At 60.5% G+C, this 57,671-nt stretch carries 49 protein-coding genes (1 of these 49 running past the window's edge); 27 read left to right on the forward strand and 22 right to left on the reverse strand.

Annotation, left to right across the window (positions count from 1 at the left end; translation table 11 throughout):
• Positions 1-362: 362 nt before the first annotated feature.
• The 4 genes from lhpI to PY650_RS12125 all read left to right on the forward strand — a co-directional run bounded on the left by lhpI (position 363) and on the right by PY650_RS12125 (position 5,782).
• Positions 363-1,313 carry a bifunctional Delta(1)-pyrroline-2-carboxylate/Delta(1)-piperideine-2-carboxylate reductase gene (lhpI, locus tag PY650_RS12110; RefSeq protein ID WP_285879498.1) on the forward strand — a complete coding sequence of 317 codons (951 nt, stop codon included), beginning with the start codon at positions 363-365 and terminating at the stop codon, positions 1,311-1,313.
• A 5-nt stretch (positions 1,314-1,318) separates the two neighbouring features.
• Entirely contained in the window at positions 1,319-3,781 is a 2,463-nt protein-coding gene (hrpB, locus tag PY650_RS12115; RefSeq protein ID WP_285879499.1) for an ATP-dependent helicase HrpB, read from the forward strand.
• Between the two features lie 2 nt (positions 3,782-3,783).
• Positions 3,784-5,121, forward strand: coding sequence for an ActS/PrrB/RegB family redox-sensitive histidine kinase (locus PY650_RS12120; RefSeq protein ID WP_285879500.1), 1,338 nt, complete (start codon positions 3,784-3,786; stop codon positions 5,119-5,121).
• A 73-nt stretch (positions 5,122-5,194) separates the two neighbouring features.
• Positions 5,195-5,782 carry an ActR/PrrA/RegA family redox response regulator transcription factor gene (locus PY650_RS12125; RefSeq protein ID WP_285879501.1) on the forward strand — a complete coding sequence of 196 codons (588 nt, stop codon included), beginning with the start codon at positions 5,195-5,197 and terminating at the stop codon, positions 5,780-5,782.
• Between the two features lie 59 nt (positions 5,783-5,841).
• Here the strand turns inward: PY650_RS12125 and PY650_RS12130 are convergent, their stop codons facing one another.
• Positions 5,842-6,378, reverse strand: coding sequence for an MmcB family DNA repair protein (locus PY650_RS12130; protein ID WP_285879502.1), 537 nt, complete (start codon positions 6,376-6,378; stop codon positions 5,842-5,844).
• 181 nt (positions 6,379-6,559) lie between these two features.
• On the opposite strand from PY650_RS12130, the gene PY650_RS12135 reads away from it, so the two are divergent.
• Positions 6,560-7,234 carry a L,D-transpeptidase gene (locus PY650_RS12135; RefSeq protein ID WP_285879503.1) on the forward strand — a complete coding sequence of 225 codons (675 nt, stop codon included), beginning with the start codon at positions 6,560-6,562 and terminating at the stop codon, positions 7,232-7,234.
• A gap of 209 nt (positions 7,235-7,443) precedes the next feature.
• Here the strand turns inward: PY650_RS12135 and PY650_RS12140 are convergent, their stop codons facing one another.
• The 6 genes from PY650_RS12140 to hslV all read right to left on the reverse strand — a co-directional run bounded on the left by PY650_RS12140 (position 7,444) and on the right by hslV (position 16,319).
• Positions 7,444-9,615 (reverse strand): malate synthase G, encoded by a 2,172-nt coding sequence (locus PY650_RS12140; protein WP_285879504.1) that lies wholly within the window; start codon positions 9,613-9,615, stop codon positions 7,444-7,446.
• Between the two features lie 119 nt (positions 9,616-9,734).
• Positions 9,735-11,738 (reverse strand): hydantoinase/oxoprolinase N-terminal domain-containing protein, encoded by a 2,004-nt coding sequence (locus PY650_RS12145; protein WP_285879505.1) that lies wholly within the window; start codon positions 11,736-11,738, stop codon positions 9,735-9,737.
• Positions 11,739-11,827: 89 nt separating this feature from the next.
• Positions 11,828-13,222 (reverse strand): cytochrome P450, encoded by a 1,395-nt coding sequence (locus PY650_RS12150; protein ID WP_285879507.1) that lies wholly within the window; start codon positions 13,220-13,222, stop codon positions 11,828-11,830.
• Between the two features lie 47 nt (positions 13,223-13,269).
• Positions 13,270-14,223 (reverse strand): DUF1402 family protein, encoded by a 954-nt coding sequence (locus PY650_RS12155; protein WP_285879508.1) that lies wholly within the window; start codon positions 14,221-14,223, stop codon positions 13,270-13,272.
• Between the two features lie 216 nt (positions 14,224-14,439).
• Positions 14,440-15,747, reverse strand: coding sequence for an ATP-dependent protease ATPase subunit HslU (gene hslU / locus PY650_RS12160; protein WP_285879509.1), 1,308 nt, complete (start codon positions 15,745-15,747; stop codon positions 14,440-14,442).
• 44 nt (positions 15,748-15,791) lie between these two features.
• Complete coding sequence (gene hslV / locus PY650_RS12165) at positions 15,792-16,319, reverse strand: ATP-dependent protease subunit HslV (protein ID WP_285879511.1); 528 nt, start codon at positions 16,317-16,319, stop codon at positions 15,792-15,794.
• A 215-nt stretch (positions 16,320-16,534) separates the two neighbouring features.
• Here hslV and hisB point away from each other — a divergent pair, with 215 nt between their 5' ends.
• The 7 genes from hisB (at position 16,535) to coaA (ending at position 21,244) form a co-directional block, all read left to right on the forward strand.
• Entirely contained in the window at positions 16,535-17,143 is a 609-nt protein-coding gene (hisB, locus tag PY650_RS12170; RefSeq protein ID WP_285879512.1) for an imidazoleglycerol-phosphate dehydratase HisB, read from the forward strand.
• A 25-nt stretch (positions 17,144-17,168) separates the two neighbouring features.
• The gene (locus PY650_RS12175; RefSeq protein WP_285879514.1) at positions 17,169-17,651 is read left to right on the forward strand and encodes a DUF2628 domain-containing protein; all 483 of its coding nucleotides are present in this window, start codon (positions 17,169-17,171) and stop codon (positions 17,649-17,651) included.
• 2 nt (positions 17,652-17,653) lie between these two features.
• Positions 17,654-18,304 (forward strand): imidazole glycerol phosphate synthase subunit HisH, encoded by a 651-nt coding sequence (gene hisH, locus PY650_RS12180; RefSeq protein WP_285879516.1) that lies wholly within the window; start codon positions 17,654-17,656, stop codon positions 18,302-18,304.
• 85 nt (positions 18,305-18,389) lie between these two features.
• On the forward strand, positions 18,390-19,133 hold the full coding sequence (hisA, locus tag PY650_RS12185; RefSeq protein WP_285879518.1) for a 1-(5-phosphoribosyl)-5-[(5-phosphoribosylamino)methylideneamino]imidazole-4-carboxamide isomerase: 744 nt from the start codon (positions 18,390-18,392) through the stop codon (positions 19,131-19,133).
• A complete protein-coding gene (gene hisF / locus PY650_RS12190) occupies positions 19,130-19,912 on the forward strand; it encodes an imidazole glycerol phosphate synthase subunit HisF (RefSeq protein ID WP_285879519.1) in 783 nt (260 codons plus the stop codon). Before hisA ends, hisF begins: the two co-directional genes overlap by 4 nt.
• A gap of 15 nt (positions 19,913-19,927) precedes the next feature.
• A complete protein-coding gene (locus PY650_RS12195; RefSeq protein ID WP_285879521.1) occupies positions 19,928-20,242 on the forward strand; it encodes a phosphoribosyl-ATP diphosphatase in 315 nt (104 codons plus the stop codon).
• 6 nt (positions 20,243-20,248) lie between these two features.
• Positions 20,249-21,244 (forward strand): type I pantothenate kinase, encoded by a 996-nt coding sequence (gene coaA, locus PY650_RS12200; RefSeq protein ID WP_285879523.1) that lies wholly within the window; start codon positions 20,249-20,251, stop codon positions 21,242-21,244.
• A 118-nt stretch (positions 21,245-21,362) separates the two neighbouring features.
• Here the strand turns inward: coaA and PY650_RS12205 are convergent, their stop codons facing one another.
• The 3 genes from PY650_RS12205 to PY650_RS12215 form a co-directional block, all read right to left on the reverse strand.
• The gene (locus PY650_RS12205; RefSeq protein WP_285879525.1) at positions 21,363-21,974 is read right to left on the reverse strand and encodes an alpha-ketoglutarate-dependent dioxygenase AlkB family protein; all 612 of its coding nucleotides are present in this window, start codon (positions 21,972-21,974) and stop codon (positions 21,363-21,365) included.
• 146 nt (positions 21,975-22,120) lie between these two features.
• Positions 22,121-22,555, reverse strand: a complete 435-nt coding sequence (arfB, locus tag PY650_RS12210) for an alternative ribosome rescue aminoacyl-tRNA hydrolase ArfB (RefSeq protein ID WP_285879527.1) — start codon at positions 22,553-22,555, stop codon at positions 22,121-22,123.
• A 242-nt stretch (positions 22,556-22,797) separates the two neighbouring features.
• Entirely contained in the window at positions 22,798-24,408 is a 1,611-nt protein-coding gene (locus PY650_RS12215) for a phosphoenolpyruvate carboxykinase (protein ID WP_285879529.1), read from the reverse strand.
• Between the two features lie 351 nt (positions 24,409-24,759).
• Here PY650_RS12215 and PY650_RS12220 point away from each other — a divergent pair, with 351 nt between their 5' ends.
• The 12 genes from PY650_RS12220 (at position 24,760) to trxA (ending at position 42,616) form a co-directional block, all read left to right on the forward strand.
• The gene (locus tag PY650_RS12220; RefSeq protein WP_285879625.1) at positions 24,760-25,494 is read left to right on the forward strand and encodes a response regulator transcription factor; all 735 of its coding nucleotides are present in this window, start codon (positions 24,760-24,762) and stop codon (positions 25,492-25,494) included.
• A gap of 192 nt (positions 25,495-25,686) precedes the next feature.
• A complete protein-coding gene (locus PY650_RS12225; RefSeq protein WP_285879626.1) occupies positions 25,687-27,480 on the forward strand; it encodes a sensor histidine kinase in 1,794 nt (597 codons plus the stop codon).
• Positions 27,477-27,929 carry an HPr kinase/phosphorylase gene (locus PY650_RS12230; RefSeq protein ID WP_285879531.1) on the forward strand — a complete coding sequence of 151 codons (453 nt, stop codon included), beginning with the start codon at positions 27,477-27,479 and terminating at the stop codon, positions 27,927-27,929. The genes PY650_RS12225 and PY650_RS12230 overlap by 4 nt, the downstream gene beginning before the upstream one ends.
• A 152-nt stretch (positions 27,930-28,081) precedes the next feature.
• The gene (locus tag PY650_RS12235; RefSeq protein ID WP_120702529.1) at positions 28,082-28,483 is read left to right on the forward strand and encodes a PTS sugar transporter subunit IIA; all 402 of its coding nucleotides are present in this window, start codon (positions 28,082-28,084) and stop codon (positions 28,481-28,483) included.
• Between the two features lie 19 nt (positions 28,484-28,502).
• Positions 28,503-28,778 carry an HPr family phosphocarrier protein gene (locus tag PY650_RS12240; RefSeq protein WP_285879532.1) on the forward strand — a complete coding sequence of 92 codons (276 nt, stop codon included), beginning with the start codon at positions 28,503-28,505 and terminating at the stop codon, positions 28,776-28,778.
• Between the two features lie 182 nt (positions 28,779-28,960).
• Positions 28,961-30,361 (forward strand): adenosylhomocysteinase, encoded by a 1,401-nt coding sequence (ahcY, locus tag PY650_RS12245; RefSeq protein WP_285879533.1) that lies wholly within the window; start codon positions 28,961-28,963, stop codon positions 30,359-30,361.
• Between the two features lie 204 nt (positions 30,362-30,565).
• Positions 30,566-33,151, forward strand: a complete 2,586-nt coding sequence (locus tag PY650_RS12250) for a PAS domain-containing sensor histidine kinase (protein WP_285879534.1) — start codon at positions 30,566-30,568, stop codon at positions 33,149-33,151.
• Positions 33,148-34,659, forward strand: coding sequence for a tRNA (adenosine(37)-N6)-threonylcarbamoyltransferase complex ATPase subunit type 1 TsaE (tsaE, locus tag PY650_RS12255; RefSeq protein WP_285879535.1), 1,512 nt, complete (start codon positions 33,148-33,150; stop codon positions 34,657-34,659). Before PY650_RS12250 ends, tsaE begins: the two co-directional genes overlap by 4 nt.
• Before the next feature lie 75 nt (positions 34,660-34,734).
• Positions 34,735-35,466 (forward strand): nucleotidyltransferase family protein, encoded by a 732-nt coding sequence (locus PY650_RS12260; protein ID WP_285879536.1) that lies wholly within the window; start codon positions 34,735-34,737, stop codon positions 35,464-35,466.
• 4 nt (positions 35,467-35,470) lie between these two features.
• A complete protein-coding gene (addB, locus tag PY650_RS12265; RefSeq protein ID WP_285879537.1) occupies positions 35,471-38,662 on the forward strand; it encodes a double-strand break repair protein AddB in 3,192 nt (1,063 codons plus the stop codon).
• A complete protein-coding gene (gene addA / locus PY650_RS12270) occupies positions 38,655-42,221 on the forward strand; it encodes a double-strand break repair helicase AddA (protein ID WP_285879538.1) in 3,567 nt (1,188 codons plus the stop codon). Before addB ends, addA begins: the two co-directional genes overlap by 8 nt.
• Before the next feature lie 74 nt (positions 42,222-42,295).
• Positions 42,296-42,616 (forward strand): thioredoxin, encoded by a 321-nt coding sequence (gene trxA, locus PY650_RS12275; protein ID WP_285868818.1) that lies wholly within the window; start codon positions 42,296-42,298, stop codon positions 42,614-42,616.
• Between the two features lie 66 nt (positions 42,617-42,682).
• On the opposite strand, the gene PY650_RS12280 is transcribed toward trxA, so the two are convergent.
• The 5 genes from PY650_RS12280 to PY650_RS12300 all read right to left on the reverse strand — a co-directional run bounded on the left by PY650_RS12280 (position 42,683) and on the right by PY650_RS12300 (position 47,821).
• On the reverse strand, positions 42,683-44,035 hold the full coding sequence (locus PY650_RS12280) for a bifunctional folylpolyglutamate synthase/dihydrofolate synthase (protein ID WP_285879539.1): 1,353 nt from the start codon (positions 44,033-44,035) through the stop codon (positions 42,683-42,685).
• Positions 44,036-44,063: 28 nt separating this feature from the next.
• On the reverse strand, positions 44,064-44,975 hold the full coding sequence (gene accD / locus PY650_RS12285) for an acetyl-CoA carboxylase, carboxyltransferase subunit beta (RefSeq protein WP_285879540.1): 912 nt from the start codon (positions 44,973-44,975) through the stop codon (positions 44,064-44,066).
• 110 nt (positions 44,976-45,085) lie between these two features.
• On the reverse strand, positions 45,086-45,925 hold the full coding sequence (trpA, locus tag PY650_RS12290) for a tryptophan synthase subunit alpha (RefSeq protein ID WP_285879541.1): 840 nt from the start codon (positions 45,923-45,925) through the stop codon (positions 45,086-45,088).
• A 10-nt stretch (positions 45,926-45,935) separates the two neighbouring features.
• Positions 45,936-47,150 carry a tryptophan synthase subunit beta gene (gene trpB / locus PY650_RS12295; RefSeq protein ID WP_285879543.1) on the reverse strand — a complete coding sequence of 405 codons (1,215 nt, stop codon included), beginning with the start codon at positions 47,148-47,150 and terminating at the stop codon, positions 45,936-45,938.
• On the reverse strand, positions 47,147-47,821 hold the full coding sequence (locus PY650_RS12300) for a phosphoribosylanthranilate isomerase (protein WP_285879544.1): 675 nt from the start codon (positions 47,819-47,821) through the stop codon (positions 47,147-47,149). Before PY650_RS12300 ends, trpB begins: the two co-directional genes overlap by 4 nt.
• 202 nt (positions 47,822-48,023) lie before the next feature.
• Here PY650_RS12300 and PY650_RS12305 point away from each other — a divergent pair, with 202 nt between their 5' ends.
• On the forward strand, positions 48,024-49,691 hold the full coding sequence (locus PY650_RS12305) for a Na/Pi cotransporter family protein (protein ID WP_285879545.1): 1,668 nt from the start codon (positions 48,024-48,026) through the stop codon (positions 49,689-49,691).
• An 18-nt stretch (positions 49,692-49,709) separates the two neighbouring features.
• Here PY650_RS12305 and PY650_RS12310 read toward each other — a convergent pair whose 3' ends face one another.
• The 6 genes from PY650_RS12310 to PY650_RS12335 all read right to left on the reverse strand — a co-directional run bounded on the left by PY650_RS12310 (position 49,710) and on the right by PY650_RS12335 (position 56,106).
• Positions 49,710-50,471, reverse strand: a complete 762-nt coding sequence (locus tag PY650_RS12310; RefSeq protein WP_285879546.1) for a M48 family metallopeptidase — start codon at positions 50,469-50,471, stop codon at positions 49,710-49,712.
• 88 nt (positions 50,472-50,559) lie between these two features.
• The gene (locus PY650_RS12315) at positions 50,560-51,000 is read right to left on the reverse strand and encodes a DUF2852 domain-containing protein (protein WP_285879547.1); all 441 of its coding nucleotides are present in this window, start codon (positions 50,998-51,000) and stop codon (positions 50,560-50,562) included.
• Positions 51,001-51,158: 158 nt separating this feature from the next.
• The gene (gene phaZ, locus PY650_RS12320) at positions 51,159-52,433 is read right to left on the reverse strand and encodes a polyhydroxyalkanoate depolymerase (RefSeq protein ID WP_285879549.1); all 1,275 of its coding nucleotides are present in this window, start codon (positions 52,431-52,433) and stop codon (positions 51,159-51,161) included.
• 209 nt (positions 52,434-52,642) lie between these two features.
• Positions 52,643-53,485, reverse strand: coding sequence for a fumarylacetoacetate hydrolase family protein (locus tag PY650_RS12325; protein WP_285879550.1), 843 nt, complete (start codon positions 53,483-53,485; stop codon positions 52,643-52,645).
• 182 nt (positions 53,486-53,667) lie between these two features.
• The gene (locus PY650_RS12330; RefSeq protein WP_285879551.1) at positions 53,668-55,089 is read right to left on the reverse strand and encodes a pyridoxal phosphate-dependent decarboxylase family protein; all 1,422 of its coding nucleotides are present in this window, start codon (positions 55,087-55,089) and stop codon (positions 53,668-53,670) included.
• 63 nt (positions 55,090-55,152) lie between these two features.
• Positions 55,153-56,106, reverse strand: a complete 954-nt coding sequence (locus PY650_RS12335; protein WP_285879552.1) for a glutathione S-transferase family protein — start codon at positions 56,104-56,106, stop codon at positions 55,153-55,155.
• A gap of 156 nt (positions 56,107-56,262) precedes the next feature.
• On the opposite strand from PY650_RS12335, the gene PY650_RS12340 reads away from it, so the two are divergent.
• Together PY650_RS12340 and PY650_RS12345 are read left to right on the forward strand one after the other, a co-directional pair.
• Positions 56,263-56,562: a DUF2218 domain-containing protein gene (locus PY650_RS12340; RefSeq protein WP_285879553.1), complete on the forward strand. Its 300-nt coding sequence runs from the start codon at positions 56,263-56,265 to the stop codon at positions 56,560-56,562.
• A 78-nt stretch (positions 56,563-56,640) separates the two neighbouring features.
• Positions 56,641-57,240, forward strand: coding sequence for a nitroreductase family protein (locus tag PY650_RS12345; RefSeq protein WP_285879554.1), 600 nt, complete (start codon positions 56,641-56,643; stop codon positions 57,238-57,240).
• A gap of 67 nt (positions 57,241-57,307) precedes the next feature.
• Here PY650_RS12345 and gyrB read toward each other — a convergent pair whose 3' ends face one another.
• Positions 57,308-57,671 carry the end of a DNA topoisomerase (ATP-hydrolyzing) subunit B gene (gene gyrB / locus PY650_RS12350; protein WP_285879555.1) on the reverse strand. 2,072 nt of this gene lie beyond the right edge of the window, so 364 of the gene's 2,436 nt are visible here — the last part of the coding sequence; its start codon lies off the right edge, out of view; its stop codon occupies positions 57,308-57,310.

Raw genomic sequence — 57,671 nt, forward strand, 5'->3', positions numbered from 1 at the left:
AATCCAGGAAACTTAAGAGCGAGAGACTTCGTCGCCAGCAGCGCCGCCGCCCTCGTCAGTGATCGGGCTTATAGACCCACCCCCAGAGCATAGTCAACACCCACATTGTAAAAATTCTGACATTTTTATATCTTATTGATTTTACAGAGGTATTTGTGTGTTGATATAGTTTGGTGGGAAAATCGCCCTCATAAGAGGCCTTTTCTGGATTTATTTTACGTGTCGTCAGAGAATCTGTCTGCTGGAGAGAGATGGGAGTGCGAACCATCGGATTCCGGGACCGGCTTGACGCCATGACGCACAAGCAATTGCCAGTTCCTAGCCCAGGACCTAATAGAGGCTGAGCAATGAAGGAGCCGACAATGCTGGTCCTCGATGAAAAGCAGACACGTTTGGCGCTGGCCTGGCCCGCGCTGATAGCGGCGATCGCCAAGATGTTTGCCGGAGATTGCGTCATGCCGGTGCGGCACCACCACGACATCGAGGTGCCCGGCGAAAGCAATGCGACGTTGTTGCTGATGCCGGCCTGGCTGCCGGGCCAATATATGGGTATGAAGATGGTTTCGGTTTTTCCGGGCAATGCCGCACGCGCCCTGCCCGCGATCTTCGGAACCTATCTGCTTTCCTCCGGTAGGACGGGAGAGATGCTGGCGGCGATCGACGGCGGCGAGCTCACGGCACGGCGCACCGCCGCCACCTCGGCACTGGCGGCCCGCTATCTCGCACGCGCGGACGCAGAAGAATTGCTTGTCTGCGGTACAGGGCGGCTGTCGCTCAACCTGATTCAGGCGCATGCCGAAGGACGGGAGTTGAAGCGGATCGGCGTGTGGGGGCGCGATCGCGACAAAGCGCGACAGGTGGCGGACCAAGCGCGTGCGCTTGGTTTGGACGTCAGCGTGGTTAGCGCTCTGGAAACGGCAGCCCGCAGTGCCGACATTATCTCCTGTGGCACGTTGTCGAGCACACCGGTTATCCCGGGCGAATGGCTGAAGGCCGGCGCGCACCTCGATCTGGTTGGCGGTTTCAAGCCTGACATGCGCGAGACCGATGACGATTCGATTCGGCGCGCGCGGGTCTTCGTCGATACGCGCGCGGGGGCAACACAGGAAGCCGGCGATATCGTGCAGCCACTGAAAAGCGGTGTGCTGACGGAAGACGCAATCCATGCCGAGCTCAGCGAGCTCATACGGGGCACGCGGCCGGGGCGTACAAATGATGACGACATAACCCTGTTCAAATCCGTGGGCGCGGCATTGGAGGATCTCGCCGGCGCGATCCTTGCCTATGAACATGCACAGGGCAAGCAGGCGTGACACGCATGATATCTTCGCTGCCTGAGCTGCCGGTTTCGCATGTGCTCGCCAATATCGGCACGGCACTCGCGGAAGAACGGCGCGCGGTTCTGTCGGCTCCTCCCGGCGCCGGCAAGACGACGCTAGTGCCGCTTTACCTCCTGGGTCAAAGCTGGCGCTGCGACGGCCGGATCATCCTGCTGGAGCCACGGCGGCTGGCGGCAAGGGCAGCAGCGTCCCGCATGGCCTCGCTGCTCAACGAGCAAGTGGGCGACACGGTCGGCTATCGCATGCGGCTCGACGCCAGAATTTCGGCAAAGACTCGCATCGAAGTGGTGACCGAAGGCGTCTTCGCGCGGATGATCCTCGACGATCCCGAATTGTCCGGCGTCTCCACGGTCATCTTCGACGAATTTCACGAACGCTCGCTCGACGCGGATTTCGGCCTGGCACTGGCGCTCGACGTGCAATCGGCACTGCGCGAGGATCTGCGCGTCCTCGTCATGTCGGCGACGCTCGATGTCGAACGCGTCGCCACACTTCTCAAGCATCCGCCTGTCATCGAAAGCATGGGCCGGAGCTTCCCGATCGAGATCCGCCATCAGGACCGGCCGGCCGGCGAACGGATCGAGGACACAGTGACGCGTGCTATCCTCGACGCCCATGCGACGGAACAGGGGTCGATCCTCGCATTTCTGCCCGGGCAGGCGGAAATCACCCGTACCGTGGAAAGACTTGCGGGCCGATTGGCGCCGGAAACGGTGATCGCGCCACTTTACGGCAATCTCGGCCAGAAGGAACAGGATGCGGCGATCCGCCCGGCGCAGAAGGGCACGCGCAAGATCGTGCTGGCGACGTCGATCGCCGAGACGTCGATCACAATCGACGGCGTGCGCATCGTCGTCGATAGCGGCCTGCAGCGGCTGCCGGTCTTTGAGGCATCGACCGGCATTACCCGGCTGGAAACAGTGCGGGTGTCGCGGGCCTCCGCCGATCAGCGCGCCGGCCGCGCGGGACGAACGGAGCCGGGTATCACAATCCGGCTGTGGCACCCGGGCCAGACTGCAGCGCTGCCTGCATTCACGCCGCCGCAGATCCTGTCCAGCGACCTTTCCAGCCTGGCGCTCGATCTCGCCCACTGGGGCGTGCAGGACCCAGCTACCCTTGCCTTTGTCGACCAGCCGCCGGCGACGACACTCGCAGAGGCGCGGGCGCTGCTGCGCCAGTTGGGGGCACTAGACCCCGAAAACGGTCTGACGGCGCGCGGGCGCCTGATGCGCGATCTCGCCCTGCCGCCGCGGCTTTCGGCCATGGTGATCTCGGCGGCCGAGTTCGGTCAGGCACGGGAGGCGGCGATACTAGCCGTGCTGCTGACGGAACAGGGGTTGGGCGGGCAGAGCGTCGATCTGGAAGAACGCCTTCGGCGGTTCAAGACGGAAAAGGGTGAACGGGCCGAGGCGGCGCGCCGGCTGGCCGGTAGGCTCGCGGCGGCGGCGGGTGAAAGCAAGGCCGTGGCGGCGCCAGTGTTGGCCGGATCATTGCTGCTGCATGCTTTCTCCGACCGCATTGCGCTGCAGCGCGGCGGCCGCGGACGCTTCGTGATGGCGAACGGGCGCGGCGCAGAGTTGCCGGAGACGGAGCGCCTGTCCGGTTCGCAGATGCTGGTGATTGCCGATCTGACCGGCCGGGCAGCCCAAGCCCGTATCCTGGCGGCGGCGGACGTTTCACGTGCCGACGTCGAGGAGCATCTGCCGGGCGAAATTCGCACGGAAGACCAGAGCATCTTCGACAGGGGCAGCCGTCAGGTACGGGCACGACGCGTCACCCGGCTCGGCGCCATCGTCTTCGAGGAAACACCCTTGCCCCGGCCATCCGGCGAACAGGCGGCGAAAGCGTTGGCCGATGGCATTCGCGAGCTCGGGATCGGAGTACTGCCTTTTTCGAAAGAGGCGACGCAATTGCGCGAACGAATCGGCTTCTTGCATCGCACGATCGGGGAGCCCTGGCCTGATATGAGCGATGAGGCCTTGCTTTCGCGGCTCGAGGAATGGTTCACACCCTTCCAGACGGACGCGCGCGGCCTGTCCGACATTTCGGCGAGCGGCCTCTCCAACGGGCTGATGTCGCTCGTGCCGCATGACCTGCAGCGCGACCTCGGCCGAATGGCGCCGACACATTTCGAGGCACCGACCGGCCAGCGCCATCCAATCCAGTATGAGGGCGAGGAACCGCTGCTGACGATCCGTGTTCAGGAACTATTCGGATTGAAGCAGCATCCGGCCATCGGCGGCGGCCGGTTGCCGCTGGTGCTGGAGCTGACGTCGCCGGCCCACCGGCCGATCCAGACGACGCGCGATCTGCCTGGCTTCTGGGCCGGGTCATGGAAGGACGTGCGTGCCGATATGCGCGGACGCTACCCAAGGCATCCGTGGCCAGAAGACCCAGCGGATGCTTTGCCGACGACAAGAGCCAAGCCGCGTGGTACCTGAGGATGGCCAGGTTCTTCAGGGGATTGGACAGGATGCCGGATGCGGACGCCAAACCGCAGGACGATCACCACACCAGCCGGCGGCTCAGGCTGCAGACGCTGGTGCGCCTGCGCTGGCTTGCGGTCGGCGGCCAGACGGTGACGGTGATGATCGTCGCCTTCTGGCTGAAATTTCCCATGCCGCTATTGGCCTGTGGCGTTTTGATCGCCTGCCTTGCCTGGATCAATTTCTTCCTGACGCTGCGCTATCCGCCGACGCATCGTCTGGAGCCGCCGGCCGCCTTTGCGCTGCTCGGCCTCGATCTTCTGCAGCTCTGCGGGTTGCTTCTGATCACCGGCGGGCTTGCCAATCCTTTTTCCGCGCTGGTCTGCGTGCCGGTCATCATATCCTTCGCCTCGCAGCCGATCCGTTACAGCATGACGTTGATCGTGCTGGCGATGATCTGCATCACCGGGCTTGCCTTCTCACCCTTTCCGCTTCCCTGGTACGGCGGCGTCGAAGTCAACATCCATAGCGTGATGCAGCTCGGCGTCTGGTGCTCGATCGCTTCGACCATGGCCTTTGCAGCCTTCTATGCCTATCGCGTCTCCATGGAGGCGACGCAGCTCGCCGACGCGTTGTCGGCAACGGAACTGGTGCTGCAGCGGGAAAAACATCTGTCGCAGCTCGATGGGCTTGCCGCCGCTGCCGCCCACGAACTGGGCACGCCGCTGGCAACAATCAGCGTCGTCGCCAAGGAGATGGAGCGCGAGCTCAGCCATGACGATCGCTTCCGCGAGGACGTGGCGCTGCTGCGCAGCCAGAGCGAACGCTGTCGCGATATCCTGCGGCGGCTGACGACGCTCTCCTCCGAAGACGAGGCGCATATGCGACGGCTGACGTTGTCGTCGATGATGGAGGAAATCATCGCGCCCCATCGGGAATTCGGCATCAATCTTGAGCTGATCGAAAAGAGCCCGCGGGCCGGCGAACCCGTGCTGAACCGCAATGCCGGCATCATGTATGGGCTCGGCAATCTCATCGAAAATGCCGTCGACTACGCGCGAAAGAAAGTGACGGTCACAGTGGAATACGACCCCGATACGCTGACCATCGTGATCGAGGATGACGGCAACGGTTATTCCGCCGACATCTTGACGCGGATCGGCGAGCCCTATGTCACGACACGACAGCGTGACGACACAGCCGGCGGCCTCGGGCTCGGGCTGTTCATCGCAAAAACTCTGCTGGAACGATCGGGTGCGACGCTTACCTTCGGCAATCGCGATCCGGAAACGCCAGGTGCGCGCATCCGCATCGAATGGCCTCGAATGTTGATAGACAGTAATTCGACAAAATGATTTTCACGGCTTAAAACACCGGTCGTTAAGGCAATAGGACTATGCAGGCGGTCAACCGCCGGGATTGAAAATAATGACGGATAAAGAGCTCACCGACCCTCACGGGGGGGCCAAAGACGTGGCGGACCATATCGGCCCGGATGCGACGTTGCTGATCGTCGATGACGACGGACCTTTTCTGCGCCGACTGGCGCGCGCCATGGAGACGCGCGGCTTTCTGGTGGAGACGGCGGAATCGGTGGCGGAAGGCGTCGCCAAATCCAAGGCCACTCCGCCGAAATATGCCGTGGTCGACCTCCGTCTCGGTGACGGTAACGGCCTCGATGTCATCGAAGCGATCCGGCAGCGCCGCGACGACACGCATATCGTCGTCCTGACAGGCTATGGTAATATCGCAACCGCGGTCACGGCCGTGAAGCTCGGTGCTCTCGATTATCTCGCCAAGCCCGCTGATGCCGACGACGTCTATGCGGCCCTGACGCAACGCCCGGGCGAAAAGGCCGAGGTGCCGGAAAATCCAATGTCGGCGGATCGGGTGCGCTGGGAGCATATCCAGCGCGTCTACGAAATGTGCGAGCGCAACGTTTCGGAGACGGCCCGCCGTCTCAACATGCATCGCCGCACGCTGCAGCGCATCCTCGCCAAGCGCGCGCCGAAATAGAAAATATCTTCGCCTAAGGAGAAGCCGGGCGGTGCGCGCGGATCGAGAAACGGTCGGAGTTAAAGCTCCGCTGCCACCTCATCCGCCCTTCGGGCATCTTCTCCCCGAGGGGAGAAGGTAAAATCTTTACCCGTCGCCCATTCGGCTTGCATCAGCCGCTGGGCGGCCGCACGGGAGAAGTTCAGCGTCACTGATTTGCGCGTGGCCGGCGGCAGGCGATGTTCCGGCGCCTCGCGGATCATGTGCGCACCATAGCCGTCCGACAGGAAAAGCCCGCACTCTTCCGGGAAGATATCGAGCGGCACGTCCTTGTGTGTGGCAAAGAAGAGGCGATCGCAATGCAGGCGGTAATCTGGCCATTTGCGGTCGACGCGAAAATCCTCGATCGAGGATTTGATCTCGATGATCCAGATCTCGCCTTTTTCGGAGAGCGTTATGAGGTCGGCGCGGCGGCCGCTTGCGAGCGGCAATTCCGGCAAGACGGCATGGCGCATCTCGTGCAGTAATAGTTGCACACCCTTGCGTACAAGCATCGCCCGTTCTGACTGGCGACCGTCTATTAACGGATTGTTATTGTAAACGCTCAAAATCGTCATGAATTGCCTCGGAGACTAGCAAGCGTTGTTGCAAAAAAACCATCTCCCTTTAATTTGCGCGGCGGAGCTATTTAAGTGGCACCGCATCAGCTTGCAAAGCTAAATTTAATGGAAAATAAACCATAGTCAAAGATGGTGGAAACCATCCCCATTCCCTGTCACAACTCACCAAGAGACTTCCATGCGCATCCGCAATGCTATGACCGCACTCGGCCTTGTCGCAACGCTTGCCACGGCTGGTTACGCCACCACTGCCGCAGCCACGCCGACCGCTACCGCCAACTCCGCCGCCGACACCATCAAGACATTCGATGATGACTATGGCGTCACGAGTGACAACGGCTTCCAACTGCCGGCAATTCCGATCCAAAAGGTGAAGCCGCAGTTCCGCCGCCAAATCGTCTCTTACAAGTCTGACGAAGCTGCGGGCACGATCATCGTGAATACGCGCGAGCGCCATCTGTACTATATTCTCGGCAATAACGAAGCCGTTCGCTACGGCATCGGCGTCGGAAAGCAGGGTTTTGCTTGGTCGGGGACGGCATATGTCGCCTGGAAGCAGGAATGGCCGACCTGGCATCCGCCGAAGGAAATGGCTGAGCGTCGTCCGGACGTTGCGAGATATGTCGACAACGGCATGAACCCGGGCCTCGAGAACCCGCTCGGTGCCCGTGCTATGTATCTCTACAATGAAAAGGGCCAGGACACGCTGTTCCGCCTGCATGGCACGCCGGAATGGGCTTCGATCGGCACCGCCGCTTCCTCGGGGTGCATCCGCCTGATGAACCAGGACGTGATCGACCTCTATAATCGTGTTCTGCCAGGTCACAGCACCAAGGTTGTCGTGATCCAGTAATCGCTGGCACTGGGAATGCAAGAAGAAGCCACCGGATGGAAACGTCCGGCGGCTTTTCGTTTGCGTTCGTAGCAATCCCCCTTCTCCTCTCGGGCAGAGGGTGCCCGAAGGGCGGAGAGGGTGCTGGCGGAGACACCCCTCGTCCGCCCTCCCCCCCGAGGGGAGAGGCGATTCTGCCAACTCCTTCGCCGCAAAATGTCACGAGCGTACTATCGCCCCGCCTGCGTTGCCTTCAGCTCGATACGGCGACGGTGCAAGACCGGCTCGGTATAGCCGTTCGGCTGCTCACGGCCCTTGAGCACGAGATCGAGGGCGGCCTGGAAGGCGACCGAGCCATCGAAATTGCCGGACATGCCGATGTAGTTGGGATCACCAGCATTCTGCTGGTCGACGACTGCCGCCATGCGCTTCATGGTCTCGATGATCTGCGCCTCACTGATGACCTTATGGTGCAGCCAGTTGGCCATATGTTGTGCCGAGATGCGGAGCGTGGCGCGATCCTCCATCAGGCCGACATTATTGATGTCAGGCACCTTGGAGCAGCCGACGCCCTGATCGACCCAGCGAACGACGTAGCCAAGGATGCCTTGGGAATTGTTGTCGATCTCGCGCTGGATTTCTTCCGGCGTCCAGTTCGGGCGGGGCGCGACCGGTACAGAGAGAACATCGGAAAGCTTTGCGCGCGCGCGGCTTTTCAGGCCCCGCTGGACCTCGGCGACGTTGACGCGGTGATAATGCGTCGCATGCAGCGTCGCGGCCGTCGGCGACGGCACCCAGGCGGTATTGGCGCCGGCCTTTGGATGCGCGATCTTCTGCTCCAGCATCGCCGCCATCAGGTCAGGCATGGCCCACATGCCCTTGCCGATCTGGGCGTGGCCGGACAGGCCGCATTCCAGGCCGATATCGACGTTCCAGTTTTCATAAGCAGCGATCCAGGTCGCCTGCCTCATATCGCCCTTGCGGATCATCGGACCGGCTTCCATCGAGGTATGGATCTCATCGCCGGTGCGGTCGAGGAAGCCGGTGTTGATGAAGACGACGCGCTCGCTGGCGGCGCGAATGGCCTCCTTGAGGTTGACGGTGGTGCGGCGCTCCTCATCCATGATGCCCATCTTGATGGTGTTGCGCGGCATGCCGAGCACATCTTCGACACGCGAGAAGATCTCGACGGCAAAAGCCACCTCTTCCGGGCCATGCATCTTCGGCTTGACAACATACATGGAGCCGGCGCGAGAATTCTTATGCCGTCCGTTCGGTCCGATATCGTAGAGCGCGATCAGGCCGGTGATCATGGCGTCCATGATGCCCTCAGGGACTTCGTGGCCGTCGCGGTCAAGGATCGCCGGATTGGTCATGAGGTGACCGACATTGCGCACCAGCATCAGCGAGCGGCAATGCAGCTCGAAGTTTGAGCCATCGGGCGCCGTATAGGTCACGTCTGGATTGAGGCTTCGGGTGAAGGTCTTGCCGCCCTTGGAAACTTCTTCCGTCAGGTCGCCCTTCATCAAACCGAGCCAATTGCGATAGACTTCGGCCTTGTCCTCGGCGTCGACGGCAGCGACCGAATCTTCGCAGTCCATGATGGTGGTGATCGCCGATTCCAGCCGGACGTCGGAAATAGCGGCGGCATCGGCCTTGCCGATATCGGTGCCGGCGTTAATGACGATCTCGATGTGGATACCGTTGTTTCGAAGCAGCACATGCGAAGGCGCGCCCGCATCGCCGAGATAACCGGCGAAGTGCCCAACATCGGCCAAAGCCGTGGCACCGCTCTTGGTTTCAATCGCCAGAGTACGGTCCTTTACGGCGAGGCCGGTGACATCCTTCCAGCTCGCGCCGGCGAGCGGCGCAGCCGTATCGAGGAAATCGCGCACCCAGGCGATGACCTTTTCGCCGCGCTTCGGATTGTAGCCCCTGCCCTTTTCGGCGCCATCGGTCTCAGGGATCGCGTCGGTGCCGTAGAGCGCGTCGTAAAGCGAGCCCCAGCGGGCGTTGGCGGCGTTGAGCGCATAGCGCGCGTTCATAACGGGAACCACGAGCTGCGGGCCAGCGATGGAAGCGATTTCGGGATCGACATTGGCGGTCGAGACCGAGAAGACCGGGCCTTCGGGAATTATATAGCCAATCTCACGCAGGAAGGCTTCGTAGGCGGCCATGCCCACCGGCGCGCCGTTCTTGCGGTACCAGTCGTCCAGAGCAGCCTGCATCCGGTCGCGCTTGGCGAGCAGATCGCGGTTCTTCGGAGCGAGGTCGTGCACGATCTCCGAGAAGTGGGCAAAGAAGGTATCCGGATCGATGCCGGAGCCCGGCAGGGCCTCCTTAACGAGGAAATCATACAACACCGGTTCGATCTGAAGCCCGTTCTTGTCAATTCGGCCCATATCCATCACTCCTTACCGCCGTCCTACGGCCCAATTTCTTCATGCTGCCAGTTTGCGGGCGGTTTCGCTTTCCGTCAATTTTGCAATAGTTCGAAAGATTTGTGCTTTTCCGGAATTAATCAGCCTGCCGCTATACGCGGGCGACCGCTCGCGGTGGCGATGAATCGGGCCTCGACCAGCTTGCGATTGCCCTCGATTTCCGGCGCATCGACTTGTTCGTCCATGGCGATGACGGGGTCCGTGGCACCATTCAACCGCGCCTGCGCCGTCGCGACCTCAATTGCCCGCTCGCGCGCCAGAGAAAACGTCTTTTGCTTGTCGGTGAATCGCAAAGTCTCGCCCGCGCCGTTTAGCATATAGATGCCATCCTCGGGCATGGTGACGAATACCGTGGCGCTGGTGCGGACCTGGCCGACGACGGCGCCGATCGCATTGGCCACATCCGAATCGGCCGGAATGGCGCTCTCGCTCGCCAGCATGGCGGCGATGGCAGGGTAATAGACCGGCGCGGAAGCGCCGAGGCCGACCAGGTGACGATCGAGCGAAACGGCAAAACGGGCGATGCCCCGTGCACGGCGAAGCGCGCGGTCGATCGAGATCGACTTGGCTGGATCGAGATGGTTAACGCCGTCCTCCGCCAGGCAGGCGGCCAGAATGACATCGGCGGACTGCCGGGTCAGCCGATCGACGATATTTTGGGCCAGCTCTTCTATAGATTCGGCAATCGGGCGGCCGGAACCGTCCTTCAGCCGCATTACCAGCGCCAGGCCTAGCCGAGCGGCTTCCACATTCCACTGATTCGGCCGACCGAGAACATGCATGGCGTCCGATGGCGTCAGACCGCAGAGATGTACAAGGCCGCGGGCGACAAGGCGATCGAGAGTCGCTTTCTGCGATGTCGACGTCAGAAGCTGGTCGAGCGGAAGGGGCACCGAGCCGACTTTGTCGAACAGGGTTTGCTCTAGCGGCAACAATCCGCTCGCCAAATGATCTGGCACGCCGGTGCGCACGGCAAAGCGGCCGCCATTGCGGCCGAGATGCGGGGCACGGAGCTGCTGTTCCAACACGCCAATGACAGCCTGACCGTGCGTATGGGCGATGAGGCTGAGCGGTAGCAGACGCCGCGGTCCGAGTTCAAAAGTGGCGACAAGGCCGCGATCGTTGATCTTCACTTCGGAATCGCCGCCGAGACCATAGGTGCGCATGGCGACCGCTTCGACCATGGTGCGATAGCCGCCGACAACGGCGCCATCGGCATCGAGTCGTGGCCGGCCAGCCTCCATAACGGCGACATCAGTGGTGGTGCCGCCAATGTCCGAAACCACGGCCTCGTCCAGACCTGTCAGGTAGCGCGCGCCGACAAGGCTTGCCGCTGGTCCGGACAGAATGGTTTCGATCGGACGAAGCTTTGCTTCAGCGGCCGAGATCAGCGCGCCGTCGCCGCGCACCACCATCATCGGCGCCGTAATGCCACGCGTGGCCAGAAACCCTTCGCAGGCACCGACCAGCCGGTCGATCATCGACACTAGCCGGGCATTCAAAAGCGTCGTCAAGGCCCGGCGCGGGCCGCCAAGCTTGGAGGAGAGTTCATGGCTGCAGGTGACCGGCAGATGGGAAATCTCGCGAATGCAATTGCGCACGCGGACTTCATGAGCCGGATTGCGCACGGCGAAATAGCCGGCAATCGCGAAGGACGAAACAGTCTTCGAAAGCTCCGGCAGCGCCTCTTCCAGAGCCGACAGATCGAGAGGGCTTTCATTGCCATGAACGTTGTGACCGCCAGGCAAGAAAAGTACTGGATCGGATCCCAGCGCCTCGGCCAGGCCGTCTCGCTTCAAATCGTCAGGACCGAAGCCGATCATTACCAGCCCGGCGCGACCGCCCTGCCCTTCGACCAATGCGTTGGTGGCGAGCGTCGTGGACAGCGATACCAGGCCGATCGCCGAAACCGGGACATTGGCTTTGGCAAGGACCGCATCGACCGAGCCAGCAATGCCAACGGCCAGGTCATGCCGCGTGGTCAGCGATTTCGCCTTGGCGACTACGCCATCGGTTTCATGGAAGAGAACGGCATCGGTATAGGTTCCACCAGTGTCGATGCCGAGCAGGAAATGCGATGTCACGGAGATTAACTAATCCTTTGAAGGGAAGGTAATGTTGTTATTGCACCGTTCCCACCCCATCCGCTAGCCGCGATGCGTCAAAAACATTCCTATCGCCTCGTCACTTTCATCGGCAGCCCGCCTTGCGGCTGCGTCGTCAGCTTCTGCACCGGCCAGGGATTGGTCTTGTCAGTCACATCGAAACGGAAGCGATGCATCATGAGGGCAAGGGCGATGACGGCTTCCTGCAAAGCGAAGGTGGCACCGATGCAGACGCGCGGGCCGGCGCCAAACGGCAGGTACTGAAAGCGGTTGATCTTGCCGCGATTCTCCGGAAGGAAGCGTTCGGGCATGAAAGCGCGCGGCTTGTCCCAATAAAGCGCGTGGCGGTGTAGCGTCCACGGCATGATCAGCACGGTGATCCCGGCCGGAATTTCGACGCGCTCCCCGCCCGGGCTTATCCATTCATCATCGGCAATCGAGGCGCGGTTGATGGATGGCGCCGGCGGATAGAGGCGCATCGCCTCCTCGAAGGCGGCACGAACATTCGGCATCAGGTCAAGCCAGGCGACGGGTTCGGCGCCGGTGGCAAGTACCTGATCGATCTCTGCCTCCATCGTCTCGCGGATATGCGGGGTATTGGCGACGCAATAGAGCGTCCAGGCCAGCGCACGGGCCGTCGTTTCATGGCCAGCTCCGATAAAAGTGAGGATATTATCCTCGATTTCCTCCATGGTCAGGCCGTCGGGGCCGGCCTTTTCCAAGAGCAGCGTCAGGAAATCGTCGGGAGCGCTCCCGCGGTCCCTCTGCATCTTGTCGAGACGAAGATTCATCGTCTTGCGGACGATGCCGCGAAACTTGTCGAGCACTTTCGGGCCGCCGATGCGGGTTAAACGCGGCACCCACGGGGGTGCACGCAAGAGATCCATCGGATCAACCCGGCCCATGCGATGCAGAAGCTGATTGACGTCGTCGGCGAAGTGGCCACTCTCCGTGACGATCTCACCCGAAAACAGTGTTTCGGCGAGGATGGCGAAAGTGAGTTCGGTCATGTCGACGGCTATGTCGAAGACCTTGCCGTCACTGCCTGCCTCCTCGTATTTGCGGACATAGGCTTCGCTCTGGCTCAGCATCTGGCCGGCAAAACCCTGGGCGTGGCGCGGCGTGAAGACTGGCGCGACGGCCTTGCGAGAGCGCTTCCAAACCTGGCCTTCCGCCGTCAGCAGGCCGTCGCGCAGGATCGGCCTGAGCACGAGCTGGCGAATCTCAGACATGCAGTAATTCGAGGCATTGTCGACCAGAACATGCTTGATCAGGCCGGGATCATTGACGATCAGCGTGTGCTCGCGAAAGAAGCGCGTCATGATCCACGGCAGCGTGTAGGAAGGCTCGCCCCACAATTCGAGCGGATTACGCAGGATGGTGCGGATGATCGTCAGCCGCGACGGCGGGACGGTGCGCGGGGTCGGGGCTGGCGGAGCGAAGGGTTCCGAAATCATGTCCATGAGATCGAACCTCCTCGAAAACCTAATTTCTCAACGGTTCGCGAAGTCTAGTGCAGCGACTTCAGATCGTCCAGCTTATCATTGATAAGCCAGCCATAGTAATTTTCTTCGGGCCAGACCGGCTGTGCCGCTTCCCGGTTCTTGGCGGCGAGCGCGGCAGCGCGCTGGCGGGAATTGCCGACATTATAGAGCGTCGCCGTGATGCCCGGATTGCCCGAAATATCCATGCCGGCAATCGAACGGTAATCGTCGATCGACTTGCGGATCGCGGCAGCGACGAAGGCGAGCGACAGATCCGGATCCATGATCGCCTTGTAGACGCTCCCGGCATCCTTTTCATCCAGCTTCGGAATACCCGACGTGCTGCTGACGAGATCGGACAGCTCCAGCGCCGTTAGCGGGTTGACCTGGCCGAGGCCAAAGGTCTGACCGGCATAGAAAGGCTGGAAGAACACGGCGCTGAAACGATTGTTGGGGAAGGATTTGCCGCCGACCGTCTTGCCCCGGAAATCGCTCTCCCAGACATCGTCGCGACAGATCCAGAGGCTATAGGAATCCTTCTTGCCCTTGCAGGCATCGAATTGCGGCCGGGAGACAAAATCGTCGACGTCTTCGCCATTATAGGCAAAGCGGAAACTCTGGCCGGCATAGGAGGCGGCTTTGACATAATAGGACTGCAGGCCGTCATAGGCGTCGACATTATAGGTATGCTCACCGACCAGCGCGCCGATGATGTGGATTGGATCGATGCCATAGGCGCGCGCCGTTGACTTGATCTTCGACATCAGCCGGGTATCGGTCGCCAGGAGTTCGTGGACCTTCTGGTATTTGCGCTCGAAGGTCGAATTCGTGCCTTTGGTGCGGCGTACCGAGGCGCCGGGGATCGGCGGCTGCTCGGCGTTGCGATTGCCCGGCGGCACAATGGTTGCCGCATTCACATAGGCTGGTATCAAGGAGAGGCTGACAACCGCCAGAAGAAGGGTGATCAGAATGCGTCGCACGATGGCTGCCCTATCGAAGTTTCATCCGATGTTTCAATGCGGCTCACTGACGGACAATCTTGGCCGAATAAAGCCATCGCACGCAAGGAAGCAGGCCTCTAACTAAAAAGTTAACGGCCCGCTGTCGAGTGATTAATATGTCAAGATACCGTCACTAGAGCATCCCATCCGCCTTCCGGTGATTCCACTGAAAGCGGGATGCTCTAGTCGACTTCATCAAAGAATGAAGCGCGACAGGTCGGTATTGGTGGCGAGATCGCCGACATGTTCACGTACATAGTCGGCATCGATGGTCACCGACACGCCGGCGCGATCCGAAGCGTTGTAGGAGATTTCGTCCAACACCCGCTCCATCACCGTCTGCAGGCGGCGGGCGCCGATGTTCTCGACTGTGGAGTTAAGGTGTACGGCAACGTCGGCCAGGGCGTCGATGGCGTCGTCGGTGAAATCGAGCTTCAGGTCCTCCGTCTCCATCAACGCCTTGTACTGGCGGATGAGGCTGGCTTCCGGTTCCGTCAGGATGCGGCGGAAATCCTCCTTGCTGAGCGGCTTCAGTTCGACGCGGATCGGCAAGCGGCCCTGCAGTTCCGGCAGCAGATCCGAAGGCTTCGACACATGGAACGCGCCGGAGGCGATGAAGAGGATATGGTCGGTCTTTACCGGACCATACTTGGTCGAAACCGTCGTGCCCTCGACCAGCGGCAGCAGGTCGCGCTGCACGCCTTCTCGGGAAACGCCGGCACCCATGCCGCCGTCGCGGGCAGCGATCTTGTCGATCTCGTCGAGGAAGACGATGCCGTCATTCTCGGCGGACTGCACCGCTTCGCGCTGGATCGCCTCATTGTCAATCAGCTTGTCGGATTCATCGCGGATCAGCTCCTTGTAGGAGTCCTTCACCGTGGTGCGCACCTTCTTGGTACGGCCGCCCATGGCCTTTCCGAACATTTCGGAGAGGTTGAGCACGCCGATGTTGGCGCCGGGCATGCCGGGAATTTCGAAGCCGGGCATGCCGGAGCCGGTGTCGCTGACTTCGATGTCGATTTCCTTGTCGTCCAGCTGGCCCTCACGCAGCTTCTTGCGGAAGCTGTCACGCGTTGCCGGTGAGGCCGTAGAGCCGACCAGGGCATCGAGCACCCGCTCTTCCGCACTCATATGCGCCTTTGCCTGAACTTCGGCGCGCTTCTTTTCACGCACCAGGCCGATACCGACCTCGACGAGATCGCGGACGATCTGTTCGACGTCGCGGCCGACATAGCCGACCTCGGTAAACTTGGTGGCTTCTACCTTGATGAAAGGCGCGCCCGCGAGCTTGGCCAGCCGGCGGGAGATTTCCGTCTTGCCGACGCCGGTCGGGCCGATCATCAGGATATTCTTGGGCATGACTTCGTCGCGCAGGTCGGGTTCGAGCTGTTGACGGCGCCAGCGGTTGCGCAGTGCAATCGCCACAGCGCGCTTGGCCTCATGTTGGCCGACAATATAGCGGTCGAGTTCGGAAACGATCTCGCGGGGGGAAAAAGTGGTCATTTCGTGTGCTTCCCGTCAGGGCTAGGAACAATCAAGAGCGGAACTTACGACTCGGAATCGAGCGTTTCGACCAACACATTGTGATTCGTGTAAACGCAAATATCGGCGGCGATGTCGAGCGCGCGGCGGGCGACGTCCTCGGCCGATTTGTCTGTATCCATCAGAGCGCGGGCAGCGGCGAGCGCGAAATTACCACCGGAGCCGATTGCCATGGCGCCGTGTTCCGGCTCGAGCACATCGCCATTGCCGGTGACGGCGAGCGTCACGTTCTTGTCGGCGACCAACATCATGGCTTCGAGATTGCGCAGGTATTTGTCCGTGCGCCAATCCTTGGCGAGCTCGACGGCGGCGCGCATCAATTGACCCGGATATTGTTCGAGCTTCTTTTCAAGTCGCTCAAGCAGCGTAAATGCGTCGGCGGTGGCACCGGCGAAACCGGCGATCACGTCGCCCTTGCCGATGCGACGGACCTTGCGGGCGTTGCCCTTCATTACAGTCTGGCCGAGGCTGACCTGGCCATCGCCGGCCATCACCACCTTGCCGCCCTTGCGAATAGTCACAATTGTCGTCATCTAAACACCTGTTTGCCCCCATTTTGGCGGGCTTTCTGCCGGGCCGCGTGTCGGCCCCGTCATGCCCTATGTAAGAGGGCTTTTTGCGATTGCAAATGGCAGTTATTTCGGAATAACGGATCGAAGCCGACTAAAGAGGCAGGCACATGCGTAACTTCTGGATATTTGCGGATGTGCCTGATAAGGAACGGCCGTCAATCCCGATGGAGCAGCCCATGGCAGAGACCGTAGCGAGCCGCACGGCAAGCGTTTCCCGCAAGACTAACGAGACCTCGGTCTCCGTGTCCATCAACATCGACGGCAGCGGCAACTCGACGATTTCGACGGGCGTCGGTTTCTTCGACCATATGCTGGAGCAGCTTTCGCGACATTCGCTGATCGATATGGAGATCGACACCAAGGGCGATCTGCACGTCGACGACCACCATGCGGTCGAGGATACCGGCATCGCCATCGGCCAGGCCATTGCCAAGGCACTGGGCGACCGGCGCGGTATCACGCGCTATGCCTCGATCGACCTCGCCATGGACGAGACGATGACGAAGGCAGCCGTCGATCTGTCCGGCCGCCCCTTCCTTGTCTGGAACGTCGCCTTCAGTACCCCGAAGATCGGCACTTTCGATACCGAGCTGGTGCGCGAATTCTTCCAGGCCTTGGCGCAGAATGCCGGCATCACGCTGCATATCCTCAACCATTATGGCGCCAACAATCACCATATTGCCGAGACATGCTTCAAGGCCGTTGCCCGCGCGCTGCGCACGGCAACCGAGATCGATCCGCGGCAGGCAGGCCGCGTGCCCTCGACGAAGGGCACACTCGCCTGAGCCCCATCATGGGGAAAGTGAAGAGATGGCAAGCTATTTGATTTTAACGCCCCCCGAAGGACCGGACAGAGATCAGGCCAGCACGCGCTTCATCCGCGACGGCTTTTCCTGGATGGCCTTCTTGTTTCCGACGTTGTGGATGCTTTTTCACCGGCTCTGGCTGGAAGCTATCGCCGCCTTTTTGCTGCAGGGCATCGGCTGGGAATTGATGCGCCGGCCGGGATTTTTCGCCGCGGGCATCGCGATCCTGCTCGGCGTGCACATCCTCGCCGCGCTCGAAGGTCGCCATGCCGCCTACCGGCACCTGGTTGCAAGGGGATGGATGGCGCAAGGCCTGGTTTCTGCGCCCAATCTGGCGACGGCCGAAGAGATTCATTTCTCGGGCATCGAGGCAGAACCAGAAGAGAATATCCGTTCAAATAATTGGGATATTCCCTCCTCTCCAAACAACAGCCCAAGTCGCGGCGGCCCGAGTTTCGGACTTCCCGGCTACGATGGAGGACGCTGAGTATGCGCGTCGCAATTATCGACTACGGCTCCGGCAACCTGCGCTCGGCCACCAAGGCGTTCGAACGCGCCGCCCGTGAAGCCGGTATCGACGCCGAAATCGATCTCACCGACGATGCCGAGCGTGTCGCTACCGCCGACCGCATCGTGCTTCCGGGCGTCGGCGCCTATGCCGATTGCCGAAGGGGGCTCGATGCCGTTTCAGGCATGGCGGAAGCCGTGATCGATGTTGTGGAACACAAGGCCCGCCCTTTCCTGGGTATCTGCGTCGGCATGCAGCTCATGTCTTCGCGCGGACTGGAAAAGACGATTACAAAGGGGTTCGGCTGGATCAAGGGCGATGTCAAGGAGATGACACCCGACGATCCCGCTCTAAAAATCCCGCAGATCGGCTGGAACACCCTGGATCTGAGACATGCGCACCCGCTTTTCGACGGCATTCCGACCGGGCCGAACGGACTGCACGCCTATTTCGTGCATTCCTACCATCTGGCGGCAGATCATGCCGACGATGTCATCGCCACGACCAGCTATGGCGGGCCGATGACCGCCTTCGTCGGTCGCGATAACATGGCCGGCTCGCAGTTCCATCCGGAAAAGAGCCAGAAGCTCGGCCTCGCCCTGATTGCCAATTTCCTGCGCTGGAAGCCTTAGCGTGGGCATGATCTTTTCCGGAAACCGCGTCACACTTTTCGGGATCATACCCTGAGGCTCGCGCAAACAGAACGGACAACACACAATGATCCTTTTTCCCGCCATCGACCTCAAGGACGGCCAGTGCGTGCGCCTCAAGCTCGGCGATATGCGACAGGCAACCGTCTACAATCCGGATCCGGCCGCTCAGTCTAAGGCCTTCGAAGACCAGGGCTTCGAATGGTTGCACGTAGTTGACCTCAACGGCGCCTTCGCCGGCCAGACCGTCAACGGTGCCGCCGTCGACGCCATCCTCAAGGCGACGAAGAACCCGGTACAGCTCGGCGGCGGCATCCGCACGCTCGATCATATCGAAAGCTGGCTGACGCGCGGGCTTGCCCGGGTCATTCTCGGCACGGTCGCGGTGCGCGATCCGGCCCTTGTCATCGAAGCCTGCAGAAGATTTCCGGGCCATATCGCCGTCGGCATCGACGCCAAGGGTGGCAAGGTAGCGGTCGAAGGCTGGGCCTCCGCTTCCGAGCTCGGCGTCATCGAACTGGCCAAACAATTCGAAGGCGCCGGCGTTGCCGCGATCATATATACCGATATCGACCGGGACGGGATTCTCACCGGCATCAATTGGGCCTCGACACTGGAATTGGCCGAGGCCGTTTCCATTCCCGTCATCGCGTCCGGCGGACTTGCCTCGCTAGATGATATCCGCCGCATGATCCAGCCGGATGCCCGCAAACTGGAAGGTGCGATTTCCGGCCGCGCGCTCTATGATGGCCGGATCGACCCGAGGGAAGCATTGGCCTTGATCAAGCAGGCCAAGGAGGCAGCGCAATGACCCTGAAAGCCCGCGTCATCCCCTGCCTCGATGTGAAGGACGGTCGCGTCGTCAAGGGCATCAATTTTCTCGACCTCGTCGATGCCGGCGACCCCGTCGAAGCCGCCAAGGCTTACGATACCGCCGGTGCCGACGAACTCTGCTTCCTCGACATCACCGCCTCTTCCGACAACAGGGAGACGATTTTCGATGTCGTGGCCCGCACCGCCGAGCAATGCTTCATGCCGGTGACAGTCGGCGGCGGTGTTCGCACCATCGCCGATATCCGCAAGCTGCTGCTCTGCGGCGCCGACAAGGTCTCGATCAATTCGGCAGCGGTGAACAACCCGGATTTCGTTGCCGAGGCGGCCGACAAGTTCGGCAATCAATGCATCGTCGTTTCCATCGATGCGAAGCGACGGGCACAACTCGGCGGCGACAATCGGAGCGCCTGGGAAATCTATACCCATGGCGGCCGCAACGCGACGGGCATTGATGCCGTCGATTTTGCGCTGAAGATGGTTGAGCGCGGCGCCGGCGAGCTGCTGGTTACCTCCATGGACCGCGACGGCACCAAGGTCGGCTACGATCTCGAGCTGACGCGGGCGATCGCGGATGCCGTGCGTGTTCCGGTGATTGCGTCCGGCGGCGTCGGCGATCTCGACGATCTCGTCGCCGGCATCAAGCAAGGCCATGCGACGGCCGTGCTCGCGGCTTCGATTTTCCACTTCGGCACCTATTCGGTCGGCGAAGCGAAGCACTATATGTCACAGCATGGCATCGCCATGCGGCTCGATTAGGAGCGGATAGAACGAATGAGCGGATTTACTCTTTCCGACCTCGAAAAGATCGTCGACATCAGATCCAAGGCTTCGCCGGAAGAATCCTGGACCGCGAAGCTTTTCGCCGCCGGTCAGCCGAAGGCGGCGAAGAAGCTGGGCGAGGAAGCGATCGAAGCCGTCATGGCGGCGGTAACCGGCGACCGCGACAATCTCACCTGTGAAGCAGCCGATGTGCTTTATCACCTTTTGGTCGTATTGAAGATAGCCGGCATTCCGTTGCAGAATGTCATGGGTGAGCTCGAAAGGCGCACCGCCCAATCCGGCCTTCAGGAAAAGGCTAGCCGGTAAAATGCGATGACAATAGCGACACAAACCCTGCCTGCGCCCGAGATGCTCGATATTTTTGAGGCGAAAGCCTATTCGCCCTTCTATTTCTTTTCTTCGGAAGAGTGGTCGAAATTCAGGGCCGATACGCCGCTGACATTGACCGCCGACGAAGTGACGCGCCTGCGCTCCATGGGCGACCCGATCGATCTCGACGAAGTCCGGCGCATCTACCTTTCGCTGTCACGCCTGCTGTCATCGCATGTGGAATCCTCACAGATCCTGTTCGAGCAGCGCAACCGCTTCCTCAGTCTCTCCGATGTCGCCAAGACGCCTTTCGTCATCGGCATCGCCGGCTCCGTCGCCGTCGGCAAGTCCACCACGGCTCGTATACTCAAGGAATTGCTGGGCCGTTGGCCGTCGAGCCCGAAAGTGGATCTGATCACCACCGACGGCTTCCTCTATCCGAACGCCGAGTTGCAGCGCCGCAACCTGATGCAGCGCAAGGGCTTTCCGGAAAGCTACGATACCGCGGCACTCCTGCGCTTCCTCTCGGCGATCAAGGCGGGGCAGCCGAACGTCAAGGCGCCCTGCTATTCACACCTCGTCTATGACGTTTTGCCGAACGAATACAGGACCGTCGACCGGCCGGACATCCTGATCTTCGAAGGCATCAACGTGCTGCAATCGCGGCATCTGCCGGCGGACGGCAAGATCGTGCCGATGGTGTCTGACTTCTTCGACTTTTCGATCTATATCGATGCCAACGAGCATTTGATCCACAATTGGTATGTCGCACGCTTCATGAAGCTGCGCGAAACCGCGTTCCGCGATCCCAACTCCTTCTTCCACCGCTACGCCTCGATTACCGAAAAAGAGGCAATCGCGACCGCCGAGGGGCTATGGAAGAATATCAACCTGAAGAATCTGCGCCAGAACATCCTGCCGACTCGCCCCCGCGCCGATCTCATTCTGCAGAAGGGCAGGAATCATCTAATCGAACAGGTGGCGTTGAGGAAGCTCTAGAGCAACTTGAGGAAAAGTGCGCAGCGGTTTTCCGTCCGGAATTGCGAAAACCAAAAGGGACGACCATGAGACCTTCAAATATATCTGGCTCGGCTCCGCCCGCTACACCATCTAGACTCTATGGGGTCACCCGCCTCAAGGTCAAGTTTATCCGCCCGCCATTCCTCAGGAGCGTGGAGGTCGCCGGATAAATCCGGTCGACGCCGTGGAAGCAAAGCCTGCCCTCCCCGCCGATAACGACGATATCGCCGCTGGACAGTTTGAAGGATAGCGTAGGATCTCTGCGATTGAGGCCGCCGACACGGAAGAGGCAGCTATTTCCGAGCGAAATCGACAGTACGGGCGCATAGAGATCCTGTTCGTCGCGATCCTGATGCAGGCCCATCCGCGCATCGTCATTGTAGAAATTGACGAGACAAGCCTCAGGCGGCTTTTCATAGGCGGCTATATCACTCCAGAGATCGAGCAGTTGCGGCGGCATCGCGGGCCAGTGATTACCCGTCACCGGATGGGTCTGTTGATAGCGATAGCCGCGCTGCTTGTCCGTCACCCAGCCGAGCGGACCGCAATTGGTCATGCGCACGGACATTTCCTTGCCGGTGCCGGGCATGACGGGCGTGTAAAGCGGCGCTTCGGCCACGACGGTACGGATCGCTTCAACCAGCGCTTCCTGGGTGGGACGGCGGTCGAGATAGCCGGGGAGATGGCGAATTCCGCTGGGGAGGAGCATTTTTTGTTTCCTGCAATGGTGTGTCGGTCAGATGAATGTGCCGTCGCCGCGCTTTCGTGCCCGGCCGGCACAGAGCTACAGCAACACCAGACTCGCCTGACAAGCCTTATTCTAACAAGCCCAAACCAAAACTGCCGCCCGAAAACCTAGTCGCCGCCAACCCTGCCGCGCATCTTCTTGACCTCGGAGCGGCCGGATTTTTCTTTCAGGCGCCGCTCGATCGAGCCTTTCGTCGGCTTGGTCTTCTTGCGTGGCGGGGGTGGCGGTGCGGCGGCCTCGAGAATCAGTTCCTTCAGCCGCTCACGCGCATCCTCGCGATTGCGATCCTGGCTGCGGAAGCGGCTGGCCTCGATCATCAATACGCCGTCCTTGGAGACGCGCCGGCCGGCCAGCCTGATGGCGTTGGCCTTGACGCGATCGTTGAGCGACGGCGAATTCGGAATATTGAAGAACAACTGGACAGCCGTCGCGACCTTGTTGACGTTCTGCCCACCGGGGCCGCCCGCCAGAACGAATTGTTCGCTCAGCTCCCAGCCGGCAATGGTGATCCGGTCGTTGATGTAGAGTGCGTCGCTGGCCATGGTTTTCTCCGCGTCCGTCTATCCCATATCGGGGCGCGGTTGAAAATATGGTCGTTGACGGTTTCGGGGCCGCCGCTTGCTTCGAGGCATTTCCGCACGTGGCGCCGAAATCCGCCTCAGGATGACGCCGCTACTACATCGGCAAAACAGACCAGCCCTCATGGTGAGGAAGCCTAAAGGGCTGTCCCGAACCACGAGGGCGAGTGAGTTTCACGTGAGTCATTGCTGCCCGTGGGAGCTACTTATTGCGCTGCAACCGGCATGCCGGGCGCCGCGTCGCGAACGTTGCCGTCGACATGGTCCTCGAACTTGGCGAAGTTTGCGACGAACATCTGCACCAGCTTGGCCGCCTGCGCGTCATAGGCCTGGCCATCGGCCCAGGTGCTACGCGGATCGAGGATGGCGTTGTCGACGTCCTCGACGGCAACCGGGACGGCGAAGCCGAAATTCGGGTCGATGCGGAACTCGGCGTTGTCGAGGTCACCCTTCAGAGCAGCGGCAAGCAGGGCGCGTGTCGCCTTGATCGGCATGCGCCGGCCCGTGCCGTAAGCGCCGCCGGTCCAGCCGGTATTGACGAGCCAGCAGCCGGCGCCGTGGCGGGCGATCAGCTCCTTCAGCAGGTTGCCGTATTCGGCCGGGTGACGCGGCATGAAGGGAGCGCCGAAGCAGGTCGAAAACGTGGCTTCCGGCTCGACGACGCCTTTCTCCGTGCCAGCGACCTTGGCGGTGTAGCCAGAGAGGAAGTGGTACATCGCCTGTTCCGGCGTCAGCTTGGCAATCGGCGGCATAACGCCGAAAGCGTCGGCCGTCAGCATAATGATCGTCTCCGGATGGCCGGTCGTGCCGGACTCCGAAGCATTTGGAATGAAATGCAGCGGGTAGGCGCTGCGGGTGTTCTCCGTCAGCGAGCCGTCGTCGAGATCCGGCGCGCCATGCTCATCGAGCACGACATTTTCCAGAACGGTGCCGAAACGGCGGGTCGTCGCGTAGATTTCCGGCTCGGCCTCGGCCGAAAGGCGGATGGTCTTGGCGTAGCAACCGCCCTCGAAATTGAAGATGCCGTTTTCGCCCCAGCCATGCTCATCATCGCCGATCAGCGTGCGGGACGGGTCGGCGGAAAGCGTCGTCTTGCCGGTGCCCGAAAGGCCGAAGAAGATCGCTGCATCACCATCCGGGCCGACATTCGCGGAGCAATGCATCGGCATGACGCCGCGTTCCGGCAGTAGGTAATTCAACACTGTAAAGACCGACTTCTTCATTTCGCCGGCATAGGAGGTGCCGCCGATGAGCACGATACCGTTGACGAGATCGCAGGCGATCACCGTTTCCGTGCGGCATCCATGACGCTCCGGATCGGCGCGGAAGCTTGGCAGGTCGATGATGGTGAGCTTAGGCACGAATTTTTCCAGCGCCGCCCGCTCAGGGCGGATGAGAAGGTTGCGGATAAACAGCGAGTGCCAGGCGAATTCGGTGATGACGCGCGTCGGCAGGGCGCTATCATGATCGGCACCACCAATCAGATCCTGGACGAACAGATCCTTGCCGTGCACGTGCGCAAGCATATCCTTATGCAGCAGCGCGAAATGTTCCGGCGACATCGGCTTGTTGTTGTCCCACCAGATCTGGTCTTCGGTGATGTCGTTGCGGACGACGAACTTGTCCTTCGGCGAACGGCCGGTGTGCTGTCCAGTCAAAGCTCTCAGCACGCCGTGGGCGGTCAAATCGGCTTCCCGCCGACGAATCGCTTCCTCGTAAAGGTGAGCCTCCAGGAGATTATAACGCACACTCGCGGCTGCCCCCAGGCCGATCGATTCGAGTTCGATTGCGGGATTACGGACGCCGAATTGCTCCATCGCTTTATTCCTCTACGTGGCCGCAGCCGTTAAAACTAAATAAAGCGTAGAGGCGTCTTTTTAAAAGCACAAGGGATTTTGTCAAAAAATATTGAATGATATCATGTATTTAATCGATTTAAATAAATTCTGATAATTTTAAATCGTTTGAATGGGCTGTGTCCGAGACGTTTCGTCGCACAACTTCTGGTTAACAGTTTGAGAGCCCGGCAATCCGCCTCTTTATCTTTGCCACAATTTGTTCCACCTTTATCCCCATAAGCGCGCCGGGTTACCGCCAACCGAGCTGGCAAGCCACCTGGGCTGGATTCCAAATCCGGGAGATGCGCACTGATGACGGAGACGAACACCATGTTGACAATCGCGCTTGTTGACGACGACCGCAATATCCTGACTTCCGTATCGATAGCTTTGGAAGCCGAGGGATATAAGGTGGAAACTTACACCGACGGCGCTTCGGCGCTTGACGGACTGCTTGCCCGGCCGCCGCAATTGGCGATCTTCGACATCAAGATGCCGCGTATGGACGGCATGGAGCTTTTGCGCCGCCTGCGGCAGAAGTCCGATCTGCCGGTTATCTTCCTGACGTCGAAAGATGAAGAGATCGACGAGCTCTTCGGCCTGAAGATGGGCGCCGACGACTTTATCACCAAGCCTTTCTCGCAACGCCTGCTGGTCGAGCGCGTTAAGGCCGTGCTCCGCCGCGCTTCCAGCCGCGAAGCCGCGGCCGCAGCCGGCGTTGCTGGTGTAGCCGCAAAGCCTGGCGCAGCGCAACAGGCCCGCTCGCTGGAGCGTGGTCAGCTTGTCATGGACCAGGAACGCCATACCTGCACCTGGAAGGGCGAGCCGGTTACGCTGACCGTCACGGAGTTCCTGATCCTGCACTCGCTGGCGCAGCGACCCGGCGTGGTGAAAAGCCGCGATGCCTTGATGGATGCGGCTTACGATGAACAGGTCTATGTCGACGATCGCACAATCGACAGCCACATCAAGCGACTTCGGAAGAAATTCAAGATGGTCGATCTCGATTTTGATATGATCGAAACGCTGTATGGAGTCGGCTACCGCTTCCGCGAAGCGGCTTAGAGCCGGATGATTTTCGAATCGATCTAACATCTGAATCCGCTCTAGATGAAAGGATAAAGCGTGATGTCGTCCGAAAACCGCTTAGACTTTTCGGCATCATGCTTGGATAGTTAACTAGACCATGCGGCGGTCGATGGAATAAAGAGCATGCGGACAGGATCGCCGATCCTGTTCTTCGAAAGGGCCGTTGGCTTGGCACAACTGGTGCAAGACAGAGATATCGACGACACGGAAAGCCCGAGCGACATCAGAATCGCTCGCCGTCGGTGGACTCACCCTTTCACGCTGATCCGCCGCATCTTCGGCAATGCCGTCTTTTCAAGCCTGACACGGCGCATCCTTTTCTTCAACCTGGCTGCGCTCGTCGTGCTCGTCGGCGGCATCCTCTATCTCAACCAGTTCCGCGAGGGCCTGATCGACGCGCGCGTCGAGAGCCTGCTGACGCAGGGCGAAATCATCGCCGGCGCCGTCTCGGCATCGGCATCGGTCGACACCAACTCCATCACCATCGACCCGCAGAAACTCCTGGAACTGCAAGCCGGCCAGAGCATCACGCCGGTACCAAACGACGAGGATTTGGAGTTCCCGATCGATCCGGAAAAGGTCGCGCCGGTGCTGACGCGGCTGATTTCGCCGACGCGCACGCGCGCCCGTATCTTCGATGCCGACGCCAACCTGCTACTCGACAGCCGCCATCTCTATTCGCGCGGCCAGGTGCTGCGCTACGATCTGCCGCCGGTCGAGGACGAAAAACAGAGCTGGTCGGACTGGTTCAGCGGGTTGCTCAACAAGATCCTGCAGCCGGGCAATCTCCCGGTTTACAAGGAAGCGCCCGGGGGCGACGGCTCGATCTATCCGGAAGTGATGAATGCGCTGACCGGCGTGCGTGGCGCCGTGGTGCGCACCACGGAAAAAGGTGAGCTGATCGTCTCGGTCGCCGTGCCCATCCAGCGCTTTCGCGCCGTGCTCGGCGTGCTGCTGCTGTCAACGCAGGCGGGCGATATCGACAAGATCGTCCATGCCGAGCGCCTGGCGATCATGCGCGTCTTCGGCGTCGCGACGCTGGTTAACGTCGTCCTGTCGCTGCTCTTGTCCTCCACCATCGCCAATCCGCTACGCCGACTTTCGGCGGCCGCCATCCGCGTGCGCCGCGGTGGCGCGAAGGAGCGCGAAGAAATCCCGGATTTCTCCGCGCGCCAGGATGAAATCGGCAATCTGTCGATAGCGCTCCGCGAAATGACGACGGCGCTTTACGACCGTATCGATGCAATCGAAAGTTTTGCCGCCGATGTCAGCCACGAACTGAAGAACCCGCTGACATCGCTGCGCAGCGCAGTCGAGACGCTGCCGCTCGCCAAAAGCGATGACTCTAAAAAGCGGCTGATGGATGTCATCCAGCATGACGTGCGCCGCCTCGACCGGCTGATCAGCGATATTTCAGACGCGTCCCGCCTCGATGCCGAGCTTGCTCGCTCCGATGCAAAATCGCTCGATCTCGAAGTGCTGTTGCGCGACTTGATCGAAATTTCCCGGCAGGTCGGACACTCGAAGAAGGCGGTCGAAATAGACTATATCGTGGACCGGAAGCCGGGCGCGAAAACCAAGTTCACCATTGACGGTCATGACCTGCGTATCGGCCAGATCGTCACCAACCTCATTGAAAACGCGCGCTCTTTCGTTGCGAAAGACACGGGCAAGATCACGGTAAAGCTGATGCGTACGAGAACGCGTTGCGTGATCTATATCGAGGATAACGGACCGGGCATCCAGGCTGAAAATATCGACCGTATCTTCGAGCGCTTCTATACCGACCGGCCGGAAGCGGAAGGTTTCGGTCAGAATTCGGGTTTAGGTCTGTCGATCAGCCGGCAGATCGCCGAGGCACATGGCGGATCGCTGCGCGCGGAAAATATCGTCGACGGCGACGGCGCAGCGCTGCTCGGCGCCCGCTTCATTCTTTCTTTGCCTGCCGAAACACCGGCATGAGCGACAAAGCAGCCAATATCCACGGGACGGCGATCGTGGTCGGCAAGACCGGCCTACTGTTTATAGGACCATCGGGCAGCGGCAAATCTTCGCTTGCCTTCGCCTGCCTCGCCGCCGCCAAGCCACTCGGGCTTTCCGCAACATTGGTCGCGGATGACCAGGTTTTCATTCGGCGACGCGATGGCGCCGTCATCGCCGAATGCCCGCCGTCGATCGCCGGGCTGCTGGAGATCCGCTATACCGGCATTGTCCGGCTTCCTCATGTTTTTGAGGCCGAAATGCATTTCGCGATACGTCCGGTCGATCCGGTACACGCCGAGCGGCTCCCCCCCGAAGACGAACAGATCGATGTTACTGAATCCATTCACCTACCTTTGATCCGCCTGTGCGCAGCCTCGGCGAATCCTCTGGCCGTAATCATGGCAAAAATCGCCACCAGTTTGGATTAATCGGCCATTTAGGTCTCTATAGGCGCCCAAATATCATATTTTAAGCTTGCACTTCGTCTTTTCATCGCCAAGATGTCCCCCCACCGGTGGACGACATTGCTGCATTGCGATATGGGCCACCTGTTTGCTTATGCGATGGGAGCAGTAATATCATGATCGGACTTGTGCTTGTCACTCATGGCAAGCTGGCTGAAGAGTTTCGGCATGCGGTCGAGCATGTCGTTGGTCCGCAGAAGTTCATAGAAACGGTATCGATTGGTCCCGAAGACGATATGGATAAGCGGCGGCAGGACATCCTGCACGCGGTTTCCGGCGCTGACGATGGCCACGGGGTCATCATCCTTACCGACATGTTCGGTGGCACTCCCTCCAATCTCGCGATCTCCGTCATGAACAGTGGCCACACGGAGGTTATAGCCGGCGTCAATTTGCCGATGCTCATAAAGCTCGCAGGTGTGCGCGGCGACAACAACATGGAGAAGGCTCTGGTGGAAGCTTCAGAGGCCGGGCGCAAATACATCAACGTGGCCAGCCGTGTGCTCAGCGGCAAATAACGAGACAATCGCCCCGCCTATGACAGAGCTTTCCCGGGAACTTCTGATCATCAACAAACGCGGCCTGCATGCCCGCGCCTCCGCTAAATTCGTACAGACCGTCGAAGCCTACGACGCCACCATCACCGTCTCGAAGGACGGGACCACGGTGGGCGGCAACTCGATCATGGGCCTGATGATGCTCGCAGCCAGCCCTGGCTGCAGCGTGCTCGTTACCGCCAGCGGCAACCAGGCCGCCGAGGCGCTGGATGCGCTGGACCGTCTAGTCGCCGACAAGTTCGGCGAAGAGATGTGAGTCCGCTCATCGAGCCACCACACGGGATATAAAGATATAAAGACCTCTTTATATCTTCATTGATTTCCAGCTTGAAGCCTGCTACAGGGCATCATTCCACACGCTGTCAGCGTGCAATTTTGTTGCATTCGGCCGAGGCGTTCGCCTGCGGTCCGTTCGCATCGTTCAGGCTGGAGACCTTCATGAGCACTGAAAAGGACTACATCGTCGCCGATATCGGCCTTGCCGACTTTGGCCGCAAGGAAATCTCGATCGCCGAAACCGAAATGCCGGGCCTGATGGCTTGCCGCGCCGAATTCGGCGAAGCACGGCCGCTGAAGGGCGCCCGCATCACCGGTTCACTGCACATGACGATCCAGACCGCAGTCCTGATCGAGACGCTGGTCGCTCTCGGCGCTCAGGTGCGCTGGGCATCGTGCAATATCTTCTCAACCCAGGATCACGCCGCGGCCGCGATCGCTGCTTCCGGCGTTCCGGTCTATGCCGTTAAGGGCGAAAGCCTCGAAGACTACTGGACCTACACCGACAAGATCTTCCAGTGGACCGATGGCGGCTTCTCCAACATGATCCTCGACGATGGCGGCGACGCCACCATGTATATCCTGCTCGGCGCCCGCGCCGAAGCCGGCGAGGACGTGCTCTCCAATCCGCATTCCGAGGAAGAAGAAATCCTCTTCGCGCAGATCAAGAAGCGCCTTCATGCATCACCGGGCTGGTTCACCAAGCAGCGCGAAGCGATCAAGGGCGTCACCGAAGAAACCACGACGGGCGTCAACCGCCTGTACCAGCTCAGCCAGAAGGGCCTGTTGCCCTTCCCGGCGATCAACGTCAACGACAGTGTCACCAAGTCGAAGTTCGACAACAAGTACGGCTGCAAGGAATCGCTGGTCGACGGGATCCGCCGCGCAACCGACGTGATGATGGCCGGCAAGGTCGCCGTCGTCTGCGGCTACGGCGACGTCGGCAAGGGTTCTGCCGCTTCGCTTTCGGGCGCTGGCGCACGCGTCAAGGTCACGGAAGTCGATCCGATCTGCGCCCTGCAGGCTGCAATGGATGGCTATGAAGTGGTTCAGCTCGAAGATGTCGTCTCCACCGCCGATATCTTCATCACGACCACCGGCAACAAGGACGTCATCCGTATCGACCATATGCGCGCGATGAAGGATATGGCAATCGTCGGCAACATCGGCCACTTCGACAACGAGATCCAGGTTGCCGCACTGCGCAACCTCAAGTGGACGAACATCAAGCCGCAGGTCGACATGATCGAGTTCGCTAAGGGCAACCGCATCATCCTGCTGTCGGAAGGCCGCCTCCTAAATCTCGGCAATGCCACCGGCCATCCGTCCTTCGTCATGTCGGCTTCCTTTACCAACCAGACGCTGGCGCAAATCGAGCTCTTCACCAAGCCCGGTCAGTACCGGAACCAGGTTTACGTGCTGCCGAAGCACCTCGACGAAAAGGTTGCTCGCCTGCATCTCAGCAAGCTTGGCGTGAAACTGACGGAGCTATCCGGAGAACAGGCTGCCTATATCGGCGTCACTCCGCAGGGTCCGTTCAAGTCTGACCACTACAGATACTGACCTTGCCATCAATATCCACAATATCTTGTGGCCCCAGCATTGACAAATGCTGGGGCTTATTTTTTGGCCGGCTCCCTTCCCGGCGATTCCCTTAGGCAGTATTGTTTTTAGACTTGATTCGTGACGAACCGGGCCTGCCCGGAGCCATGAAAATGGGATGTCTTGTCGAGATGCGGCACATTACAGGACGGAGACAGACCGCTTATGTCTGAAGGGAAAGACAGCCTACCGGAACCAGCGATGCCCCGAGCGGCGATCGCGCGGCGACGGCAGGTTAGCGCATATATATTCTTACCGCGGGGAACGCGTCGGACGAATGTGGGTCTTTCGGCCTCATTGGCCCGCCTGCTGCGCCTCAGCGTTTTCGGCGGCATTGCTGCTGGCTTTGCGGGTCCGGTTCTGGCGCAGAGCAGCGTTGCCACGCCGGCGGCCCGTCTTTTCACCTCGTCCGAAATGGCCGTCTTCTCTGTCATCATCGGGGTGATCTCAGCCGCGCTCCTGTCGACGGTGTGGATGATCCGCCAGCGCGGCAATATCGAAAACGAGAGCCGCGAGATCCGAACGGCGCTGTCGGACGCCAACCAGCGCATTTCGCAGTATCAGGCACTGATTGCCGACAAGAACCGTCGGATCATCATCTGGGACAGTCAGAACGCTCGACCGGAGCTGCTTGGCCAGCTCCCTGTCGAGACCGGCGCGCCACAGGACAGCGAATTCCTGGCTTTCGGTCGCTGGCTGAAATCCTGGTCGGCCGGCGATCTGGAAAAGGCGATCGACAAGCTACGCGGCAACGGCCAAAGCTTCGACATGGTGGTCGAAACGAACCGCGACGAAATATTGGAAGCACAGGGCCGCATTTCCGGCGGCCGCGCCTTCGTCCGCTTCATCGCGCTCAACAATCTGCGCGCCGAACTGGCCGAGCTGAAGATCGAGCGCGATCGGCTGATGACCTCGATCTCCGTTTTCCAGAACCTGCTCGACGCCATCGACCTGCCTGTCTGGCGGCGTGATGTCGAGGGCAAGCTGACCTGGGTCAACCAGGCCTATGGCGAAGCGGTCGAGGCCGTATCGCCGGATGAGGCCGTCCGCGAAGGCCGCGAATTCCTGACCACGGTTGCTCGCGAGCGCATCCGTGCGTCCACCACGCCGGAATCGCCATTTCACGACAAGATTTCCACCGTTGTTCATGGCAACCGCACTTTCTTCGATGTCGTCGACGTCAAATCATCAAATGGTTCAGCCGGGATTGCCGTCGACGTTTCCGAAGCAGAAGCGGTCCGTGCCGAGCTGGAGCGCACGCTGAAGAGCCATGCCGAAACGCTCGATCATCTGGCGACACCGGTCGCGATTTTCGACGGCGACCGTCGGCTGCAATTCTACAATCAGGCATTTGTGCAACTCTGGGAGCTCGACATCGCTTTCCTCGAGAAGAAGCCTGACAATAGCGAGCTGTTGGAACGGCTGCGCAGCGCCAAAAAGCTGCCAGAGCAATTGAACTGGAAAACCTGGAAGGACGGCGTTTTGTCCGTCTACCGCGCGCTCGACACGCAATCCGACCTCTGGCACCTGCCAAACGGTCAGATCCTACGGGTTTTCGCCACCGCCCATCCCCAAGGCGGCGCAACATGGGTGTTCGAGAACCTAACCGAACAGGTCGATCTCGAAACGCGCTACAACACGCTGGTCAAGGTGCAGGGCGAGACCATCGACCATCTCTCCGAGGGCGTTGCCGTCTTCGGTCCCGATGGCCGCATTCGCCTCTCCAATCCGGCCTTCCGCATCTTGTGGAACATCACTGAAGCCCAGGCCAAGCCGGGCACCCATATTCAGGCGCTGGCCGAGGCATGTGCGCCCTCTTATGACCGACCGGACGGCTGGAAGCGGTTTGCGGAGCAAATCACCAGCTTTGACGACGAGCGCCCGTCGTCGCAGGGCACGCTGGAACTCTATTCCAACCTTGTCCTTGATTATGCCGTCATTCCGTTGCCGAATGCTCAGACCATGCTGACTTTCGTCAACAAAACCGACAGCGTGCGCGCCGAGCGGGCGCTCACCGAAAAGAACGAGGCGCTTCTGAAGGCCGACGAGCTGAAGAATGACTTCGTCCAGCATGTTTCCTATGAGCTGCGCTCGCCGCTCACCAATATCATCGGCTTCACCGATCTTTTGAAGACGCCAGGCATCGGTCCTCTGAATGACCGGCAGGCAGAGTATATCGATCATATCTCCACCTCTTCCTCGGTGCTGCTGACGCTGGTCAACGACATTTTGGATCTTGCGACTGTCGATGCCGGCATCATGCGGCTGAACTATTCCGAGATCGCCCTCGATGACCTCCTCGATGAAGTGTCGATGCAGATTGCCGACCGGCTGCAGGAAAGCGGCGTTACGCTGGAAATCACCGTTCCCGCCCATCTCGGCTCCGTTATCGCAGATCAACAGCGGCTGAAACAGATCTTGCTCAAGCTTCTGACCAACGCCGCGAATTTCGCGCCGGAAGGCTCGACGATCGAACTGAGATGCGGGCGCGAAGGCACTGATTTTGTCTTCTCGGTTGCCGATAAGGGTCCAGGCATCCCCGAGGAGATCATGCGCACGGTGTTCAACCGATTCGCATCCAGTGGCAAGGGCGGAAAGCGGAGCGGCGCCGGCCTCGGCCTCTCCATAGTCGAAAGCTTCGTCAGCCTGCATGACGGCCAGGTCTCGATCGAAAGCCAGCCGGGCAAGGGAACCACGGTCACCTGCCGGATTCCTTCCGCCGAATTGCCGCACTCCGTCGCAGCAGAATGACAGCAGCCAACACAAGCATCTCCCTTTTCCTGGCAGACGACGCGGCAACCACTCGCCTGGGCGAGGATCTGGCGCTCGCGCTCAAGGCCGGCGATTGCCTCGCGCTATCGGGCGATCTCGGCGCCGGAAAGTCGTCGCTGGCGCGCGCCCTCTTGCGCGCCATGGCTGACGATGCCGAGCTGGATGTACCGAGCCCGACCTTCACGCTAGTCCAATCCTACGAGCTGCGTATCCCGGTTTCGCATTTTGATCTTTATCGCCTGGGCGACCCCAGCGAACTCGACGAGCTCGGCTTCGACGAGGCGCTGCGGACCGGCATCTGCCTAGTGGAATGGCCTGAGATGGCTGAAGGCGAACTGCCGAAAGAGCGCATCGATCTTAAGCTCGAACACGAAGCAGAAGGTCGTCGGGCGACGGTCGCGGCGCCTGCGAGTCAATTCGCCCGTATCCAGCGCGTCCTGGCGATTCGCGCGTTCCTCGATGGGCATGGCTATGCAGGCGCTGGGCGGCGTTTCCTGACGGGCGATGCTTCGCTGCGGGCATACGAATCCATCCATCCGCATGGCGGCGGCAAGCGCGTGATTCTGATGGATTGGCCGCGGCTGCCCGAAGGACCACCGGTGCTGGACGGCAAGCCCTATCCCAAGGTCGCACACCTCGCCTTGGACGCCTATCCTTTCGTAGCGATTGCCAATGTGCTGCGCGAGAATGGTTTTGCAGCGCCGGAAATCTTCGCGGCCAACTACGATCAAGGCCTTCTTTTGATCGAGGATCTCGGTACCGACGGCATACTCGACGAAGAAGCCAAGCCGATTGCGGATCGCTACCAGGCAAGCGTCGCCTGCCTGGCGCATCTGCACAGCTGCCGCATTCCGCGCGACATCCAGGTCACGCCGACCCATATCCATCACATCCCGGACTTCGACCGGACGGCCATGAAGATGGAAGCGCGGTTGCTCATCGACTGGCATCTCCCCTGGAAACGCGGCGCGCAGGCGAGCGATGCCGAACGCGCGGAATATCTGGCAATCTGGGATGGCCTGATCGATGAGCTGGATAGTGCAGAGAAAAACTTGCTGCTGCGCGACTTCCATTCACCGAACATCATCTGGCGGGCTAACGAAAGCGGCATCCAACGAATTGGCCTGATCGATTTCCAGGACGCGATGATCGGTCCGACAGCCTATGACCTTGCCTCGATCGTACAGGATGCGCGTGTCACCATCGATCGCGATCTACACGATCAATTGATGGCGGACTATTTATCGCTTCGACGCGCACAAGGCTTTTTCGACGAAGCAAAGTTTCTGAGAAGCTGGGCGATCATGTCGGCCCAGCGCAATTGCAAGCTCGCCGGCCTCTGGGTGCGACTGCTGCAACGCGACGGCAAGCCCGGCTATATGAAACATATGCCGCGCTCTCTCGCCTATCTCGCCATCGCATTCGAGCATGAGGCGCTCGCTCCACTGAGCAAATGGTGTGCACAGGCTGGGATAGGCGGTGTTTAGCTCTCCGAGACCGGGCGACGGTTTTCTCGCAATATGCTAAAAAAACAGCCGAGCGAATCACACATTCGAGACGAGATGACTATCAGACAAGCCATGGTAATGGCCGCGGGGCTCGGGACCCGCATGGGGCCGATCACCGACACCATCCCAAAACCGCTGGTAAAGATCGCCGGCAAGCCGATGATCGATTATGCGCTGGATGCGCTGGCCGAAGCCGGCGTCGAGCAGGTTGTGGTCAATGTCCATCACCACGCCGATCAGATGGAGGGGCATCTTCGGAAGTATCGCGGATTGGACATCCTGATTTCGGACGAGCGGGACGCGTTGATGAACAATGGCGGCGGGCTGGCCAAGGGGCTGAAGCTTCTCTGCCGCGATCCAGTCTTCGTCATGAATTCCGATCTCTTCTGGATCGGCGAGACACCGGGCAGGCCGACCAATCTGCAGCGCTTAGCCGGATTCTTCGATGCCGAGCGCATGGATATCGCCATGCTCTGCGTCTCGTTGGACATGACGACGGGTCATAACGGCAAGAACGATTTCAACCTCGCGGAAGACGGACGTCTCTCGCGTTATAGTAATGCGGTCGGGAACGGCGTCGTCTACGCCGGTGCCATCGTCATGAACCCATCGATTCTCGAGGACGCGCCGGACGAGGCTTTCAACATCAACATCTACTACGACAAGTCGATCACCAAGGGCCGGCTCTACGGCACTATGCTCGACGGTCATTGGCTGACCGTCGGCACGCCCGAGGCGATCGGCGAGGCGGAGGAAGCGATCCGGACATTCCGGGCGTTTGCGTGACCGAATGACGGGCGGGCACCGGCAACGCATTCTGACGATCCCAGCGGGCCTGCCTTTCCTTAAGACCCTTGCCAGCGCCCTCTGTGATGGCCGACTGACCGAGCACTATCGCCACGATCCGGGTGATCCGCTGTCGCTCGCCAAGGTCACGATATTCCTGCCGACCCGGCGTGCAGCGCGCGTGCTGCGCTCGGAATTCGTCGATCTACTCGGCGGCCGCTCCGCGATCCTGCCGGTGATCCGCCCGCTCGGCGAGACCGATGACGATAGCGGCTACTTCGAAGAGAACCTGCCGGCGACTGCGGATTTGACGCAGCCGCTTGCCAATACGGCGCGACTGCTGGAGCTGGCGCGGCTGATCCTTGCCTGGCGCAACAAGCTGCCGCAAATCGTCCGCGACATTCATTCGGATTCGCCGCTCGTCGCTCCAGCAAGCCCGGCAGACGCCATCTGGTTGGCGCGCAATCTCGCGGAACTCATTGATTCCATCGAGACAGAGGATCGCGATTGGGCGGAGCTTGCAACTCTCAGTGCTGAAGACCATGCGCTCTGGTGGCAACTGACAGCCGAATTCCTGCAGATCGCTAGCGCCTTCTGGCCGGCGCGGCTGGAGGAACTCGGCAAGTCCTCACCCGCACGGAATCGTAATGCCATTCTCCGCGCTGAGGCGCAGCGGCTTGCAACCATGCAGCACGCCGGCCCGATCATCATCGCCGGCTCCACCGGTTCGGTTCCGGCAACGGCGGAACTGATTGCGGCCGTCACCTCCCTACCGCAGGGCGTGATCGTTCTGCCGGGGCTTGACCTCACGATGCCGGAAGAGGACTGGCAATTGGTGGTGCCGGAGTTGAGCGCCGGCGCAAGGATTGATCCGACGACGCGCAGCCATCCCCAATATGGCCTGTCACTGCTGCTGAAGCGGTTGCGTGTCACCCGCAACGACGTCGAAGCCGTTGCCGAGGCGTCCGAGAACATGCAGATGCGGGCGCAGATCCTGTCGCGCGCCCTGGCGCCCGCTAAGGCGACCAGCAGTTGGGGGGCATGGCAAAAAACGCTCGCGCCGGGCACCATCGCACGGGCGTTTGACGACGTTGCCCTGATCGAGGCCGCGAACGAGCGTGAGGAAGCGACTGCGATCGCCATCGCTTTGCGGCTCGCGCTGGAAAAACCCGGGCGCAACGGTGGCGAGAGCCAGGCGGCGCTGATCACGCCCGACCGCAATCTGGCGCGGCGCGTGACGGCGGAGCTGGCGCGCTTCGGCATCATCGCCGACGATTCAGCCGGCACGCCGCTTGCCGCGACGCCGCAAGGCGCGCTGCTGCAATTGCTACTCGAAGCGACGCTTCGTCCCGGCGACGCCGTCGCCATCGTTTCGCTGCTCAAACATCCCCTCGCCCGCTTCGGCCTTTCCCAGGATGCGTTGCAGACCGGCGTCGATGAGCTGGAAATCCTGGCGTTGAGGGGTGGCATCGCCGAGGTCGATATCTGCACGCTGGAATCCCTGCTCGGGCGGCAGCTTGCCGAACAGGCGATGGACCGTCATTCGCCACACTGGCGCAAATCTCTCACTCCGGATGCCGTGGACTGGGCACGCGCACTGGCCCGGCAGGTCGCCCTGGCTTGCGAGCCGTTGGCATCGGCGCTTTCGCGGCAGGCGCCCGACGGCCTCCCCACCCTTTCCGAATGGGCTGAGCGGACAGGCCGCGCCCTGGAGGCCGTCGCCGCGGACGAGCGCGGCAACCTGGTGGGGCTCTGGTCCGGTGAGGCAGGCGATACGCTGGCAAGCATTCTGAAGGAGGTCATCGACACGGATGGTCAGCTCGAAGCCGACGGGCCGCAGTGGATCGACATCATGGCCGCCCTCTCCGCCGGACAAGCTGTCAAACCCCGCGCGCTCAACCACCCGCGCTTGTTTATCTTCGGCACGCTGGAAGCGCGCCTGCAAAGCGTCGATACGCTGGTCCTTGGCGGGCTCAACGAAGGCTCATGGCCGGGGCAGACCGCCAATAATCCCTTCATCTCCCGTATGATGAAGACCGAGATCGGCCTGGAGCCGCCGGAGCGGCGCATCGGTCAGCTTGCCCACGATTTCGAGATGGCGAACGGCACGCGCGACCTGATCTATTCACGCGCGCTGCGACAAGGCTCGACCCCCACGGTGGCTTCCCGTTGGCTTCAGAGGCTTATGGCGCTGGGCGGCGAGACGTTTGCCGGAGAATTGAAGGCGCGCGGCGATCAATACCGTCATTGGGCTGGGATGATCGACGAGGGTGAAAACCAGGGGCCGGCGTTGAGGCCGTCGCCGAAACCGCCTGCCGCGCTGCAGCCAAAAAGCTATTCCTTCAGCGAGGTCGGTCGCCTGCGGCGCGACCCCTACGCGATCTACGCCCGGCGCGTCCTACGGCTCGACCCGATCGCTCCATTCAACCGCGAGCCCGGCCCGGCCGAGCGCGGCACGCTCTATCACAAGATTATCGACCGCTTTGTCCGTGAGGGCCATATCGCCGGAACGCCGGACGCTTCGCAGGCGATGGATCGCATCGTCGCGGAGCTTTTCGACGCCGAACAATTACCCGTTCATATCGACAGCGTCTGGCGGCCGCGCTTCCGCGAAGTCGCACGCGCTTTCCTCGCCTGGGAAGCCGAACGGCGGCCGGAGATCCGCAGGACGGCAACGGAAGTGCCGGCCGGCGTCGAGATCGAGCCGATCGGTATCCGGCTGACCGGCTTCGCCGACCGCATCGACTTCAAAGGCAACAGAGCCGCCGACATCATCGACTACAAGACTGGCTACAATCCCTCATCAGCGCAGGCGCGCGCGCTGCTCGATCCGCAATTGGCATTGGAAGCCTATGCGCTAAACGCTGGCGCTTTCCGCGACGTCGAAGCCCTCGTCCCGGAGAACCTGCTTTATGTCCGGCTCCGACCAGGTGACCGCTTCAAGGTCGATCAGGTCAACAACGAGTTATCGGGCCGCAGCGGCAAGATGGAAACAAAGTCGGCTATGGACTTGGCCGAGGACTCGATGGGCCAGTTCGTCAAGTTCGTCGCCCTGCTGCAATCCGGCGAGAAAGGCTTTACCTCGCGGCTGATCCCCGCCCAGCAATTCGAATATGGCGGCGACTACGATCACCTCGCCCGCGTTTCGGAATGGTCGACGGCAGAAACTGAGCAGGAGGGCGCGGGCGATGAGTAATCTTTCCCCCTACGATCTGGCTGCCCTGCCAAACAGCGACGATCCCGGCGCGTGGATCGGCTGGACGACACTCCAGCAATCCATTGCTTCTGATCCTGATCGCTCAGCCTGGGTCTCGGCCAATGCCGGCTCCGGCAAGACGCATGTACTGACGCAGCGCGTTATCCGCCTGCTCCTCTCCGGTGCACGACCGTCCGCCATTCTGTGCCTGACCTACACCAAGGCCGCCGCTTCGGAGATGTCGAACCGCGTCTTCGACCGGCTCGCTGCCTGGGCGACATTGCCGGACGAGGAGCTGAAAGCGCGGATCGCCGAGATCGAAGGCGCGGAACCAGGCCTCCTCAAACTTGCCGAAGCACGCCGCCTCTTCGCCAAGGCGCTGGAGACGCCGGGCGGATTGAAGATCCAGACAATCCACGCCTTCTGTGAGGCGCTGCTCCATCAATTTCCGCTAGAAGCGAATGTTGCCGGACATTTCTCCGTTCTCGACGATCGTGCTGCAGCGACTTTGCTGGACGATGCCCGCCGGTCGCTGCTGGCAGCGACGCCGCTCCATCAGAACCCAGAGCTTGCCGAAGCGTTCGCCTATGTGCTCGATCTCGGCGACGAATCCGGCCTGGAGACATTGCTTGGCGAGATCGTCGCCAACCGCAACGCCATCCGCCGCTTTACGGAGGAAGCCGAACGGAACGGAGGCATCGAGACCGCCCTGCGCGCCCGGCTCGGCCTTGCTCCTGATGACACGGAAGCGGGAATCGCCGAGCAGTATTGGCCGCTGCCCGACCTTTCTGGCTCGATGCTGGAGCTTTATCTCACGCTCGCCGATCTCAAGGGCGGGGCGAAAGCGCAGGATATTGCCTACGGGCTGCGCCTCGCCAAACGCGAAGCCGATCCGATCGCTCGCGCAGAGGTCCTCGAAAAGGTCATGCTGACCGGCAAGGGCGAGCCGAAATCGGACAGCCAGTTTTTTGTCAAGGCGATGCTGGCCGACGCGCCGGCGCTGCCTTACGCCGTTGCCGCCGCTCGTGCGCATGTCGTCACATGCCGCGATCGGCTGAAGCTGATGCGGATGTATCGCGCCACCCGTGCAGCGCTCGTCCTGGCCGATCGATTGAACCGCGACTACGAAGAATTGAAGAAGCGGCGCAGTCAGCTCGATTTCGAGGACCTGATCACCCGTACCGCCGATCTCCTGACCAAGAAGGATGTCGGGCCCTGGATCCACTACAAGCTGGACCGGGGCATCGACCATATTCTCGTGGACGAGGCGCAAGATACCAGCCCTATCCAATGGAGCGTCATCCAGTCTCTGGCGGAGGATTTTTTCTCCGGCGAAAGCGCTCACCCAACCCTCAGGACGATCTTTGCGGTCGGCGACGAGAAGCAGTCGATCTATTCCTTCCAGGGTGCACGACCCGAGCGTTTTTCCGAGGAAAGCGACCGAACGCGGCGGCGTGTGAATAACGGCGGCCAGCAGTTTTCGTCGATCCGCCTGCCGCTCTCCTTTCGTTCGACGGCCGATGTGCTGGCCGCCGTCGATCATGTTTTCACCGTGCCGGAAAATGCTCGTGGCCTCAGCGCCGTCGCCGAGCCCGTGGTGCACCGCTCCAGCCGTATCGGCCATCCAGGCGCAGTCGATCTCTGGGACATGATCGCGCCGGAGCCGCTGGCGAAGGAGGAAGACTGGACTGCGCCTTTCGATTCGACGCCGGAAAGCGCACCGGCGGCGATCCTGGCGCGACGCATGGCGCAGACGATCGGCAACCTCATTGGCCGCACTGCGATCATCGACAAGGGCAAAGCCCGCTTCATCGAAGCCGGCGACATCCTCGTGCTCGTGCGCAAGCGCGATAGCTTCGTCAATGCGCTGACCCGGGCGTTGAAGCGACGCAACAACATCCCCGTCGCCGGCGCGGACCGCCTGGTGTTGACGAGCCACATCGCCATTCAGGACCTGCTGGCGCTTGGCCGCTTCCTGCTGCTACCGGTAGACGACCTGTCGCTCTGCGCCCTGCTTAAGAGCCCGCTGTTCAATCTCGGCGAAGACGATATTTTTGCAATTGCGGCGTATCGCGACGACAATGAAAGCGTCTGGAGCCATCTGCAGAGATTCGCCGATGACGGCAATGAGCGCTTCCGCAATGCGGTCGACCGGCTGAAGACCTTCCTGGCGCTTTCGAAAAGCCAGTCCGTATATGACTTCTACGCTCGGGTGCTCGGCAGCTTCGGCGGCCGGCGGAAGTTTCTAGCGCGCCTCGGCACGGAAGTCAGCGATATCCTCGATGAATTCCTAACCTTCACGCTGGAGCATGAAACCTCCGGTCTGCCGGGCTTGCAATCCTTCATCTCGACGCTGGAGTTGGAGGCGCCGACGGTGAAGCGCGAACAGGACAAGGGCCGCAACGAGGTGCGAATCATGACGGTGCATGCTTCCAAGGGCCTTGAAGCGCCGATCGTTTTCCTCGTCGATGGCGGGGGCAAGGCCTTTACCCATACGCATTTGCCGAAGTTGCGGCTGATCGAGACGGACAGAGGCGAAATCCCGCTGCCGGTCTGGGTGCCGGTCTCGGCGCTTTCGAATTCACTGACCCAGGCCGATACGACAAGGTTGCAAGCCCTGGCGGAAGAGGAATATCGCCGCCTGCTCTATGTCGGCATGACACGTGCCGCCGACCGGCTGATCATCTGCGGCTATCGCGGCATCCGCGAAAACGCCGATACGTGGCATGCCATGATTTCTGCGGCGCTACGGCAGGATGGCGAGCGTGGCACTCCCGTCAGTTTCGCCGGACCGGACGGCGAATGGCAGGGCCTAAGCTGGCGTGTCACCCAGGTCGAGCGCGGTTTCGAACGCATGGAACAGGCACAGGTGACCGTGGATCGACGAGCGCTGCCGGCCGGCCTCAGCCGGCCGCTGCCGCCGCAGCGAAACCTGCCTCGGCCGCTCAGCCCCTCCGGTGCCGGCACCATTATCGATGACGAGGCCGACAATCTGCTCGTCGCGTCGCCGTTATTCAGCGAAAAGACCAAATCGGATCGCTCTCTGGAAAAGGGCCGTTTCATCCACCGCATGTTGCAGACGCTGCCGGAGATTGCGCCGGCAGATCGCGCCGATGCGGCGCGGCGCTATGCCGAGCGAGCTGCGCGTTTCTGGCCGCAGGCCGAACGCGAAGCGCTGATCAACTCCGTATTGGCGCTGCTGTCACACCCTGAACTGCAATGCGTTTTCAGCGCCCACGCCCAGGCGGAAGTCTCGATCATGGGCACGCTGACCCTCGGCGATCAGAATTATGCGGTGTCCGGTCGTATCGACCGGCTGACCATACTCGACGATCGTGTCGTCATTCTCGACTACAAAACGAATCGCAAGCCGCCAGGCGTCACCGACGAGACTCCTTTCGCTCACCGGGCGCAGCTTGCCATCTATCGCGAGATCCTTTCACCGCTCTATCCCGACAAACGCATCGATTGCGTGCTCGTCTATACTGAGAACGCCTCGATCTGCAGGCTCTCTCAAGAAGCGCTCGCATTGGCGCTTGCAGAGCTCAAAACAAAGTGAAATACCAAATATTGAAATAAGAGCACCGCACCATCACATATCTAGCAACCGCAAATCCTGGTAAGGAGCAGCCTATGGCTACCGTGAAAGTCGATACTTCCAACTTCGCTTCCGAAGTCTTGGAATCCGCAGAGCCTGTCGTCGTAGATTTTTGGGCCGAATGGTGCGGTCCGTGCAAAATGATCGCCCCGGCTTTGGAAGAGCTCGCTGTGCAGTTCGAAGGTAAGGTGAAGGTCGCCAAGCTGAATATCGATGAAAACCCGGAACTGGCTGCGCAGTTCGGCGTTCGCTCGATCCCGACGCTTGCCATGTTCAAGGCTGGTGAAGTTGCCGACATCAAGGTTGGCGCCGCCCCCAAGACCGCCCTGCAGAACTGGATCTCCAGCGCTGCCTAGTTGGTATCGATTAATTTGATTGTCAAAAAGCCCGGCTTGTCCGGGCTTTTTTATTGGCGAGATTTGTTACTTCGGCGGCGTCCCGTTATCGGCAAGGACATCGCCGACAAGATAGAGCGAGCCGCCAATTAGAATGCGCGGAGCGGGCAAATTGGGCACAACCACTTCCTTGATCGCATCCAGTGCCTGGCCGACCGTTGACATCGGCTCCGCTACCAAGCCGGCATCGTAAGCCGCATTTGCCAGAACCACAGGGTCGATCATCGAGTCGCTGCCACGGATCGGCACGCAATAGACCTTTTCCGCCAAGCCGGTGAATGCCTTGAAATAGCCGACGGGATCCTTGGTGTTGATCATGCCGGTGACCAGGAACAGCGGCCGCGGCTGACGCTCTTCGAAATTGGCCATAGCTTCGGCAATGACCTCGCCGGCACCGGGATTGTGGCCGCCATCAACCCAGATTTCCGCGCCTTCGGGCGCATGTGGCAACAAATTGCCGTCCGTCAGACGCTGCAGGCGGCCCGGCCATTCGACCGAGATCATCGCCTTTTCCATCATCGCTTCGGTAACGGCAAAGCCCGCGGCCTTGACGGCACGAATGGCGGCAGCGGCATTGGCATATTGATGCCGGCCCGGCAGGCGCGGCGGCGGCAGGTCGGCAAGACCGAACTCGTCCTGATAAACCAGCCGGCCATATTCCTCATGGGCGGAAAAATCCTGCCCAAAAACCGCGGTCGGGCAGCGCAGCCGCTCGGCGGTGGATATCAGCACGTCAAGGGCTGCATCATATTCCTGATGGCCGATGACGACCGGTCGGCCGTCCTTCATGATTCCCGCCTTCTCGGCCGCGATCAGCTCGACGCGGTCGCCGAGATAAGGCTGGTGATCGAGCGAGATCGGCATGATCACCGAGACGGCCGGATCGGAAATGACGTTGGTGGCGTCGAAACGGCCGCCAAGGCCGACTTCAATGATCGCGGCATCAGCCGGATGCTCGGCAAACAGGATGAAGGTGGCCGCGGTCAGGATCTCGAATACTGTGATCTTCTGGCCGCCATTGGCATCGGCGATGCGCCGAAGCACATCGGCGAAGACCGCATCGTCGACAAGCTCTCCACGGCCGCCCTTGACACCCATGCGGTAGCGCTCATGCCAGTTGACGAGATGCGGCGAAGTATGCACATGCACACTCAGCCCGCCGGCTTCCAGAAGCGCGCGGCAGAAGGCTGTTACCGAGCCCTTACCGTTGGTGCCGGCGACATGGATCACCGGCGGCAACCTTTTATGCGGATTGCCGAGGACGTCGAGCAGCCGGGTGATTCTGTCAAGCGAGAGATCGAAACCTTTGGGATGCAGCCCCATCAGCTTGTCGATTTCCCGTGCTGCCTCGCTTACTGCGGATTGATCCATAGCTGTCATCCCGCACCTCCGCGGCCGTCTGTTTAGATTAGGCGTTCGCCACCATCGGCAGCGTCGCTCCATTCAAGTCCTTCGCCAGCACGTCATTCGCCGGCTTCTTGGTTAGGATCTTCAGAAGCGTAGCCAGGGTATCGGGGATATCGTGGCGTTTAACGACCATGTCGACCATACCGTGCTCGAGCAGGTATTCCGACGTCTGGAAGCCTTCCGGCAGCTTCTCGCGGATCGTCTGTTCGATGACGCGCTTGCCGGCAAAGCAGATTTCCGCACCCGGCTCCGCAAGATGAATATCGCCGAGCATGGCGTAGGAGGCAGTGACGCCGCCCGTCGTCGGGTTGGTCAACACCACGATATAGGGCTGGCCGGCTTCTTTCAGCATGTCGACGGCAACCGTCGTGCGAGGCAGCTGCATCAGGGAGAGAATGCCTTCCTGCATGCGCGCGCCGCCAGATGCTGGGAACATAACCAGCGGGCACTTTTCAGCAATGGCGCGTTCGAACGCCTTCACGATCGCTTCGCCGGCGGCAATGCCGAGTGAGCCGCCCATGAAATTGAATTCATGCACGACTGCGACGAGCTTCAGGCCTTGAACTTTGCCGACGCCGGCGAGAATCGTGTCTTCCTGCTCCGTCTTGACGCGGCTGTCCTTCAAGCGGTCGGTATATTTCTTCGAATCCCGGAACTTCAGTGGGTCCTGCGCGACCTTGGGCTGAGGCAGCGCTTCGTATTCACCATTGTCGAAGAGATCGACAAGGCGGGCCTTGGCCGGCATCTTCATGTGGAAGCCGGAGGCGGGAATGACCCATTTATTGTCTTCCAAATCCTTGTGGAAGACCATTTCACCAGTCTCCGGGCACTTGATCCAGAGATTTTCCGGCACTTCGCGACGGCCCAGCATGGAATTGATCCGCGGGCGAACGTAATTCGTGATCCAGTTCAATTCGAAAACTCCTGATCGACTGAATTAACCGATATCGTAGTCGACACCTAATGCGCAGAGGCCATTTCTTCAACCGACTCCGATTGAAGACCTCTGCTTATGTGGGAAAACTATTCGGCGGCAACAAGGCGTGCCGAACGCGTTCCCGTCGACAGGCCGCGCACCAGCGTCGCGACCGCCTGGATGGTGTCGGCGCTCGCCTTGCCGTCCTTGGTCAGGCTGGTGGCGATCTGGTTGACGATCGCCGTACCGACAACGACGCCATCGGCGGAAGCGCCGATCAATTTGGCATGTTCGGCCGTCTTGACGCCGAAGCCGACGCAAACCGGAAGATCGGTGTGCTGCTTGATGCGCTTGACGGCGCCGGAGACGAGCGACGGGTTCGGCAGGGCCGAACCGGTGATGCCGTTCATCGAGACATAATAGACGAAGCCGGACGTGTTGTTGAGCACGGTCGGTAGGCGCTTGTCGTCGGTAGTCGGCGTCGCCAGGCGGATGAAGTTGATGCCCTTGCGGATCGCCGGGACGCAGAGCTCGTCATCCATTTCCGGCGGCAGGTCGACAACGATCAGGCCATCAATGCCGGCCGCAAGCGCGTCATCGAGGAATTTTTCAACGCCATAGATGTAGATCGGATTGTAGTAACCCATCATCACGATTGGCGTATCGGCATCCGTCCTGCGGAAATCGGTCGCGAGCTGCAGCGTCTTTTTGAGCGTCTGGCCGGCCTTGAGGGCGCGCTGGCCGGCGAGCTGGATCGCCGGGCCGTCGGCCATCGGATCGGAGAAGGGCATGCCCAGCTCGATGACATCTGCGCCGGCTACCGGAAGTGCCTTCATGATGCCAAGCGAGGTCTCGTAGTCGGGATCGCCGCCCATGAAATAGGTGACGAGCGCCGGGCGGCCTTCTGCCTTCAGAGCGGCGAAGCGTTTTTCCATACGTGCGGTCATAGTATCTAACTCACATTCCCAGAATCTTGCCGACGGTGAAGATGTCCTTGTCGCCGCGACCAGAGAGATTCATCAGGATAATCTCGTCCTTGCCCATCTTCGGGGCGCGCTTGATGACTTCGGCGAGCGCATGGCTCGGCTCCAGCGCCGGGATGATGCCTTCGAGGCGCGTCAGCGTCTGGAATGCTTCCAGCGCCTCATGATCCATGATCGGCACATATTCCGCGCGGCCGATATCGTTCAGCCAGGAATGTTCCGGGCCGATGCCGGGATAGTCAAGGCCGGCCGAAATTGAGTGGCCTTCCTTGATCTGTCCGTCGCCGTCCTGCAGCAGGTAAGTGCGGTTGCCATGCAGCACGCCTGGCGCCCCCGCGGTGATCGAGGCGCAATGCTCGTCGCCCTGCAGGCCCTTGCCTCCGGCTTCGACGCCGACGATCTTCACGCCGTCGTCGTCAAGGAAGGGATGGAAAATGCCGATCGCGTTCGAACCGCCGCCGACGGCAGCGATGACGAGATCCGGCAAGCGGCCTTCGGCCTCCAGAATCTGCGCTCTGGCTTCCGTGCCGATTACCGATTGGAAGTCGCGGACCATTTCCGGATAGGGATGCGGACCGGCGGCAGTGCCGATCAGGTAATAGGTGTTTTCGACATTTGTTACCCAATCGCGAAGCGCTTCATTCATTGCGTCTTTCAGCGTGCCGCTACCAGCCGTCACCGGAATGACCTCAGCGCCGAGGAGCTTCATGCGGAAGACATTCGGTGCCTGGCGCTCGACGTCGGTCGCGCCCATGTAGACGACGCAAGGCAGTCCGAAGCGGGCAGCAACCGTCGCGGAAGCGACGCCATGTTGGCCGGCGCCGGTCTCGGCGATGATGCGGGTTTTGCCCATGCGCTTGGCCAGCAGGATCTGGCCGATGCAATTGTTGATCTTGTGCGAACCTGTGTGGTTCAGCTCCTCGCGCTTGAAATATATCTTAGCGCCACCAAGCTCGGCCGTCAGGCGCTCGGCAAAATAAAGCGGGCTCGGCCGGCCGATATAGTGGGTGCCGAGCGATTTCAACTCCGCCTGGAAGGTCGGATCACTTTTCGCCTTGTTCCATTCCTCCTGCAGATCCAGAATCAGCGGCATCAGCGTTTCGGCTACGAAACGGCCGCCGTAGATGCCGAAACGACCGTCCTCATCGGGGCCGGCGCGGAAGGAATTCAGTTTTGGCGTCTGGTTCACTCTCTACTCCCTGTTGCCGGTTGCGGCACGCATGCTTCTGCAAAAGCGTCAAAAAACTGGTCGATCTTGTTCAGATCCTTCACGCCCGGCGCGCTTTCGAGAGCGGAGGAAAGATCAATGCCCGTAGCCTTGGTTGATGCCATCGCCTGAGCGACATTGTCCTTGTTTACGCCGCCCGACAGCATGTAGTCGACCCGATCGTCGAGCCAGGTCATCAGGCTCCAATCGAAAGGCACGCCGTTTCCCCCCGGCAGCTCCGAACCAGCGGGCGGCTTAGCATCGAACAGGAAGCGGTCGGCAATGCCGATATAGGATTCCACCCGCTTCAGATCGTCGGCGGTGCGCACCGACATCGCCTTCATAACCGCGACATTATAGACCGCTTTGATGGTCAGTACACGCTCCGGGCTCTCGTTGCCGTGGAGCTGCAGCATATCCGGCTTTACCAGTGACATGATCTCGTCGAGATCGTCATTGGTGGGATTGACCGTCACGGCGACGATCTTTGCCTTGCCGCGCGCGCGTTGCGCCAGCTGGCCGGCGAGATCGGGCTCGATATAGCGCGGGCTCTTTTCGAAGAAGATAAAGCCGATATGGGTAGCGCCGCGCTCAAGAGCGCGATCCACCGCTTCCGGCGTCTTCAGACCACAAATTTTGATATCGGGGTTCATGGCAGCGGAGTGACACGAAAATTCAAAAGAGTCGAGCCTAAACGCGACAAACGGGGAATTTTACGCTGTTAAAGCGAAGGTTATCGGGTGGGCCTTTTGGGAGGCCGGAGCGCCGATGCGGCGGGAGACTATCGGTGCCCGGGGGTTGATGCTATGACTACTTTAGCGAGATTAAAACAGAAGCGTAGCGGGACGAACGTGAATGTCGACAGCAGTCGCCATCCTCGGCGGGGTTGGGCTCTTTCTGCTCGGCATGGCCGTCATGACCGACGGCCTAAAGACCATGGCGGGATCAGCTTTGCGCATCGCGCTGGGCACTGCGGCGGCGACGCCGCTCTCGGGCGCTTTCTGGGGCGCGATCGTCACGCTGCTCGTGCAATCGTCGAGCGCGGTGACGATGACGACGATCGGCCTCGTCAATGCAGGGCTTTTAACCTTTCCGCAGGGCCTTGGGCTCGTCTTCGGCGCCAATGTCGGTACGACGGGAACGGGCTGGCTGGTGGCGCTGATCGGCGTGCGCGTCTCGCTTTCGACCTATGCACTGCCAATGATCTTTATCGGCGCACTGGCCAAGCTGCTGGGCGGCGGGCGGATCGCGGCGGCCGGCAGCGCTCTTGCGGGCTTCGCGCTGGTGCTTTACGGGCTAACGACGCTGCAGCAGGGCATGGGTGGTCTTGCGGAGAGCCTGCATCCGTCTGACCTACCTGCAGTGCTTGGGGCGCCGGGCGTTGGCTGGGTGGCCGGCTTCGTTGGCCTCATGGCACTCATCGTCATTGGTTTGGCGATGACCGCGGTTATGCAGTCCTCGACAGCCGCGATCGCCGTCACCATTTCGGCCTTCTATGCCGGGGCGGTGGGTTTGGAGCAAGGCGCAGCGCTTATCATCGGTCAGAATATCGGCACGGCGACGAGTTCAGCATTGGCGGCCATAGGTGCCAGCACTACCGCCAAGCGCCTGGCTCTTGCCTATATCCTGTTCAAGATTATAGCGGCGCTAATCGCGATCATCGCCTTTCCGTTCACCGCCGCGCTGATGAACGGTTTCTCTGCGTCGGTCGACGGAATGACGCTGCTTGCCGCCTATCATACGGCCTACAACGTCGTCGGCGTCGCGGTGCTCCTTCCGGCAACCCAGTGGTTCACCAGCGTCGTCGAGCGCCTGCTGCCCTCGAAGCAGACGGGGCTGCAGCGCGCGCTCGATCCAAGCGCGCTCGCCAGCCCGGTAATCGCTGTCGAGACAGTGCGGCGTATCTTGGCGGATATCCTCGAAAAAATCGCTGCCTCGATATCCGCGGCACTTTCGAGTGGTAGAGCCGACCCCGCGGCTCAGGGCGCTGCGGCGGCCGTCACACTCGGCGAGGTGCGGGATTTCCTTTCCGAATTGAAGGAGCCGCCTGAGACGGAAGCTGAGCGGCTGCGCATGACGAGCATGCTGCATGCACTTGATCACGCCTCGCGCCTCGTGGAAGTTTTGGCCGAGGGTGAGTTCCCCCGTCTGCCGACCGAAGCACCCCTTGACCGTCGTGCTGCCGAGCTTTGCGCAGGGGCTATGCGCGCCGCGCAGGCGGTTGGTCGCTCGATTGCCGCCGAATCGGCCCTTAGTGCGCAGGCCGCGCCCATTGGCTGGAACGTTTCTTCCGAGATCGTCGCGACGCTTTGTGACGCGGAGGGCGCGGCAAGAGAACTCAGCGACTTGAAACGGGACCATCGCGCCACAACGTTGGCCTCCGTCGCACCGCGAAAGCTGGTTGCTGCGGATGCCTTCGCGCGGATCGATGCCGTCAGGCGGCTCGACCGGATCGCACACCATGCCTGGCGGTCTGCGGCGCATCTTCTGGGACGCGGAGAACAACCAGGACCTGTGGAATAGGTGGGGAACGCGCGGCGCTCAATCGAAGTCGATCGCGTGCAACTGGCTGCCATGGCGCTTCAGCCAGGCCTTAGCCTCATCCATTTCAGGGCAGAGCTTGCGGCAGAGCGACCAGAAGCGTGGGCCATGGTTCATTTCGCGCAAGTGCGCGACCTCGTGAGCGGCCAGATAGTCGATCACCAGCGGCGGCGCCATGACGATGCGCCAGGAGAAGCTCAGGTTTCCTACGGAGGAGCAGGAACCCCAGCGGCTGCGCGTATCCTTCATGCTGATGGAGGATACCGTCGCCCGTATCGCCTTTGCGTGCACCGCTACCAGCTTTTCCAGATCGGCACGCGCCTCCTTCTTGAGAAAGGTCGCAATGCGCCGGCCGGCGTGTTCCGGCAAGCCGCTGACGCACAGAACTGGCAGGCCGTCAACAGTCACCGCCTCGGTCAGGCCGCGCAAGCTGCCGGTGTGTTCGATCCGATGGCGGACACCGCGCAAAAGGATTTCGCCGCCGCTCTGAAGGCTGCCTCCGGTGGAGAATTTCGCAAGCTTGGTCAGCAACCAGCCCTGATGGCGATCGAGAAAGGCATTGACCTCTCGGGCCGCCAGGCCACGCGGAATGGTCATCTTCAGCGCCCTTCCACCGGGCTCGATCCTGAGCGTGATTCGTGTCGCCCGCTCGTGCTGCCTAATCGTCAGGGGCATCAACCTGCCTGCCACCTCCAATGTGCGCGTTTCCGGCGCGGGCGGCTTGGCAGCAGGTCGGCGGGCTCTGGACAGAAGCGGAAACATGAAAAGCAGCTTTATACGATTCGTGCGAATATCTGACAAAGAAAAACCGGCATCGCCGGATGCCGGTTTGAATGGGAAGCGGCCTGCGTTACGGCGTCTGGGGCTCGGAAGCCGGGCCGTTGTCATCACTGCGCTTGACGTTGTTACGGTCGCGCATGAAACGGTCGAACTCTTCCTGATCCTTGGCGCGGCGGAGTTCGCGAACATAAGTGTCGAACTCGGCGCGCATTTCATCAAGTTTGCGGCGCTCCTCCTCGAGGCGCTCCAGCTCCGCCCGGCGCCAATCGTCGAAGGCGACGTTGCCGGTGGAAAAATGCTGGCGATAACGACCTCGGTGGCGGCCGCAGCCGCCAAACAATCCGTCGGCCCTCTGGTTCACATCCCTTTTGAATTCTCTCAGGCGTTCGCCGAAGAGAATATAGGCAAGCATGGCGAGACCCAGAGGCCAGAAGACCACGAAGCCAAGGATCATCAGGGCAATGGTAGCCGGAGTCCAATCCGGGCGAAGCAATGCTGACTGGTGGTTCATCGTGAGGTATCCTCGCAATAAGGCGGCCCGGCCACATGCCGAACCGCTGGAATCGAGATGGTAACCTCTTCGTGAGCCTTCAATGCCATTTGCCCGTAAAATCGGACAAGCCCTTGAATCCGGCCCAATAATTCAACAAAAGCTAATTCTTTGCAATTTCAGGCGGATTTGCCGCCTTTGATCACGCGCTTGACGACCGGCCTGCCGGCACGGGCATGTTCGCGGGTGAAAGCGACGATGCGCGGCGCGATTTCACGGCGAAAACGCGAGCCATTGAAGACACCGTAGTGGCCGACATCGGGCTGCAGATAATGCATCCGCATATCATCGGGAATGTTGGTGCAGATGGTCTGCGCCGCCTCGGTCTGGCCGACCCCTGAAATGTCGTCGTTTTCGCCTTCGACCGTCAGCAGCGCGACATTGCGGATCGCTGCGGGATCGACCCGTTGGCCACGATGCGTCAGCTCGCCCTTCGGCAGCGCATGTTTAATGAACACCTGATCGACGGTCTGGAGATAGAACTCCGCCGTCAGATCCATAACCGCCAGATATTCGTCGTAGAAATCGCGGTGCTTCTCGGGCTCGCCGTCGTTCTTAACGAGGTGCATGAAGAAGTCCTTGTGCGCGATCATGTGCCGGTCGAGATTCATGGACATAAAGCCGGAGAGCTGCAGGAAGCCCGGATAGACCGGACGCATGAAGCCTGGCTGCGGCCAAGGCACGCCCATGATGACATTGTCGGAGAACCATTCCAGCGGCCTATTCTTGGCGAGCTGGTTGACCGCCGTCGGATTGATGCGCGTATCGATCGGGCCGCCCATCAGCGTCATCGACGAGGGCGCCAGCGGATCGCCGGCCGCTTCCATTACCGCGGTTGCGGCCAGAACCGGCACGGAGGGCTGACAGACGGCGATGACATGGGTATCCGGCCCAAGAAGATGTAGCATCTCGATGACGTAATCGATGTAATCTTCCAGATCGAAAGTGCCTTCGGTCATCGGCACCATGCGGGCGTCGATCCAATCGGTGATATAGATATCGGCGCTCGGCAAGAGAGCGTCCACGGTGCCGCGAAGCAGCGTTGCATAATGGCCCGACATCGGTGCAACGATCAGGATACGCGGATCACTGCCATGGCCGGCAGGCAGGCTGCGCTCGAAATGGATCAGCTTGCAGAAAGGCTTCTTCCAGACGATCTTTTCATGGACCGAAACCGGCTTGCCGTCGATCGAGGTTTCGTGAAGCCCGAATTCCGGTTTGCCGTAGCGTCGGGTGGTGCGCTCGAAAACTTCGAGACTTGCCGTCACCGTGCGGCCAAAAATCGTATGGGACAGGGGATTGAGTGGATTGGCATAGGCCAGGCGCATCATGTCGGCAGCAGCGCGGAAGGGTGCGAGGGCAGCATGATTGAGTTCATAGAGCTGATAAAACATTGGAAGCATTACCTTTCGAGGTGATCAGACGAAGAACGCTCCCCACATGCGCCGCCTCATCCTTTAAGCTCTTACTATCGAGACTAACAGTTTTTGTTGCAGGGCAACATAAGTCTTTCGGACTCTTGCCATGTAAAAATGTCGGAGAATCGCTCCTCCGACATCAAGAATGGTCTCAAAACGTTAAAGTTCCTGACCGTGCACGTTCATCAAACGTCGGCGAGGAAGGTTTGGCGCTGCGTGCCGAGGCCTTCCATGCCGAGTTCGACGACGTCGCCCGCCTTCAGATACTGCGGCGGCTTCATGCCCATGCCAACGCCTGGAGGCGTGCCGGTGGAGATGACATCGCCTGGATGCAGCGACATGAACTGGCTGAGATAGGCGACAAGGTAAGCAACGCCGTAGACCATGGTCTTGGTCGAGCCGTTCTGCATCATCTTGCCGTTGACCTTCAGCCACATGCCGAGGTTCTGCGGATCGGCGACTTCGTCCTTGGTGACGAGCCAGGGGCCGATCGGCCCGAAGGTGTCGCAGGACTTGCCCTTGGTCCACTGTCCGGAACGCTCGGTCTGGAAAGCGCGTTCGGAGACATCATGCGAGACGCAATAGCCCGCCACGTAATCCAGCGCATCGGCTTGGCTAACATATTTTGCAGTCTTGCCGATCACCACGCCGAGCTCGACTTCCCAATCGGTCTTTTCCGAGCCGCGCGGGATCAGCACATTGTCGTTCGGACCGACGATGGCCGAGGTGGCCTTCATGAAGATGATCGGCTCCGGCGGCACCGTGGCGCCAGTTTCGGCGGCGTGATCGGAGAAGTTTAGACCGATGCAGATGAACTTGCCGGTGCCTGCGACGCAAGCGCCGATACGACCCTCGGCGAGTTCCGGCAGGCTCTTCGGATCAAGCGCGGCGATCTTCGCCAGGCCGGCGGGCGAGATCGCCTCACCGCCGATATCGGCGATATGAGCGGAGAGATCGCGGATCTTGCCGTCGCTATCCAGAAGCGCCGGCTTTTCCTTGCCGGCATCGCCAACACGCAACAATTTCATAGGTCTTCCTTCCTTGGATCTGCAAAAACTATCGGTTTGATCGGCATGATCCTGCTCCAAAGCGCCGCGCTTTTCGGATCATACCCAGTAGCACCATATATGAACGAATTATTCACCAGTGTCACCCTTCGATTTCGGAGCATAGCACGCCTTGTTTGCCCGTGTTGGAACAACAGCTTTTCCTAGACGGACGGCAAAGATCGCGCGATTTCAACGATGGTGGCAAAGGCTATATCGACATCTTCCGCCGTCGTTTCGAATTGGCCGGCCTGGAAACGAACGACCAATCGGCCGCCCACCCTGGTCTGCGTCAAATAGATGCGCCCATCATTGTTGATGGCGGCGATCAGACGCTGAGTATGACTTTCCTGATCTACGCCGGCGGAGGGCCGGTGACTAAAGGAGAAAAGCGACAGGAACGGCTGAGTGACGATCTCGAAATCAGACTCGGCTGCCAAACGTTCGGCCAAAGTCTGCGACCAGGCGACATGATTGCGGATCATCGTCCGCAGACCTTCGAGCCCGTGATAGCGCAGCAGGAACCAGAGTTTCAGGGCGCGGAAGCGCCGGCCGAGCGGCACGGACCATTCAGAATAGTTGATAATGCCGTCGTGACCATGGGTGCGCAGATATTCCGGATGGATTGCCAGGGTACGCACCAAGGATTCTGGCTCGCGGACGAACTGGACCGAACAATCGAACTGGGCGCCCAGCCATTTATGTGGATTGAAAACGACAGAATCGGCCTGTTCGACGCCTTGCCACAGCGTCCGGAATTCCGGGCAGATCATCGCCGAACCGGCCCAGGCGGCGTCGACATGCACATAAAGGCCATTGCGGTGCGCAACTTCGACAACAGCGGCGATATCGTCACAAGCGCCGGTGCTGGTGCCGCCGACACAGGCAATCACACCGGCCGGCAGGAGACCCGCTGCTCGATCACGCTCGATCGCCGCCGCAAGCGCCGGCGTATCCATGGCGCTGTTCGGGCCGCCGCCCGACGGAATGCGGACCAGGTTCTCGGCGCCGATACCGGATATCCAGATGGCGCGATCGATCGAAGTGTGGACCTGATCGGTGGAATAGATCCGCACCGCCTTGTTTGCGGCGAGGCCCTGGCTGTTGCCCCGCCAATCGAGCGCTCGCTCGCGCATGACCAGCACGGCCGCGAGCGTCGCCGTTGAAGCGGAATCCTGGATGACTCCGGTGAAACTGCCGGGAAGGCCAACGGCCTGGCACAGCCAGTCGACCACCTTGGTCTCCAGCTCGGTAGCCGACGGCGAGGTCTGCCAGAGCATGCATTGGGCGGCGATCGCGCTGACGAGGTATTCGGCGATGACCGAAACCGGAGCAGCATTGGCGGGGAAATATGCGAAGAAGCGCGGATGCTGCCAATGCGTCATACCGGGAACCAGGATATCCTCAAAATCCTTGAAGATATCCTCCATCGCCTCACCGGACTCTGGCGGCGAGTCGGCGATATGCGCTGCGATCTCTCCCGGCGCCGTCTGCGCCCGCACCGGCCGGTCGCGCAGCGATGCACGATATTCCGCCCCCCAAGTCGCTGCCTTTTCCGACCAGCGCCGAAACTCCCCCCAATCCATGGCCTTCCTCCTTCACATGAAAGCGAGGCGGACCTTAGACGGGATTTCCAAGACGGTCGAGTATCAGAAAAGCTCGTCCAATGCTGGGCCGAGCGGCACAATTCCTGTCGGATTGAGCGTCGCTATCGAATAGTAACCGCGCTTGATGTGATCGAAGCTAACGGTTTCGGCGATGCCGGGCCAATCGAATATGCGACGGCAGAAAGACTGGAGATTGGCATAGTCCGACAGGCGACGGAGATTGCATTTGAAGAGGCCATGATAGGCAACGTCAAAACGGACGAGGGTGACGAAAAGCCTGATATCGCTTTCGGTCGGATGATCGGCGAACAGAAACTGCTTGCCTTCCAGCTCCGTCTCGACCCAATCGAGGCAATCAAATACGTCGTTAAAGGCCTCCTCATAGGCAATCTGTGTCGTCGCAAAACCGGCGCGGTAGACGCCATTGTTGAGGACCGGATAGATGCGAGCATTGAAGGCATCAATGTCTTCGCGCTTGCCTGCCGGATAAAGATCGATCGGATGGCGGGCGAGAGTGCCGAAGCCATCGTTCAGCATGCGAAGGATATCGGCAGATTCGTTGTTGACGATCGTGCCTTTCTGCTTGTCCCAAAGCACGGGCACGGTAGCGCGGCCGGAGATATACGGGTCGGCCTTTGTGTAGATCTGGTGCATATAAGTGCAGCCGTTGACCGCATCGGCGGTCGCACCGGGATAGCTGCCGAACCGCCAGCCTTGCTTGGTCAAAGCCGGCTCGACCACCGATACGGAAATGACGTCCTCCAAGCCCTTCAGCTTGCGGCCGATCAGAGTGCGCGATGCCCAGGGACAGATCAGCGCGACATAGAGATGATAGCGGCCGGATTGCGCTGCAAAATCACCCTCGCCTGTAGGCCCTGGCCGCCCGTCCGGCGTTACCCAATTGCGGAAGGTCGACGTCTGGCGAACGAAGCCGCCCTTTTCATCCTTGGCTTGGACCGGCTGCCAGTCTTCCATCCAGTTCCCGTTCACCAGCACGGCTCTATCTCCATTTTCCGCGCGCCTTCTTTTGCCGTGCATCATAGCGAAATAGGGTTTCACCGAAATAACGCAATGTTGAAACAGAGCGTCTACCGGGCAAGGCAGGATGCGGCTATAAACTTGTATCGCAAAATCCAGTTATCGGAGGACCGCATGCCTACTTCCGTTTCTTCCGTGAAAACCGACCATGCCAGCCGCTATCTGCAACAGCTCTGCAAGCACTGGAGCCACAGATTCACAGTCGAATTCAACGAGGTCGCTGGCAAAGTGCCCTTCAGCCCGGAAACCTCCGTGGAGTTTTCGGCCGACGCTTCCACTTTGTTGATGACCCTGCATATCGAGAATCCGCAGGATCTCGAGCGCATGCAGAATGTCGTGGCCGATCACCTCAAGCGGTTCGCCTTCCGTGAGAAGCTCGACGTGGTCTGGACTGTGGATGTAAGCAGGGTATAGGTTCGCTTCGTATCCTCCAATGCAGTCGCCCAGCCTGCTCCCAAGGTCGCGACTGCTCCCACAGATGGAAAGAACCCTATGACGTCCAGCAATTCCCGCGAGTCGCAATATCCGATCGACAAGCTCTTTCTCGACCGTTGGTCGCCGCGTGCCTATTCCAACGAATCCATGACTGAGGCCGACCTGCTGACCATACTGGAATCCGCCCATTGGGCGCCGTCTTCCTCCAATCTGCAGCCCTGGCGCTTCGTCTATGCGCTGCGCGGCTCGCAAAATTGGGACAAATTCCTGAGCGTTTTGGTGGAATTCAACCAGGGCTGGGTCAAGTCCGCAGCCGCCCTCCTTTTTGTCGTCTCGCGCACGCATAGTGGCGAGCTCGGTTCGGCGGAACAGAAGCCGAACTACAGCCATTCGTTCGACGCCGGCGCGGCCTGGGGTTTTATGGCGATGCAGGCTCATCTAGCCGGCTACGAGGCGCATGGCATGACGGGTTTCCATGTCGATAAGGCGTATGAGGTTCTGGGCATTCCAGACGGCTTCCGTGTCGAGGCCGCAGTTGCTATCGGCAAGATCGGCGACAAGAACCAGCTTCCTGAAAAGCTCAGGGAGCGCGAAGTGCCGAGCCAGCGCAAGCCGCTTTCAGAACTCGCCTTCAATGGCACTTTCATTGCCAAGTAATTGATCTTGAAATAGAAAGGCCCGCCTGAAAGATAGGCGGGCCTTTTCGATATCCCGATAATGCCTATCAAATATCGAGGTTGGCAACGCTCAACGCGTTGTCCTGGATGAATTCGCGCCGGGGCTCGACTTCATCGCCCATGAGCCGGGCAAACAAACCGTCGGCGTCGGTCGCATCGGCGACCTTGACCTGCAGCAGCGATCGGACGTTCGGATCGAGTGTCGTTTCCCAAAGTTGTTCGGCGTTCATTTCGCCGAGGCCCTTGTAACGCTGCATAGTGAGCCCCTTGCGACCGCTGGCGAATATCGTTTCCAGCAGCATACGTGGGCCGGAAATCTCGGTCTCATCGTCGCGACGGACGAGCTTCGGCGGCTGATCATAGATCTCCTTGAGGCGTGCGCCGAGCTGATCGATAAGACGCGCATCCTGC

The organism is Martinezella calliandrae (assembly GCF_030272695.1).
GTDB classification, from domain to species: Bacteria; Pseudomonadota; Alphaproteobacteria; order Rhizobiales; family Rhizobiaceae; genus Rhizobium; species Rhizobium calliandrae.

Coding starts and splice junctions, on each gene's coding strand:
- PY650_RS12235 (WP_120702529.1), top strand. CDS start 28,082: ATGATCGGACTTGTGCTTGTCACTCATGGCAAGCTGGCTGAAGAGTTT.
- trpA (WP_285879541.1), bottom strand. CDS start 45,925: ATGACCGCACGTATGGAAAAACGCTTCGCCGCTCTGAAGGCAGAAGGC.
- PY650_RS12130 (WP_285879502.1), bottom strand. CDS start 6,378: ATGACGATTTTGAGCGTTTACAATAACAATCCGTTAATAGACGGTCGC.
- lhpI (WP_285879498.1), top strand. CDS start 363: ATGCTGGTCCTCGATGAAAAGCAGACACGTTTGGCGCTGGCCTGGCCC.
- PY650_RS12195 (WP_285879521.1), top strand. CDS start 19,928: ATGAGCGGATTTACTCTTTCCGACCTCGAAAAGATCGTCGACATCAGA.
- PY650_RS12250 (WP_285879534.1), top strand. CDS start 30,566: ATGTCTGAAGGGAAAGACAGCCTACCGGAACCAGCGATGCCCCGAGCG.
- PY650_RS12230 (WP_285879531.1), top strand. CDS start 27,477: ATGAGCGACAAAGCAGCCAATATCCACGGGACGGCGATCGTGGTCGGC.
- PY650_RS12315 (WP_285879547.1), bottom strand. CDS start 51,000: ATGAACCACCAGTCAGCATTGCTTCGCCCGGATTGGACTCCGGCTACC.
- hisF (WP_285879519.1), top strand. CDS start 19,130: ATGACCCTGAAAGCCCGCGTCATCCCCTGCCTCGATGTGAAGGACGGT.
- PY650_RS12345 (WP_285879554.1), top strand. CDS start 56,641: ATGACGTCCAGCAATTCCCGCGAGTCGCAATATCCGATCGACAAGCTC.
- arfB (WP_285879527.1), bottom strand. CDS start 22,555: ATGGCCAGCGACGCACTCTACATCAACGACCGGATCACCATTGCCGGC.
- hisB (WP_285879512.1), top strand. CDS start 16,535: ATGGCAGAGACCGTAGCGAGCCGCACGGCAAGCGTTTCCCGCAAGACT.
- hrpB (WP_285879499.1), top strand. CDS start 1,319: ATGATATCTTCGCTGCCTGAGCTGCCGGTTTCGCATGTGCTCGCCAAT.
- hisH (WP_285879516.1), top strand. CDS start 17,654: ATGCGCGTCGCAATTATCGACTACGGCTCCGGCAACCTGCGCTCGGCC.
- PY650_RS12215 (WP_285879529.1), bottom strand. CDS start 24,408: ATGGAGCAATTCGGCGTCCGTAATCCCGCAATCGAACTCGAATCGATC.
- PY650_RS12310 (WP_285879546.1), bottom strand. CDS start 50,471: ATGTTTCCGCTTCTGTCCAGAGCCCGCCGACCTGCTGCCAAGCCGCCC.
- addB (WP_285879537.1), top strand. CDS start 35,471: ATGACGGGCGGGCACCGGCAACGCATTCTGACGATCCCAGCGGGCCTG.
- phaZ (WP_285879549.1), bottom strand. CDS start 52,433: ATGTTTTATCAGCTCTATGAACTCAATCATGCTGCCCTCGCACCCTTC.
- PY650_RS12175 (WP_285879514.1), top strand. CDS start 17,169: ATGGCAAGCTATTTGATTTTAACGCCCCCCGAAGGACCGGACAGAGAT.
- PY650_RS12260 (WP_285879536.1), top strand. CDS start 34,735: ATGACTATCAGACAAGCCATGGTAATGGCCGCGGGGCTCGGGACCCGC.
- PY650_RS12340 (WP_285879553.1), top strand. CDS start 56,263: ATGCCTACTTCCGTTTCTTCCGTGAAAACCGACCATGCCAGCCGCTAT.
- coaA (WP_285879523.1), top strand. CDS start 20,249: ATGACAATAGCGACACAAACCCTGCCTGCGCCCGAGATGCTCGATATT.
- hisA (WP_285879518.1), top strand. CDS start 18,390: ATGATCCTTTTTCCCGCCATCGACCTCAAGGACGGCCAGTGCGTGCGC.
- hslV (WP_285879511.1), bottom strand. CDS start 16,319: ATGACGACAATTGTGACTATTCGCAAGGGCGGCAAGGTGGTGATGGCC.
- PY650_RS12125 (WP_285879501.1), top strand. CDS start 5,195: ATGACGGATAAAGAGCTCACCGACCCTCACGGGGGGGCCAAAGACGTG.
- PY650_RS12135 (WP_285879503.1), top strand. CDS start 6,560: ATGCGCATCCGCAATGCTATGACCGCACTCGGCCTTGTCGCAACGCTT.
- PY650_RS12205 (WP_285879525.1), bottom strand. CDS start 21,974: ATGCTCCTCCCCAGCGGAATTCGCCATCTCCCCGGCTATCTCGACCGC.
- PY650_RS12280 (WP_285879539.1), bottom strand. CDS start 44,035: ATGACAGCTATGGATCAATCCGCAGTAAGCGAGGCAGCACGGGAAATC.
- tsaE (WP_285879535.1), top strand. CDS start 33,148: ATGACAGCAGCCAACACAAGCATCTCCCTTTTCCTGGCAGACGACGCG.
- PY650_RS12140 (WP_285879504.1), bottom strand. CDS start 9,615: ATGGGCCGAATTGACAAGAACGGGCTTCAGATCGAACCGGTGTTGTAT.
- PY650_RS12150 (WP_285879507.1), bottom strand. CDS start 13,222: ATGGACATGATTTCGGAACCCTTCGCTCCGCCAGCCCCGACCCCGCGC.
- PY650_RS12240 (WP_285879532.1), top strand. CDS start 28,503: ATGACAGAGCTTTCCCGGGAACTTCTGATCATCAACAAACGCGGCCTG.
- hslU (WP_285879509.1), bottom strand. CDS start 15,747: ATGACCACTTTTTCCCCCCGCGAGATCGTTTCCGAACTCGACCGCTAT.
- addA (WP_285879538.1), top strand. CDS start 38,655: ATGAGTAATCTTTCCCCCTACGATCTGGCTGCCCTGCCAAACAGCGAC.
- PY650_RS12305 (WP_285879545.1), top strand. CDS start 48,024: ATGTCGACAGCAGTCGCCATCCTCGGCGGGGTTGGGCTCTTTCTGCTC.
- PY650_RS12325 (WP_285879550.1), bottom strand. CDS start 53,485: ATGAAATTGTTGCGTGTTGGCGATGCCGGCAAGGAAAAGCCGGCGCTT.
- PY650_RS12220 (WP_285879625.1), top strand. CDS start 24,760: ATGTTGACAATCGCGCTTGTTGACGACGACCGCAATATCCTGACTTCC.
- trxA (WP_285868818.1), top strand. CDS start 42,296: ATGGCTACCGTGAAAGTCGATACTTCCAACTTCGCTTCCGAAGTCTTG.
- PY650_RS12330 (WP_285879551.1), bottom strand. CDS start 55,089: ATGGATTGGGGGGAGTTTCGGCGCTGGTCGGAAAAGGCAGCGACTTGG.
- PY650_RS12300 (WP_285879544.1), bottom strand. CDS start 47,821: ATGAACCCCGATATCAAAATTTGTGGTCTGAAGACGCCGGAAGCGGTG.
- ahcY (WP_285879533.1), top strand. CDS start 28,961: ATGAGCACTGAAAAGGACTACATCGTCGCCGATATCGGCCTTGCCGAC.
- PY650_RS12120 (WP_285879500.1), top strand. CDS start 3,784: ATGGCCAGGTTCTTCAGGGGATTGGACAGGATGCCGGATGCGGACGCC.